Source organism: Colwellia sp. BRX8-7, assembly GCF_014077275.1.
Taxonomy (GTDB): domain Bacteria; phylum Pseudomonadota; class Gammaproteobacteria; order Enterobacterales; family Alteromonadaceae; genus Colwellia_A.
Genome location: NZ_JACGVP010000021.1, coordinates 1 through 51,818, shown reverse-complemented (window position 1 = coordinate 51,818; position 51,818 = coordinate 1). Strand labels below are relative to the sequence as shown.

The 51,818-nt window shown below is 37.4% G+C and carries 49 protein-coding genes; 34 read left to right on the top strand and 15 right to left on the bottom strand.

The window, feature by feature from the left end:
• The first annotated feature begins 347 nt into the window (after positions 1-347).
• From H4J57_RS17410 to H4J57_RS17375, 8 genes are all read left to right on the top strand, one after another.
• Positions 348-1,028: a TorF family putative porin gene (locus tag H4J57_RS17410; RefSeq protein ID WP_182214343.1), complete on the top strand. Its 681-nt coding sequence runs from the start codon at positions 348-350 to the stop codon at positions 1,026-1,028.
• Positions 1,029-1,037: 9 nt separating this feature from the next.
• Positions 1,038-1,772, top strand: coding sequence for an ABC transporter substrate-binding protein (locus H4J57_RS17405; protein ID WP_182243738.1), 735 nt, complete (start codon positions 1,038-1,040; stop codon positions 1,770-1,772).
• Between the two features lie 153 nt (positions 1,773-1,925).
• A complete protein-coding gene (locus H4J57_RS17400; protein WP_182243737.1) occupies positions 1,926-2,675 on the top strand; it encodes an ABC transporter substrate-binding protein in 750 nt (249 codons plus the stop codon).
• A 17-nt stretch (positions 2,676-2,692) separates the two neighbouring features.
• Entirely contained in the window at positions 2,693-4,186 is a 1,494-nt protein-coding gene (locus H4J57_RS17395) for a methyl-accepting chemotaxis protein (RefSeq protein WP_182214348.1), read from the top strand.
• 402 nt (positions 4,187-4,588) lie between these two features.
• The gene (locus H4J57_RS17390) at positions 4,589-6,367 is read left to right on the top strand and encodes an ABC transporter ATP-binding protein/permease (RefSeq protein ID WP_182243736.1); all 1,779 of its coding nucleotides are present in this window, start codon (positions 4,589-4,591) and stop codon (positions 6,365-6,367) included.
• Positions 6,360-6,923, top strand: a complete 564-nt coding sequence (locus H4J57_RS17385) for a DUF1415 domain-containing protein (protein ID WP_220470332.1) — start codon at positions 6,360-6,362, stop codon at positions 6,921-6,923. Before H4J57_RS17390 ends, H4J57_RS17385 begins: the two co-directional genes overlap by 8 nt.
• 83 nt (positions 6,924-7,006) lie before the next feature.
• On the top strand, positions 7,007-7,795 hold the full coding sequence (locus H4J57_RS17380) for a hypothetical protein (RefSeq protein ID WP_182214352.1): 789 nt from the start codon (positions 7,007-7,009) through the stop codon (positions 7,793-7,795).
• A 39-nt stretch (positions 7,796-7,834) separates the two neighbouring features.
• Positions 7,835-8,701, top strand: coding sequence for a glucosaminidase domain-containing protein (locus H4J57_RS17375; protein ID WP_182214353.1), 867 nt, complete (start codon positions 7,835-7,837; stop codon positions 8,699-8,701).
• 109 nt (positions 8,702-8,810) lie between these two features.
• Here H4J57_RS17375 and ttcA read toward each other — a convergent pair whose 3' ends face one another.
• From ttcA to ccoN, 11 genes are all read right to left on the bottom strand, one after another.
• Complete coding sequence (gene ttcA / locus H4J57_RS17370; RefSeq protein ID WP_182243735.1) at positions 8,811-9,773, bottom strand: tRNA 2-thiocytidine(32) synthetase TtcA; 963 nt, start codon at positions 9,771-9,773, stop codon at positions 8,811-8,813.
• A 110-nt stretch (positions 9,774-9,883) separates the two neighbouring features.
• Entirely contained in the window at positions 9,884-10,810 is a 927-nt protein-coding gene (uspE, locus tag H4J57_RS17365) for a universal stress protein UspE (protein ID WP_182214357.1), read from the bottom strand.
• 149 nt (positions 10,811-10,959) lie between these two features.
• Complete coding sequence (fnr, locus tag H4J57_RS17360) at positions 10,960-11,679, bottom strand: fumarate/nitrate reduction transcriptional regulator Fnr (protein ID WP_182243734.1); 720 nt, start codon at positions 11,677-11,679, stop codon at positions 10,960-10,962.
• Between the two features lie 38 nt (positions 11,680-11,717).
• Positions 11,718-12,395 (bottom strand): sulfite exporter TauE/SafE family protein, encoded by a 678-nt coding sequence (locus tag H4J57_RS17355; protein ID WP_182243733.1) that lies wholly within the window; start codon positions 12,393-12,395, stop codon positions 11,718-11,720.
• Positions 12,396-12,400: 5 nt separating this feature from the next.
• Positions 12,401-12,613, bottom strand: a complete 213-nt coding sequence (gene ccoS, locus H4J57_RS17350; protein ID WP_182243732.1) for a cbb3-type cytochrome oxidase assembly protein CcoS — start codon at positions 12,611-12,613, stop codon at positions 12,401-12,403.
• Positions 12,614-12,642: 29 nt separating this feature from the next.
• Positions 12,643-15,051 carry a heavy metal translocating P-type ATPase gene (locus H4J57_RS17345; RefSeq protein WP_182243731.1) on the bottom strand — a complete coding sequence of 803 codons (2,409 nt, stop codon included), beginning with the start codon at positions 15,049-15,051 and terminating at the stop codon, positions 12,643-12,645.
• 90 nt (positions 15,052-15,141) lie between these two features.
• Positions 15,142-15,636: a FixH family protein gene (locus H4J57_RS17340; RefSeq protein WP_182214365.1), complete on the bottom strand. Its 495-nt coding sequence runs from the start codon at positions 15,634-15,636 to the stop codon at positions 15,142-15,144.
• Between the two features lie 163 nt (positions 15,637-15,799).
• Entirely contained in the window at positions 15,800-16,762 is a 963-nt protein-coding gene (gene ccoP, locus H4J57_RS17335) for a cytochrome-c oxidase, cbb3-type subunit III (RefSeq protein WP_182214367.1), read from the bottom strand.
• The gene (locus tag H4J57_RS17330; RefSeq protein WP_070377255.1) at positions 16,755-16,949 is read right to left on the bottom strand and encodes a CcoQ/FixQ family Cbb3-type cytochrome c oxidase assembly chaperone; all 195 of its coding nucleotides are present in this window, start codon (positions 16,947-16,949) and stop codon (positions 16,755-16,757) included. The genes ccoP and H4J57_RS17330 overlap by 8 nt, the downstream gene beginning before the upstream one ends.
• 5 nt (positions 16,950-16,954) lie before the next feature.
• Positions 16,955-17,599 (bottom strand): cytochrome-c oxidase, cbb3-type subunit II, encoded by a 645-nt coding sequence (ccoO, locus tag H4J57_RS17325; RefSeq protein ID WP_070376712.1) that lies wholly within the window; start codon positions 17,597-17,599, stop codon positions 16,955-16,957.
• 10 nt (positions 17,600-17,609) lie between these two features.
• Positions 17,610-19,034, bottom strand: coding sequence for a cytochrome-c oxidase, cbb3-type subunit I (gene ccoN / locus H4J57_RS17320; RefSeq protein ID WP_182214369.1), 1,425 nt, complete (start codon positions 19,032-19,034; stop codon positions 17,610-17,612).
• 330 nt (positions 19,035-19,364) lie between these two features.
• On the opposite strand from ccoN, the gene H4J57_RS17315 reads away from it, so the two are divergent.
• Both H4J57_RS17315 and H4J57_RS17310 read left to right on the top strand, forming a co-directional pair.
• Positions 19,365-19,775, top strand: a complete 411-nt coding sequence (locus tag H4J57_RS17315; RefSeq protein WP_182243730.1) for a hypothetical protein — start codon at positions 19,365-19,367, stop codon at positions 19,773-19,775.
• 54 nt (positions 19,776-19,829) lie between these two features.
• Positions 19,830-20,450 carry a LysE family translocator gene (locus H4J57_RS17310; protein WP_182243729.1) on the top strand — a complete coding sequence of 207 codons (621 nt, stop codon included), beginning with the start codon at positions 19,830-19,832 and terminating at the stop codon, positions 20,448-20,450.
• Positions 20,451-20,564: 114 nt separating this feature from the next.
• On the opposite strand, the gene H4J57_RS17305 is transcribed toward H4J57_RS17310, so the two are convergent.
• On the bottom strand, positions 20,565-21,599 hold the full coding sequence (locus H4J57_RS17305) for a succinylglutamate desuccinylase/aspartoacylase family protein (protein ID WP_182243728.1): 1,035 nt from the start codon (positions 21,597-21,599) through the stop codon (positions 20,565-20,567).
• Positions 21,600-21,851: 252 nt separating this feature from the next.
• On the opposite strand from H4J57_RS17305, the gene H4J57_RS17300 reads away from it, so the two are divergent.
• The 11 genes from H4J57_RS17300 to H4J57_RS17250 all read left to right on the top strand — a co-directional run bounded on the left by H4J57_RS17300 (position 21,852) and on the right by H4J57_RS17250 (position 38,452).
• Positions 21,852-22,205, top strand: coding sequence for a hypothetical protein (locus tag H4J57_RS17300; protein ID WP_182214376.1), 354 nt, complete (start codon positions 21,852-21,854; stop codon positions 22,203-22,205).
• Positions 22,206-22,306: 101 nt separating this feature from the next.
• The gene (gene recC / locus H4J57_RS17295) at positions 22,307-25,774 is read left to right on the top strand and encodes an exodeoxyribonuclease V subunit gamma (RefSeq protein WP_259366889.1); all 3,468 of its coding nucleotides are present in this window, start codon (positions 22,307-22,309) and stop codon (positions 25,772-25,774) included.
• Positions 25,771-29,337 carry an exodeoxyribonuclease V subunit beta gene (recB, locus tag H4J57_RS17290; RefSeq protein ID WP_182243726.1) on the top strand — a complete coding sequence of 1,189 codons (3,567 nt, stop codon included), beginning with the start codon at positions 25,771-25,773 and terminating at the stop codon, positions 29,335-29,337. Before recC ends, recB begins: the two co-directional genes overlap by 4 nt.
• A gap of 4 nt (positions 29,338-29,341) precedes the next feature.
• Positions 29,342-31,303, top strand: a complete 1,962-nt coding sequence (recD, locus tag H4J57_RS17285) for an exodeoxyribonuclease V subunit alpha (protein WP_182243725.1) — start codon at positions 29,342-29,344, stop codon at positions 31,301-31,303.
• A gap of 79 nt (positions 31,304-31,382) precedes the next feature.
• Positions 31,383-31,949 carry a DUF3087 family protein gene (locus H4J57_RS17280; protein ID WP_182243724.1) on the top strand — a complete coding sequence of 189 codons (567 nt, stop codon included), beginning with the start codon at positions 31,383-31,385 and terminating at the stop codon, positions 31,947-31,949.
• Between the two features lie 70 nt (positions 31,950-32,019).
• Entirely contained in the window at positions 32,020-32,289 is a 270-nt protein-coding gene (locus tag H4J57_RS17275; protein WP_070376721.1) for a DUF5062 family protein, read from the top strand.
• Between the two features lie 72 nt (positions 32,290-32,361).
• On the top strand, positions 32,362-32,532 hold the full coding sequence (locus H4J57_RS17270; RefSeq protein WP_070376722.1) for a DUF2986 domain-containing protein: 171 nt from the start codon (positions 32,362-32,364) through the stop codon (positions 32,530-32,532).
• Between the two features lie 9 nt (positions 32,533-32,541).
• Positions 32,542-33,381, top strand: coding sequence for a hypothetical protein (locus H4J57_RS17265; protein WP_182243723.1), 840 nt, complete (start codon positions 32,542-32,544; stop codon positions 33,379-33,381).
• Positions 33,382-33,506: 125 nt separating this feature from the next.
• On the top strand, positions 33,507-33,920 hold the full coding sequence (locus H4J57_RS17260) for a CBS domain-containing protein (protein WP_070376723.1): 414 nt from the start codon (positions 33,507-33,509) through the stop codon (positions 33,918-33,920).
• 105 nt (positions 33,921-34,025) lie between these two features.
• On the top strand, positions 34,026-38,054 hold the full coding sequence (gene hrpA, locus H4J57_RS17255; protein ID WP_220470331.1) for an ATP-dependent RNA helicase HrpA: 4,029 nt from the start codon (positions 34,026-34,028) through the stop codon (positions 38,052-38,054).
• Positions 38,055-38,152: 98 nt separating this feature from the next.
• Entirely contained in the window at positions 38,153-38,452 is a 300-nt protein-coding gene (locus tag H4J57_RS17250) for a PilZ domain-containing protein (protein WP_070376724.1), read from the top strand.
• A 90-nt stretch (positions 38,453-38,542) separates the two neighbouring features.
• Here the strand turns inward: H4J57_RS17250 and H4J57_RS17245 are convergent, their stop codons facing one another.
• The gene (locus H4J57_RS17245) at positions 38,543-39,733 is read right to left on the bottom strand and encodes a class I SAM-dependent methyltransferase (protein ID WP_070376725.1); all 1,191 of its coding nucleotides are present in this window, start codon (positions 39,731-39,733) and stop codon (positions 38,543-38,545) included.
• Positions 39,734-39,845: 112 nt separating this feature from the next.
• Between H4J57_RS17245 and H4J57_RS17240 the strand changes: the two genes are divergently transcribed.
• Together H4J57_RS17240 and H4J57_RS17235 are read left to right on the top strand one after the other, a co-directional pair.
• On the top strand, positions 39,846-40,115 hold the full coding sequence (locus tag H4J57_RS17240) for an acylphosphatase (protein ID WP_070376726.1): 270 nt from the start codon (positions 39,846-39,848) through the stop codon (positions 40,113-40,115).
• A gap of 58 nt (positions 40,116-40,173) precedes the next feature.
• Positions 40,174-41,142 (top strand): NAD(P)H-quinone oxidoreductase, encoded by a 969-nt coding sequence (locus tag H4J57_RS17235; protein ID WP_182243722.1) that lies wholly within the window; start codon positions 40,174-40,176, stop codon positions 41,140-41,142.
• Between the two features lie 13 nt (positions 41,143-41,155).
• Here the strand turns inward: H4J57_RS17235 and H4J57_RS17230 are convergent, their stop codons facing one another.
• Complete coding sequence (locus H4J57_RS17230) at positions 41,156-41,956, bottom strand: PEP-CTERM sorting domain-containing protein (protein WP_220470330.1); 801 nt, start codon at positions 41,954-41,956, stop codon at positions 41,156-41,158.
• A gap of 321 nt (positions 41,957-42,277) precedes the next feature.
• Between H4J57_RS17230 and prsT the strand changes: the two genes are divergently transcribed.
• Entirely contained in the window at positions 42,278-45,109 is a 2,832-nt protein-coding gene (prsT, locus tag H4J57_RS17225) for an XrtA/PEP-CTERM system TPR-repeat protein PrsT (protein WP_182243721.1), read from the top strand.
• Positions 45,110-45,125: 16 nt separating this feature from the next.
• On the opposite strand, the gene H4J57_RS17220 is transcribed toward prsT, so the two are convergent.
• Positions 45,126-46,097: an integron integrase gene (locus tag H4J57_RS17220; protein WP_182243720.1), complete on the bottom strand. Its 972-nt coding sequence runs from the start codon at positions 46,095-46,097 to the stop codon at positions 45,126-45,128.
• Positions 46,098-46,338: 241 nt separating this feature from the next.
• On the opposite strand from H4J57_RS17220, the gene H4J57_RS17215 reads away from it, so the two are divergent.
• The 10 genes from H4J57_RS17215 to H4J57_RS17170 all read left to right on the top strand — a co-directional run bounded on the left by H4J57_RS17215 (position 46,339) and on the right by H4J57_RS17170 (position 51,525).
• Positions 46,339-46,710 carry a hypothetical protein gene (locus H4J57_RS17215; RefSeq protein ID WP_182243719.1) on the top strand — a complete coding sequence of 124 codons (372 nt, stop codon included), beginning with the start codon at positions 46,339-46,341 and terminating at the stop codon, positions 46,708-46,710.
• Between the two features lie 113 nt (positions 46,711-46,823).
• Positions 46,824-47,324 carry an AAA family ATPase gene (locus H4J57_RS17210; RefSeq protein WP_182243718.1) on the top strand — a complete coding sequence of 167 codons (501 nt, stop codon included), beginning with the start codon at positions 46,824-46,826 and terminating at the stop codon, positions 47,322-47,324.
• 109 nt (positions 47,325-47,433) lie between these two features.
• Complete coding sequence (locus H4J57_RS17205; RefSeq protein WP_182243717.1) at positions 47,434-47,754, top strand: hypothetical protein; 321 nt, start codon at positions 47,434-47,436, stop codon at positions 47,752-47,754.
• Between the two features lie 119 nt (positions 47,755-47,873).
• Positions 47,874-48,068: a hypothetical protein gene (locus H4J57_RS17200; RefSeq protein ID WP_182243716.1), complete on the top strand. Its 195-nt coding sequence runs from the start codon at positions 47,874-47,876 to the stop codon at positions 48,066-48,068.
• A 109-nt stretch (positions 48,069-48,177) separates the two neighbouring features.
• On the top strand, positions 48,178-48,624 hold the full coding sequence (locus H4J57_RS17195) for a hypothetical protein (protein WP_182243715.1): 447 nt from the start codon (positions 48,178-48,180) through the stop codon (positions 48,622-48,624).
• A 105-nt stretch (positions 48,625-48,729) separates the two neighbouring features.
• Entirely contained in the window at positions 48,730-48,984 is a 255-nt protein-coding gene (locus H4J57_RS17190) for a hypothetical protein (protein ID WP_182243714.1), read from the top strand.
• 105 nt (positions 48,985-49,089) lie between these two features.
• Entirely contained in the window at positions 49,090-49,788 is a 699-nt protein-coding gene (locus H4J57_RS17185; RefSeq protein ID WP_182224424.1) for an FRG domain-containing protein, read from the top strand.
• 108 nt (positions 49,789-49,896) lie between these two features.
• The gene (locus H4J57_RS17180; RefSeq protein ID WP_182243713.1) at positions 49,897-50,202 is read left to right on the top strand and encodes a DUF6966 domain-containing protein; all 306 of its coding nucleotides are present in this window, start codon (positions 49,897-49,899) and stop codon (positions 50,200-50,202) included.
• 497 nt (positions 50,203-50,699) lie between these two features.
• The gene (locus H4J57_RS17175) at positions 50,700-50,996 is read left to right on the top strand and encodes a hypothetical protein (RefSeq protein WP_182243712.1); all 297 of its coding nucleotides are present in this window, start codon (positions 50,700-50,702) and stop codon (positions 50,994-50,996) included.
• 115 nt (positions 50,997-51,111) lie between these two features.
• Entirely contained in the window at positions 51,112-51,525 is a 414-nt protein-coding gene (locus H4J57_RS17170) for a hypothetical protein (protein ID WP_259366888.1), read from the top strand.
• The last annotated feature ends 293 nt before the right edge of the window (positions 51,526-51,818 follow it).

Below are 51,818 nucleotides of genomic sequence, written 5' to 3'. Positions count from 1 at the left end.
TATCGAGATAGGTTAATATCTTGGCATTTTAGATAAATGGCCTCTAGGGAAAATCACACAAACTTATCACACCCTATTCATCGCGGAGTTGATGACTAGATAATAACATCGATATCGACTAACTATTATTAATGCAAACTAACATAAAGTAGCATTAATACAGCAATTACCTAATACCAATACGACTTAAATAACTCATCTGCTAACATTTATTGCCGTAATCACCATACAAGTTCTTCACCATCAATGAGTTGAGTTAGCTCATCTACTTATTAATATCAGTAAAATATTGTTATTAAGCGATCAGTGACTATAATTTTATAGATATCTTTTATAGGATTAACTTAATGAAAAAACATTTAATATTGGTAACAACTTTACTTACCATGTCTTCACCTGCGTTTGCTGACTGGTCATCAACCGTTACAGTAGCAAGCGATTATCTTTTTAATGGTGTTAGTCAAACTGATGAGGGCCCAGCACTTCAAGGTAGTCTTGATTGGTCTGGTGCGGGAGGTTGGTATGCGGGTGGTTGGGCGTCAAATGTTGATTTTGGTGATGATACGAATATAGAAGCAGATGTTTATCTCGGTTATTACACCGCAGTAAATGATAACGTTAATCTTGATGTTGGCGTTGCTCAATATACTTATAACGGCGCAAGCTATAGTTCTGACGGTAACTATACTGAGATATATACTAAATGGAATTTCGGCGCTACAGATTTAAACTTTTGGTATGCTTGGGATTACTTTGGAACAGGAGCAGGTCATTACATTGTTATGTTAAATCATACCTTTACCATTAATGATGAGTTAACTTTATTAGTGGGCATTGACAGGTCGAGTAGTTTAGATGATGACAAATGGCAATGGGAGCCCGGTAGTGACAGTTATAACCACTGGCAAGTCACCAGTAACTTTAGTACCAATGGTTTTGATTTTTCATTAGGGCTGCACGGCACTGATTTAGATACTTATGGCGATACCACACTATTGCTTACCGTTGCTCGTACATTTCAGTTTTAGGAGATAGCCATGTTTAATAAAGTCATAAAAATTATATTAATTTTGTCTTTTAGCACACCCGCATTTAGCGACACCGTCCATCTAACCTCGTTAACTTGGCCGCCATATTCAGGAAAGGCTTTAAATGAGCAAGGTGCTTCAGTTGCTGTAGCTAAAGCAGCGTTTAAGGCAATGGGACATGAGTTGAAGGTTGATTTTTTCCCTTGGAGCCGTGCTGTAAAGCTTGCATCGGAACCAGACTCAAAATATGCAGGTTATTTTCCTGAGTATTACTATGAGTCAAATGAGTTTTCATTTTCTAATCCGATGGGGAAGGGCCCTTTAGGGTTAATTGAAAACAAGAAAAAACCCATAGTATGGTCTGCGGTTAAAGATTTAACGCAATATAAAATTGGCGTAGTTCAAGATTATGTTAATACAGCTGAAGTTGATGCATTAATCGCTAGTGGCGAAATAAAAGCGCAAACCGCTACCTCTGATGAAACCAACATTCGTAAAGTTGCGGGTGGTCGAATCGATGCTGCTGTTATCGATACCAATGTTTTCAGCTACTTATTAGCAAATAGCAAAGACTTAGAAAAGGCGCAAGAACAAGTGCAAATGAATACTAAGTTGTTGACAGAAAAAGAATTGTTCGTAGCCTTTAAAAAGAGTGCAGAAGGTCAGCAATGGTTAGCTATCTATAATGAAGGTTTAAAGAAGATTGATATTACGGCGGTGATGAAAAAATATTTGAATGAATAGGACCTTATGTCAATTATACATAAAGAATAGTTTTTCAGGCTAACTCAATAGATTGCTGTATTTACGCACTTTGTTATTAATGAATATGATAACAGTTGATTAAAAGCAGATGTGCGTAATTCACTCAACTATACATTACACAAGGTTAATACGATGAAACTAGTTATTGGTTTACTTACTCTTGCCATTTCACTGCCAGCATCTGCAGCGACAGTTACTATTCGTGCGGACGACTGGTTTCCGATGAATGGCGATCCAAATGGTGACAAGCAAGGCTATATGATTGATATGGCTACAGCAATTTTTACAGCAGCAGGACATACTGTTGATTATAAGGTAATGCCATGGGAAAGGGCGATAAACTCGGTTCGTGAAGGTAAGTTTGACTGCGTTGTCGGAGCGTATCCTGAAGATGCACCCGATTTTATTTTTCCTTCTTTGAATTGGGGAATGGATGGTACGGGATATTATGTTAATAATGCATCAACTTGGACATTTACCGGTTTTGATTCGCTATTAACTCAGAAAGTAGGTGTTATTAGTGGTTATGCTTATGGCGAAGAGTTTGACGCGTTAATAAGAAGTCGACCCGATGTTTTTAAAGATGTTTCAGGAACTGATGCTTTGGAAAAAAACTTTAAAAAACTCGTTAATAACCGAATTGATGTTGTCGTTGAATCGGTTTCAGTCGCGAATGCAAAGTTAAAAGAACTTGGTTTTAATGAAGCACTAAAAAGCGCAGGGACTAACGCTGAGAAAGCACCGATTTACATTGCTTGTTCACCTGCAAAGCCGACCAGTAAAATGTACATTGAATTAATCGAGAAAGGTACAGAAACACTTAGAGCATCTGGACAGCTAAAAGATATTCTAAATAAATATGGTCTACAAGACTGGCAGTAAAAAGGTATAAAAATAATATGAACGTTACTAAATCTATATCATTTAAACTTATTTTTTCAGCATTGATTATTGTCACCACACTCGTCATTTCTTTTGGTGTGTATGATTATATGGCACAAAGTAATTTACTGAAAAATAAGCAAATAAATCAACTTTCTTTGGTCGAATCTCGATTGAAACTTAATTTGCCTTCTGCTGTTTGGAATTATGAAGAAGATCAAATGAAGGGTATTTTAAACTCGGAACAACAATCAGAAGATATTGCTTTAATAGAAATAACCAATGAAGATAAAAAAACAATATCTCAATCAAAAGGAAAGAAAACAAACGAAGCGATCACTTTTAAGTTACAACATATTGAGGACGGTCAAAGTACCAGTGTTGGTAATGTTACTTTGTTTATCGATAGTTCTTCAATAGATCTCGAATTGTCATCTTTAGCTTCTCGCATCATTGTTAAAGGAGTATTGCTTGACGTATTTTTAATTTCAGCGATCTACTTTTTATTCGCTAAACTAGTAACGCAGCCTTTAAGTGAAGTTGCCAATGCTTTAGAGAATATTGCGCGTGGAGAAGGCGACCTAACGCAGCGACTACGCGTTAAACGTGAAGACGAAATAGGCCTTGTTGCAGAGTCATTCAACGTCTTTGTAGATAAAATTCAATTACTTGTTCAATCTATTCAATTGTCGGTAAAGCAGACTTCAGAGGTGTCACAAAATGTATATCAAGCTTCTGAGGCCAGTCGTGGGCATTTAGAAAATCAACAGTCTGAAACGGATCAAGTGGCTACCGCCATCACTGAAATGTCTGCGTCAGCAAAAGAAATTGCTAATAATGTTCAGTTAACTGCAGGCTCAGCAGAGCAAGCAAATCAAGATGCACGAGCAGTATCCGCTATTATTAAAGAGTCTATTGAGTCAATAAATGGCTTATCTGATCACCTTAATGAAGCCACTAAGGTGGTTGGTGCACTTGAGGATGATGTTAAAGGCATTGTTTCAGTCTTAGATGTCATTCGCGGAATTGCCGAACAAACAAACTTATTGGCGTTAAACGCTGCCATTGAAGCGGCTCGTGCTGGAGAGCAAGGGCGTGGTTTTGCTGTGGTTGCAGATGAAGTTAGGGCTTTGGCCAGTCGAACTCAAGAAAGCACTGCACAAATTCAGCAGACCATTGAACGTTTACAATCAGGTGCTAAATCAGCGGTTCATGTTATGGAAGATAGTCAGGTTAAAAGTAAGGCGTCAGTTGAAAATGCACTCAGTTCAGGTGAGTCTATTAGTAGCATTTTAAGCTCTACAGAACAAATTACTGAAATGGCGACGCAAATAGCCTCTGCGGTTGAAGAACAAAGTACTGTTGCAGAAGAGTTAAGCAGCAACGTTAATAGAATTGTTAGCGCAGGTCATAGCAGTTTAGAACAATTAAATGCGATGACAAAAAATTCTCAACTTATGCAAAGTTCTTCAGATGAGCTCAATAAATTAACGCAACAATTTAAAGCTTAACGTAAGGCATTAAATTTTTAGGTACGTATATTTACCGGTATGTGATTCTTTTACTGATAGACTTTACTTATCTATTTAAAAGGGGGGAACTTTAAATAACTATGGAGTTCTCCTTCGCTCTTAGAGACGATTAAATGCTGATTATAATTTGCTAACAACAAATTATAATCAGTTTTTTTTAGCTGTTTATTTCAGATCAGCGTCATGATTAAAGTGGCGTTATGGATTAGATATGCAGAGACGTACTTAATATACTCAGTTTATAGCTACTACAGTGCGGCACCGCTTTTTCAATTAAGTGAAAAACAGATGTTGTGTTCACTATGGGTTGATTTTCTTGATTGCTTTAAGTGATTAAAGCCGTTAAAGTTTGCCTAATTCCTACCAGAGTAATATCCCTTAATGCGCAGATCTTCCTACTCGTCACCTGAAAATGCCACCATTAATTGGCGAGTGCTAAAGTCACTTATTCCCTACTTACTCGAATTTAAAGTGCGAATAGGTTTTGCGTTGTTTTGTTTGGTGTTAACTAAACTCGCCAGTGTTTATCTCCCTTTTATCTTAAAAGATATCGTGGACGGACTTGATGCTCAACAAGAAAACAATATTTTCATTGTGCCTTTTGCTTTAGTTGCCGCTTATGGTTTAGTGCGTTTAACTATTGTGCTACTGGCAGAAATACGCGACACCTTATTTGGCCGTGTTACCGAGCGAGCGATCCGCCGCATTGGTTTGAAAGTTTTCGAACACCTTCATCAACTTGACTTAGACTTTCATTTGGACCGCCAGACAGGTGGACTCTCGCGTGACATTGACCGTGGTACGTCTGGGGTTAACTTCTTAATGCGGTTTATGGTTTTTAATATTGTGCCAACCTTACTCGAAATAATTATGGTTATTACCATATTATGGGTGAATTATGGCATTTGGTTTGCGCTGATCACCGGCGTCTCTATTGCCAGCTATATCGCTTACTCGATTTACGCAACAGAATGGCGCACGCGCTACATTAGAGCCGCAAATAAAGCTGACTCATCGAGTAATACTCGCGCAATAGACAGTCTGTTAAATTATGAAACGGTTAAATATTTTACTAATGAATCATATGAATCAACAGCTTACGACAGTCAATTAGCTGATTGGGAAAAAGCCAAAATGCAAAACCGTTTGTCACTGTTTGCTTTAAATGGTGGTCAGGCCATTATCGTGTCGTTAGCGATGACGGCAATGTTAGCGTTAGCGGCTTATCAAGTGACTCATCAACAAATGACCTTAGGAGACTTTGTCCTGGTTAATGCTTTTATGATGCAATTGTTTATCCCTTTAAACTTTTTAGGATTTGTTTATCGAGAAATAAAAGGTTCTTTAGCAAATATTGAGCAAATGTTTACCTTGTTGCAAAAAGTACCTAAGGTTGTAGATGCACAAGATGCCAAAGAATTAGCGATAAGCCATGGTGCTATTAAATTTGATAACGTTAGCTTCTTTTATGATGAGCAAAGACCCATTTTAAAAAATGTTTCATTCGAGGTTAAAGCGGGTCAAAAAGTCGCTGTTGTTGGCGAGAGTGGCTCAGGAAAATCGACCTTAGTGAAACTACTTTTTCGTTTTTATGACTGCCAACAAGGCTGTATTAAAATTGACGGCGAAGCAGTTACTGATATTACGCAACATTCATTGAGAAAGAATATTGGCATCGTGCCACAAGATACGGTGTTATTTAATGAAAGTTTATTTGAAAATGTTAAATATGGCAATGTAAACGCGAGTAATGCACAAGTTGAAGAAGCCGCAAGATTATCGCATTTAAGTCACTTTATTACCTCGTTACCAAAAGGTTTCGATACCGTCGTTGGCGAGCGTGGCTTAAAGCTTTCTGGGGGCGAAAAGCAACGGGTTGCCATTGCCCGGACCATTTTGAAAAATCCTGCTATTTTGGTCTTTGATGAAGCAACGTCGTCACTTGATAGTCACTCAGAGCAAGCTATTTTAAAAGCAATCAAAGAGGTGGCTAAAGATCACACTAGCTTAGTGATAGCTCATCGATTATCAACTATTATTGATGCCGATAATATTATTGTCCTGCACAAAGGGGAAATAATCGAGCAGGGCGATCATCAAACGCTACTCACTAAAAATGGTCATTACGCAACGATGTGGCAACTGCAACAAAATGCCTGATAAACAAATGTATGCCGTTGAAATTTCACAAACTAAGCAGTGGCTAGAAGAAATAATTATTGGTTTGAATTTTTGCCCTTTTGCAAAAAAAGAGTTTGTTAATAACACTATACATTATCAACTTTGCCCAGCAAAAAAGGTCGAATCGGCTTTAACAGAATTAGCCATAGAATTTGAAAGACTCGTCGCTGACCCCAACATAGAAACGACTTTGTTGATTTTTAATGAAGGGTTTAAAGGTTTTGAAAGCTACCTTGATTTACTCGATGAGGCTAATGAATTGTTGTTCACCTTAGGTTATGAAGGTGTCTTTCAACTGGCCAGTTTTCATCCTGATTATTATTTTGAAGGTGATCCATTCAACGCAGCCTCTAATTATACCAACCGTTCGCCATTACCTACGCTTCATTTAATACGAGAAGCGAGTATGGAAAAGGTATTATCTGTGTATAAAAATCCACAGCAAATACCTGATAATAATATTGCCTTAGCCCAAGAGAAAGGTGCTCATTACTTTCAAAATATATTAAAACGTATTGCTAAATTACACCGATAATTCAGGTGAAAATTTATGCTATTTTCCAATATCAAATCAACTTGCTATAATGTTGAAAAATTTACACAAAGGTAGTCATTTTCGTGGATGAAAAAAAAGTAGTACAAATTGGTGGTAGCATAGAAAAGTCTTTGCAGGGTGAATATACTATTGACGTTTCTTCGGTATTAAAAGAGGCGTGGCAATTAACACTTCGCTCGCGAATCGCTATTAATTTAGGATTACTTTTTACGCTTATTTTGGGGATTGTTGTTTCATTTTTGATCAGTAATACCATGGGTGGTATTGAACAAGTGATTAAAGACCCACAATCAACAACATTATTAAATATTGTTGTCACTATGGTTATCTATCCTTTTTTAGTTGGTGTCGAGATGATGGGCGTTTTTCATGCCGTTGGCTTAAAAACCAATAGTAAATTAATTTTTGCTTTCTTAAAACGAGGCAGTTGGGTTGCTGTTTGTGCGCTGTTAACGTCAGTATTAATAACTTTAGGTATGAGTTTATTTGTTTTTCCAGGTATTTATTTAGCGGTCGCCTTGTCATTAGTACTGCCGCTTGTAGTAGATAAAAAATTATCACCGATAAAAGCTATCACCTTGAGTTTACAAGTTACACGTTTTCAGTGGTTTAAGTTACTCGCTATTTATAGCTTACTCTTTTTAACTTTATTTTTATCTTTAATCCCCTTAGCCATTCTTGCTAAAACACAATTTTCAGTGATTGGTGTTATGCTTTTCTTAGTCGCATTAACATTTATAGCGCCGCTATTTTATAATGTTAAAGGCATTTTATACCGAGAAATTTTTGGCATGCAGTTACAAGCCACGGATGTACCCGCTCAGCAAACGAGTGATACATTTTCAGCGTAAAGCTCTGTGCAAAACCTTATTGTTAACAAAAAGGCTACTATGATCATTCAATATTTGATGAGAACTGTGTTAATAAGTGTATTTTTTCTTGCGCTTATTGCGCCCTTCACTTTTTTAGCACCAACTTTTGAACTTCCCACGCCGGAAGTAACAAACGTTGTTATCGTTCCTGTGGTCAAGGCGAAAGTAAAAGTGGTTGAGCAACCGCTTCATAACGTTAAGATCCCAAACTTTGCTTCTATAAGCGATGTTAAAACGAAAAAACGTCAGTTTTTCCGTTATATTTATCCAGCAATAGCGCAAGAGAATAGCAATATTCTTATGTTAAGGGCAGAAGTCTCCTTGATGATAGAAACACTTTTCCTCGAGGAAAATCTTTTAGCAGATCAACAAGCTTTGCTTGAGCGATTAATTAAGAAATATAAAGTTAATCAAAAACACTCGCCGCTACAGCAACTTAATGAATTATTGTTGCGTATTGATATTGTGCCTGTTGAACTAGTATTAGTGCAGGCAGCCAATGAATCAGCTTGGGGCACTTCTCGTTTTGCTCGAGTTGGTTTAAACTTTTTTGGTATGTGGTGCTATAAAAAGGGTTGTGGCATGGTGCCAAGAGGAAGAGATGACGGTGCTAAACATGAAGTAGCGGCATTTAATAGTTTAGAGCATGCGGTACAGCGTTATTTACACAATATTAATACAAATCATGCTTATGGTGTTTTTCGTTCAATTAGAGGGCAGTTACGCGCTCAAGAACAACCACTATCGCCACAAATCTTAGCAACAGGATTACTGCGTTATTCTATTAGAGGCACTGATTATGTCTTAGAAATAACAGAAATGATCCGCCATAATAAAGTGTATTTTGATAAAATATTGTCGAAGCCAAAACCTAAGGTTATTTAGGCTTGGCTTATTTTATTACGCGTCAGATAATTATGGCGAGCGATAACATTTATTCTTTTAACAGGTGTTGTTATCGCGCTTAGATACTTGGTATTAATTAAGGTAGATGCTACTTTATTTCTATAATATTCAAACTGTTACTTAATGAAAGTTTGGCTTTTGAATTGTCTTCAATATTGACGTTGTTTGTTAATTGAGCGGCAATAATAGGTTCATCATCAAAAGCGATATCGCCACCATTGATAATGCCTGAATCAGCGTTAATCCCTTTAAAATCAAAAAGTTCACTGTCACACAAATGTGATGGAACCACATTGCGAATGGCAGTAAACATAGATTCAATTCGTCCTGGATGATTAACATTCCAGTCCTGTAACATTTTCTTAATGTTTTGACGTTGTAAATTAGGTTGAGAGCCACATAAATTACAAGGAATAATTGGGAACGCTTTTAGTTGTGCATATTGGATGAGTTCTGCTTCTTTACAAAAAGCTAACGGTCTAATGACGACATGCTCACCATTATCAGAGACCAATTTTGCTGGCATTGATTTTAATTTACCGCCATAAAACATATTTAGCATCAGTGTTTCAACCATGTCATCACGATGATGGCCTAGTGCAATTTTAGTTGCGCCTATTTCTGCCGCGACCTTATATAAAATAGCTCTGCGTAAACGAGAGCATAAACTGCAGGTGGTCTTCCCCTCAGGTATTTTATCTTTAACAATGGAGTAGGTATCTTCTTGCGCAATTTTATATTCAACACCTAATGCTTCTAAGTATTCGGGAAGGATATGCTCAGGAAAACCGGGTTGTTTTTGATCAAGATTAACGGCAACGATATCAAAATGAATGGGCGCTGATTCTTTTAACAACATTAAAATAGCCAGTAGGGCGTAACTGTCTTTGCCACCCGATAAGCACACCATTATTTTATCGCCATCTTCTATCATATTATATTGCGCGATAGCTTGGCCAACATGTCGTCTTAAGCGCTTCTCAAGTTTACTCAGCTGTATTTTTTGGCTGGGTGTTAAAGATGTTATTGGTGTCGATGATTGAGCGCTCATAGTGTTTCCTAGAGATATTTGAAATAAAAAGTATGAATTTTACCGCGCGTAGTATAGCAAAAAGCCAAGGAAATCCTCGGCTTTTTAATGGATATTTACATATTTCAATATTAAGCTAATGGCGAGAGGTAACCATCAGGTTTTATCGCTAAGACATCACAGTTAAGGCGGTCAATGACATGCTCTGCAGTATTACCAATAAGTGCCGCTGAAATCCCCGTTCGACCAATAGTACCTAACACAACTAATTCAGCATCAACGTGCTTAGAAATACTTTGAATAACATCTTCAGGTAAACCTTCTTTAACATGGGTATTTTTAAGCGGAATATTAAAGCTATTAGCATGGTCTTTCATCGCACTTTTGTGATGATTAAACATAGTGTCGTTATATTCAGAGGCGTTAAACTCTGGAATTTCAATGGCAATATTTACTGGCGTACCTGGATAAGAATTCACTAAATGGACATTAGCTTTAATCAGTGAAGAAAACACTATTGATTCTTGGGTTAACTTATTATTAAGCGCTTTGTGCTCATCATCATCGCTACCGATATTGAGTGCGGTAAGTAAATTACCATTGCTTGGCCAGCTATGGTCTTTAACCAGTAATACTGGGCAGGGACATTTCCTTAAGATATGCCAATCTGTTGGCGTAAAAATAACCGACTTTAGCTTGTCATGTTGATGGGTGCCTTTGATGACAATATCGAAGTTTTCAGCCAGTACTTTTTTTATGATCTTTTCAAATGGGCGATTATGCCAAATAATACAGGTATCTATGGTTATGTCTTGGTGATCAGTTTCTGAAATCTTTTCGTCTAACCATAGTTTACGATCATTAATAACCGATTGACGCATTGCTTCTCGCTCATCGCCAGAAAGCATGGTGGTCATTTCATAAGATAAATCATAAATGGTTAAAAATGCAGTGATCTGTCCGCCACTGTGTCGTGCTAATTCAATCGCACGTTTCAACGCTTTTTGATTTTCAGTGGTTGGATCAATAACGGCTAATATTTTTTTATACTTATCCATAATGTTTACTCCCTAGTTATTAAATAATATTAATAATAGACCATAATTAATAGATATTATTTGCTTTAAATCATAATATTTCAATAAAAAAAATGCTTAACATCTTTAATGTTAAGCATTTATCTATAATTATTTAAAAAAGCGATAAACTACAGTGAAGCACACTCGTTAAGTTTATCCATATTAAGTATTGTGATGAGTTTTCCATCAACTGTGATTAATTCATTTTTTTGAAAACGATTTAATAATCTACTGATGGTTTCAACCGTTAAACCAATATAATTACCAATGTCACTTCGCGTCATCGTTAGGCGAAAATCTGTTAGTGACATACCCCGTGCATGATAGCGACTGGCTAAGGTTGAAATAAAAGTTGCCAAGCGTTGTTCAGCATTTTTGCGGTTAAGTAGCGTTAACATTTCTTGATCTGCGCGGATTTCTGAACTCATCATGCGAAGAATTTGTTTTTTCAACTTAGGCATCGTATTCGATAATGAATCTAAAGTATTGTAAGGTATCTCACAGACCATAGATGTTTCTAAGGCTTTTGCAAAACTAGGATGCTCTGACTCAGCAATAGCATCAAAACCTAATAAATCACCCGCTAAATGAAAACCGGTAATTTGTTCTTCACCTTGTTCATTAACCGTAAATGTTTTGAATGTTCCAGAGCGAATAGCGTATAAAGCTTGCATTTTGTCGCCATCTTGGAAAATTTGTTCGCCTTTATGGATAGGGCGTTTACGGTCAATAATGCTGTCTAGTGTATCGAGTTCTTTATCATTTAAAGAGAAAGGTAAACACAGCTCGCTGATACTACAGTTTTGACAATGAATATGTTGAGATGTAGAACATGGCTTTTTATACATATTAACCTAAATGAGTTATCCCTAATTTATCGATCATATTAAAACAATTGCTGATATGCAAACATTAAACTGTATATTCCGTATGAAATTATCATTAGCGCCATTATTTTCTTGAATTTCGTGTTTGTTACCAACGACTTTATACCAAAAGAGCCAAGTGAAAGACTTAACAAGGCTGGTAAAGTACCTAAACCAAAACTGGTCATAATTAGGGCGCCACTGAGGGCACTTCCACTGGCTAAGGACCAAGTTAATGTTGAGTAGACTAAACCACAAGGTAACCATCCCCAGACTGCTCCTAATGCTAGCGCTTGTTTAGCATTATTAATGGGAATAAACCTTTTACTTAACGGGGATAGATAGCGCCAAAGGAACTTACCCATTTTTTCAACTTTTGATAGCCACATTAACCATTGGCCTAAATACAAGCCTAATAAAATTAAAAATACCGCTGCAAATAAGCGTAAAAAACCTAATGGAACGCCAATATTTTTTATTGCAATAGAACTACTAAATCCAACGATTGCCCCAATTAAGCTATAAGAAAAAATTCGGCCAACATTATATGCACCGACCAGCTTAAATTTATCCCTGCCTTTTTGTTGCGGTGATATAGCAGATGTTAACATCGTTGTTATACCACCACACATACCGATACAATGTCCCGAACCTAACAAGCCGATGATGAATGCAGATAAATAATCTATACTTAACATGGCTGTTATTTACTACCTGTATCATTTTTAGCTGTATTTTGGCTATGGGTTTCAGTGGACTTTTTGGTGGTAGTGTTTTCATCTTCATCAAACAAGATACTCATACCTTGTTTCTCTAAATCATCAAATTGTTCAGTTTTGACTGCCCAAAAAAATAAATAAATGGCGATAGAGGTTAGGATTATCGCTATGGGGATCAAAATATAAATAATGCTCATGGTCTTTATGCTCTATTATAAGTTTGCGCTTACTTTTTCAATAAACGTAATGAGTTAGTGATAACCAATATCGAACTTGCAGACATACCTATAACCGCCATATAGGGGGTAATGTAGCCTGAGACGGCAAGGGGCAATACGATAGCATTATAACCGAAAGCCCAAAAATAATTTTGCCAAATAATCCGACGAGTTTTATTGGCGACCTGTCTTAATGTTGTTATCGACTTTAAACGATTATTGAGTAAGATAATATCGGCACCGCTTTTAGCTATATCGGTGCCACTCCCCATAGCAATCGAGACATGGGCTGCGCCGAATACTGGCGTATCATTGACACCATCGCCAACCATAGCAACGGTTGAGTTTTTAGGCTGATTTTTTATTATCGCCATCTTATTAGCCGCAGTCAAAGTACTATGTATTTCGTCTAAATGTAACAATGCCTGAACTTTTTCACAGCCAGCAGGGTTATCACCCGATAGCATGATGGTATAAATATTACTTTTCTTTAAGTCATCTAACAGCGTTTGGGCATCATTTCGAATTTCATCGCTTAAATAAAAAGCAGCGACTAATTGGTTGTCTGCTACTAATAGGCAAGAAGCCGTCGCAAATTCGGCCAACATACTTGATTCGCTAAGCAACCAATTAGGTTTACCGATTTGAAAGTATTGACCGTTCACTTTCCCTTGAATACCAGCACCAGATTTAATTTCAACGGCTTGAGTAAGGTAGGAGTAATCACGAAATGCTTTAAACGGTTTGGCTAAAGGGTGCTCAGAATAAGACTCGAGCGCTGCTGCTATAGCTAAAACCTGCTGCTTGCTATAGTTAAGCTTTTCATTATTAAAGCGCTTTATTTCATTAATAGAAAAATCACCAGAAGTTAAGGTACCTGTTTTATCAAAAGCAATAGTGGTTAATTTCGGTAATGTTTCCATAACATGTGCAGATTTGATCATGATACCTTCGCGGTTTAAGCGTGTGGTCGCACAGGTTAACGCTGTGGGGGTTGCCAGTGACAATGCGCAAGGGCAGGTAGCAACGAGTACCGATAAGGTGATCCAAAAAGCTTCTTCAGGTAAATGCTGTTGCCAATAAAATGCAGTACCTATAGCGGTTAGTAAAATAACCGCAACAAAGTATTGAGCGATTTTATCTGATAATTTTGCTAATTTGGGTTTATGCGCCTGAGATGATTCACTTAATCTGATCAGTTGACTTAAAAAAGAATGTTCACTGGCTTGTTTAACTTCAACGTTGATATTACCGTCACCATTTATAGTGCCTGCAAAGACAGTATCGCCTATTGATTTATTTAAGGGTAACTGCTCACCCGACAACATCGCTTCGTTCAGTTGGCTGCTGCCTGTAATTATTGTGCCATCAGCGGGAACCACTTCGCCTGGTTTTATGAGTACAATATCGAGAGGACGAAGTTTTTTTGCTGGTAGTATGACTTCTTTTTCTGTTCCTTTATCATCAATGAGTTTTGTCGCTATCATCGGCATTAACTTAAGCAAGTTAGCCGAGACTTCCGCAGCGCGACTTCTTGCTCTAAATTCTAAAAATTTACCAATAAGTAGTAAAAAAGTGAACATCGATACTGATTCAAAATAGACTTCACCTTGCTGAGTGATTGTTGCCCAAGCACTGGCCGAAAATGCCAGTGAAATCGCTATAGCAACAGGAACATCCATAGATAAACGCTTCACTTTTAAAGCATTAATAGCTCCCTTGTAGAAGGGTAATGCGCCATAGGTGACAATAGGTAAGGTCAAGAATAAGCTCGCATAGCGTAAATAGATTAAGTTGTACTCATCCATGCCAGAAAAGGCGCCAAAGTATAAGCCAAAAGCGATCATCATGACTTGCATCATTAAAATACCAGAGATACCTAGGCGTTTAATATAATTATTACTTTGGGTTTTGTTAAGTTTTTCGGCGGTACTCGCTTTAAAAGGGAGGGCTTGGTAACCAATATTGCTGATATGATTAATCAGCTCACTAAGTTGTACTTCACTATTATTCCATCGAACAGTTGCACGTTGTGTCGTGGCATTTACATTAATTTTAATTAAGCCGTTTATCTTGATAAGTTGCATTTCGATAAGCCACGCACATGCCGCGCAGCTTATACCGTCAATCGTTAAAATTGCTTCGTTATACTCATCATTCTTATAAGTAAATTCACTTTGTAGGCTGTCATCATCAAGTAACTTATTACGTTGTAACTGCTCAGGAACCAGAGGCTCACCTTTTAGTGCGGGAGCTGTTCTAAAACGATAATATTCACCTAAACCGTTATCAATAATCGCTTGAGCAACACTTTGACATCCAATACAGCACATTGGCTGCATGGTTTTCTCAATTTTTATTGATAAATCTAACCCATTAGGAACAATTTCACTGCAGTGATAACAAAGTGTTTTCATATGTTGAGGCCAAGCAAAGTATTGGTTTTTTATAGAGGTGTTGCTTAGGTGAGGTTAATCAACACCTAAGCTAATAGAGACTATTGGCGCTTAGTTAGCTTCTCTAACATTAGGAATAATATCGATAAATTCACTTTGAGGTAAGAAAATAGTATTTTGAATTTTCCAGTGATTCTCAAAAGGCGTTATGGTTAAGCGCCATTTTCCCTTTACTGGTTCATCAAAGACATGCCTAAAATAGCCATTACCGTCAGGCGTGAGTGCTAAATAGAAATCTCTATCAGCAAGAGTCGGGTGATAAAAATTAAGATTTAACACCGGGAATACTTTATCAATACCGGTAGGTTTGATAATTAATTCGTTATCTTGCAGTTTTAATGCAAAGCGCATCCCTAATTTTTGGGCAAGCTTTACTTTAGAGACTTCTAGGTTAATTGCTTTACCTTTTTTATAGTAATCACCAACGACTAATGGATCGGGATTATGGTTAGCAATAAAGTAAGTCGAAATACCAGCAACAACCGCGGTAGCGGGGAGAATAAAAACGAACCAAGCCCAAGGCTCTTTATACCAAGATGTTTTCATATTAAAAATTCAGTCGGTGAAAGTGCGCATATTATACGACTTTTTTCTATTGGGAACTATTAAAAAACCAACAATTTACTCACTATTCTTGGCTTGGAAGATATAAAAAAACCTTGCGGTAATAATACCGCAAGGCTGATATATTGAGACTAATTAAACGCAGTTATTTTTGCGATAAACTATACACATATGCACTAACAAGATGTATTTTTTGTTCACCTAAAATATCTTTCCATGCGGGCATTACACCAGCTCGACCATTTTTAATAGATGACTCAACGGCACGTGGAGAGCCGCCATACAACCATATGTTGTCAGTTAAGTTAGGCGCTCCTAAAGGAATACCCATAGCTAGACTACCTTTACCGTCAGCACCATGGCAACTTGCGCACAGAGCGAACTTTTCTTTACCGGCAGCAGCACTGGCAACGTCAACTTCACGACCACTTAAACTCAGTACATAGGCGGCAACATCTTTAACGCCTTGATCACCTAATGCTGAGCCCCAAGCGATCATACCGTTAGCATTACGACCATATAGAAGTGTATGCTTAATCGATTGTGGGTCTCCGCCGTATAACCAGTCTTTATCGGTTAGGTTAGGGAAACCGGTAGTACCACTTGCATTTGAACCATGACACTGAGAACAATTTTGTAAATATAGGCGTTGACCTACTTTTAACGCTTCTTCATCAGTGGCTAAGTCTTCAATTGTGCGTGCAGCATAGGCATCAAAAATTGGACCATATTTTAAATCGGCGGCTTCAATTTCACGGTCATACTGTACTAAATAACCATTTTCTTTTGCGGCAATTATCTGCGCTTTAGATTCAGCAAGATTCAAAATTCCTTGGTTAGAACTTTTCCAACCAATAAATCCAGTCCAATTACCTAAGCCATATAGTGCTAAATAACCAAAAGCCCAAATGATAGTTAATAAGAAGAATGTACTCCACCATTGCGGCAGTGGATTATTCAATTCTTCGATGCCATCGAAAGTGTGTCCCATTGACTCACCTTCAGGAACACCTGCAAAGTTCTTTAAACAATAGCGAAGTAGTAAAAAACAACCGACTAAAGTTCCTAGGGTTAAAACCCAAACCCATATATTCCAGAAGCTAGACATTTTTATTAGTCTCCTGTTTGCCATTCACGTCATTAAGCTCAGTCTTTTCTTTATCTTCTTCGAAGATAGAGTTTGCAGCTTCATCAAAAGCGCTTTTACGCTTTTTAGAATAAGACCAAACCACAATAATAATAAATAGTGCCAATATTAATAAAGCTATTAACCCTCTGAGGGTGCCATAATCCATCATCATTATTTCAACGCATGACCGAGAGATTGCAAATAAGCAATAAGAGCTTCCATTTCCGTTTTATCTTTAACCGCGTCTTTAGCACCGGCTAAATCTGCAGCTGAATATAACGGGATACGATTACCTTGTTCATCTTTATGGCTGCGATTGCGCGTTAAAAAATTAAAAGTAGCTAATTTCTTTTCGGTTAATTCGCCATCTAACTTGTTTTCAGCTAACCAGCTAAACGAAGGCATATTCGACTCTGGAACCACTGAACGAGGGTCAAGTAAATGCGCACGATGCCAATCGTCACTATAACGACCACCAACACGAGCTAAGTCAGGACCTGTACGTTTAGAACCCCACAAAAATGGATGTTCCCACACGCCTTCACCAGCGACTGAATAGTGCCCGTATCGCTCAGTTTCAGCGCGAAAAGGACGTATCATTTGGCTATGACATACATTACAACCTTCACGGATATAAATATCACGACCTTCCATTTCTAAAGCGGTGTAAGGTCTGAGGTTGTCAACAGGTGTTGTCGTTGCTTTTTGAAAAAACAACGGTGTTATTTCAACTAAGCCGCCAATACTTATCGCGAGAATAGTGAAAATAGCAAACAAACCAACATTTGTTTCAAATTTTTCATGTTTATTTTTCATCGTCAGCCTCCTAATCTATGGCAACGGGCTTAAGACTTTCGTCTTCAGCATAGATAGTTTTGAACATGTTGTAAGCCATCAATAAGAAACCAGCAACAACTAATACACCACCAACGAAACGGATAAAGTAGAATGGGTATGATGCAGTTAAACTTTCAACAAAGCTGTAAGTTAGCGTACCATCGGTGTTAACCGCTCTCCACATTAACCCTTGCATGACACCTGAAATCCACATAGCAACTATATATAAAACAATACCTGTTGTGTGTAACCAGAAATGCACATTGATCAACTTAATGCTGTACATGCGACCTTGATTAAATAGCACTGGAATTAAATGGTACATAGCACCAATTGACACCATAGCAACCCAGCCTAAAGCACCAGAATGCACATGACCAATGGTCCAGTCAGTGTAATGAGAAAGTGCATTTACAGATTTAATTGCCATCATAGGACCTTCAAAGGTAGACATACCGTAGAAAGACAATGAAACAATTAAGAAGCGAAGAATCGGGTCATGGCGAAGTTTATGCCATGCGCCAGAAAGCGTCATAATACCGTTAATCATACCACCCCAAGAAGGCAGGAATAACACGATAGACATTACCATACCAACAGACTGAGCCCAATCTGGCAGTGCAGTGTAATGCAAGTGATGTGGGCCAGCCCAAATGTATAAAGAAACTAATGCCCAAAAATGCACAATAGATAAACGATAAGAATAAACTGGACGTTCAGCTTGTTTGGGTACGAAGTAATACATCATACCTAGGAAACCAGCGGTTAATAGGAAGCCAACGGCGTTATGTCCATACCACCACTGCATCATCGCATCGATAGCACCTGAGTAGATAGAGTAAGACTTCATCATAGAAACAGGAATTACCATTGAATTACCAATGTGTAATACCGCAACAGTTAGTATAAAGCCACCAAAGAACCAGTTAGCAACATAAATATGCGAGGTTTTACGTTTAACGAGTGTCCCAAAGAAAACGATGGCGTAACTTATCCATACAATGGCAATTAAAATGTCAACGGGCCATTCTAATTCAGCATATTCTTTACTTGATGTGTAGCCCATAGGAAGCGTGATAACAGCGAGCACAATAACGGCTTGCCAGCCCCAAAAGGTAAATGAAGCAAGTTTGCCGCCAAATAATGTTGTTTTACAGGTTCTTTGAACCACATAATAAGAGGTAGCAAATAAGGCACTTGTACCAAATGCAAAAATAACTGCATTAGTGTGAAGTGGACGAAGACGGGAGTAGGTCAACCAAGGTGTTTCGAAATTCAACGCAGGCCAAATTAATTGAGCTGCAATTAGAACACCAACGAGGGTACCGACAATTCCCCATATTACTGTCATAACAGTAAATTGACGTACAACATCAAAATTGTAGTCTACTGATGACGCATTACTTTGAGACATGTTATGGTTTCCGCAGTTATAATTGTTAACGTAAAACGATTTTTTATGATTAAAAAAACTAAGCGCCAATGATAAGTTACAATTGAAAATATAAATTTCATTTAGCGATAAAAAATCTCCCGTATATAGTAATAATTTTGCATCGAAAAGTCATTAGAATATGCAGTAATTTTGTTGTAGATCAATAATATTTAAAAGCTTAGTACGATTAATGTACATAAAGCACCAAAGAGAGACTGTCCTATTAATAATTTTAATTACAAAAGGCTATTTATTGCTTTTTTTTTAGTCAGCATTGTCAGCTGTGACGCCCAAGAAAAATCTCAACAAGTGAGTTTGCCATTTCAGTGTTTAACTTCACAAAGCATCTGTGAAGTTAAAACCATTTTTGGCAGAATGTTAGTTAAGTTTAATGTTGGAAAAGTGCTAACAGAACACCCTTTTGATATACGGGTTGAACTTAAAAAAGATCATTTGCTTAAGGATAACTTTTCCGCTGAAGATTCGTATAGTGTCGTTGGCTACATGGAAGGAAAAACAATGTTTATGGGTAAAATTCCCTTGTTTTTTAATGAGGACATCACCACAGAGAAAAATTATTTTGTTGCAGAAACAATGTTAGGTAGCTGCTCTGAAGATAATATGGTTTGGCGGTTATGGTTAACAGTAGAAAAAAAATCAGCGAATAATGATAAAGAACAAACAAGTTTTTTTATCGATTTTCAGTCGAGTCGCTTTTAGTTCAATTATATCTTCTGATAAGCTACGCCAAATTTTACTTAGATAGTTACCCTGATGATTGATTACACCACTTTAGTTATATTCATACCAACATTCTTCTTTGTTAGTATTACCCCTGGAATGTGTATGACATTAGCCCTAACACTCGGCATGAGTATTGGTGTAAAAAGAACCTTGTGGATGATGCTAGGAGAACTCATTGGCGTTGCTGCAGTGGCTATTGCAGCGGTTGTTGGTGTTGCTTCAGTAATGCTTAAATATCCCGATGTCTTTGCTGTAGTAAAATATATCGGCGGAGCCTATTTGGTTTATGTTGGTGTACAAATGTGGTTATCAAAGGGGCGAATGTCGCTAAGCAGTACCCAAGAGCCTGCGAATATAGGGCGACTTACCTTATTTAATCAAGGCTTGTTTACCGCTATTTCAAATCCTAAAGGGTGGGCATTTATGGTTTCACTCCTACCACCGTTTATTAATACTCAATTGGCAATAACTCCTCAGTTAATGGTTTTAGTTGCTGTGATTATGGTTTCAGAGTTTACTTGTATGATGTTATATGCAAGTGGTGGTAAAACGCTGAGAATTTTCCTCTCGAAGGGAGATAACGTCAAACTTATGAATCGAATAGCAGGAACACTTATGGCCGGGGTAGGGGTTTGGTTAGCACTAAGTTAATCCTTGTTAAAAAGAGCATTATCATTTTTGGAGCTATTTAGCCCTATTTACTAGGGCACTGTTATTATTATCCAGCTCATAATAAACGTTATCTTTTACTCTTTGGGCCGTTGACTAAACTTTTATCACGTAAAATAAGCAATCATTTAAAGCGATGTTTTTATTTTCAGTTGCCATAAAAATACGTAAATCAACGGCACAGGTTAAAATGTTTTTACGACAGCTAAAATGATCATCAATCACATTATTTCCATGCTCGTCAATGAGAACAAAATTATCAAGTCCTTTGTCATCAACCCAGCCTAACATTTGATCTTTTCGAGAAATACCATAGTTAAGTTGTTCAATATTTGATTTTATACAAACACCACTAAAGCCTTCATCGTGATCACCATAAGTTAAAGGGGTGTGTGGTTTTAACTCTAAGCGTAATGGTCGATAAATAATATCAACCGCTCTATTTTGTTGGAAGGTTTTAGCTTGTTTATTTAAGGTCAGCTGCTTTAAACCTTGGTAAGCAACATGATGAGACTGTTCATCCTTGCTACCGCCACATTTTACCGTGATCATTGGGCAATCAAACTTTCGTTCCATTAATGTTCCCAATTGTAAGCCTGATAATATAAGGGTCTGGCAAAAATAAGACGTTATTGATAACACCTCAGGCGTTATCATCGGTGCTATAGCAAACGCAGGTCCAGACCCTGCACAATTATGCAAGTCAACAAGAAGTTCTGGATTAACCTCTTTTATGGCTTTCTCTATCAGTAAAGCTCGTTGACAAAAGCCACAATCTGGAATTTTATCACCAGAAAAACAGCGATTAATATCTTTACCGCCATCAAGATAACGCCGACTAAATAACGGCGAAATATTAGCGGCCTCAACCGAGCAAATAATAAAGCGGACATTGGTTGTTGGCACAGGTAGTTGCTCATTAGCCGTTAACCAACGATGCATGGCAATTAACCCAGAAGGTTCATTGCCATGTAATAGTGTGGTAAATACCCGACATTCATCTTGATCACTGCCGGTAATATCAATCACTGTAGGCCCGGTCAATGTCATTAAAAACTGTATATAATCGGCTTTTAGTAAAAGAGAACCTGGATTTTTTAAATAGGTGATTTCGTCAAAATCTATGTCCATTAGCGATTTCCAATATCCTGTTTGTGTAAGTGGTAGTCATTAAAGATACTTAACTTTGTCAGCAAAGTGTCTCTCTAAGGCGGTACAATGAATTAGCATGTCACAACTTGGGGTAAGTCTTTGTTGATTAGGGTCAATAATGATGAGAAAAGCATGAATTATTTTTATGAGAAGTGTTTATTTAAGACAAACTAATAAAAGTTACTCGTTTATATGTTTGTCGAAAGAAAATTTTTCAACTAACCTTAATTTATGACTTCATTTGAGTATTTGGCTATGGGACATTTTCATATACCGAGTAAATCGAATTTTGACATGGCAAAGTTTGCCGCGGTGATCAGTTACTTTACCGTTATTGGTTGGTGTATTGCGATACTGCTATATAGTGGTAATCGGTCAAGTTTTTCTACTTTTCATTTAAAACAATCTTTAGGCCTAGTATTAACTTTTACGCTTTTGTCCTTTATTCCTCTTATTGGCTGGGCAGCCAGTGTTTTTGTATTTATTATCTGGTTGATGGCTATCTATTATGCAATATTAGGTGAAAAATATTCGGTGCCTTTTTTAGGTGAATATTTTCAAAGACATCTAGACTTTATTCAATAAAACTAGCTGTTTCATCACAATAACTTAGCTGATTTTTATAGCTTTATTGGTATTGTTATGCTTAAATTTAGGCAGAAAATATTGCACCTAAGGCCTTCATATTGTTCTATCTTTATCCTGCTAATAAAATGGAAAATTTATTAGCACTTCTCGATAAAATCCAACAGGTTTCACCACTTCCTATTTTCAGCCAAGAAATGATTGTTGTACAAAATGCCGGTATGCAGCATTGGCTTAATATGTCGTTAGCCCAACAACGCGGCATCAGCATGAATATCAGTTATGCCTTGCCGTCACAGTTTTTATGGAAACTGGTCAGAAGCATGGCAAGTGATGAAGATGTTCCCGATCAATCGCCGTTCTCTCGTGAAGTACTTTCATGGCGAATAGATCAGTTACTCGCTAGTGCTGTTGTTGTACAAGACCCTGATTTTTCCAGTGCAAGCCAATACTGGTTAGGGGGCGCTACTGATGAAGATGACTTAGCCAATAGATCTGTTGGCGAATCTGAAAAAATAAAGCAAGACAACCCAAGAGTATTTACCGAACAGCAAACCTTGAAACGCTATCAACTTGCTTGTCAATTAGCTGATTTATATGAGCAATATTTGATCTTTAGGCCGCAGTGGATTAATGATTGGCATCAAGGTAAGAGCAGCCAAAGTTTTGTTAATAAAGAACAAGCGTTAGCCGTTGAAAAATGGCAAGCAAAATTATGGCAATTGTTAACGCAAGAGCAAAGTTATAACCCGCTTGAGTTAGTCAATAAAGCCATTGAAAATATTGTTAGCAAAAAGCACTTATTGCCACCGCGCTTATCTTTTTTTGGTATCAATGCGATGGCGCCAATGTGGTTATCGTTTATTGAAGCGATAAGTGAACATCTTGATGTACATTTTTTCCATCTTAATCCCTGTTTTGATTATTGGGGCGATATACAATCAGAAAAACAAGCGATTAATCTACTCTCAAAATGGGTCGTCGGGCACGATGATATTACCGTAAATGTTGGTAACCCTTTGTTAGCTAATTTAGGTCAGCAGGGCCGCGAGTTTATGGCCTTGCTTAACGATTATTCAACGGTAAATATTGAAGTTTTTGATGCGGTTGAACATAGTGATGGAGCAGAAAATATTTCGGTTTTGCAGCAAGTTCAACAAGACATTTTAACGTTAACTGATCAAAGAAGCACCGCCAAAAACCAACAAGACAACTCGATTGTTTTTTCTAGCGCACACAGCGCATTACGTGAAGTACAAGGCTTGCACGACTGGTTACTGCATCAGTTTAATGATGATAAAACCTTAACCCCTAAAGATGTATTAGTGATGTGCCCACAAGTTGAACAATATGCCCCTTATGTTAGTGCTGTATTTGCACGAGGCTGGCAAGACTTAGCGGATAAAATCCCGCCATTACCTTGTTCTATTGCCGACCGGGTAAGCAAAGATGCAGAGCCCGTTGTCGCCGCTTTTACCCAATTACTGAGTTTACCCGATAGTCGTTTTCAAGTTTCCCAAATCATTGGCATGTTACGTTTACCTGCCATGCAAAATAAATTTTCAATCAGTCTTGAAGAGCTAGACAAAATGTCTGCTTGGCTTGAACAAGCTTGTGTGCATTGGGGCGTTGACCAGCAACATAAGCAAGAGGTCTTACATAGCCTCGAAGTTAATAATGCTTTTACCTGGCAACAAGGTTTGTCACGATTAATGCGTGGCTTTGCTTTTTCTGACAGTTCAATATATGTAGATGAACAACTGTATTTACCGAATGTCGAGGGCAACGATGCCATTTTACTGGGTAAGTTAATGTTGATTATCGAGCAATTACAGCATTTTTCCCAACAACTTGGCCAAGATAAATCAGCCAATCAGTGGCAACAATTTTTATTAACGATGTTAAATAGTCTTTTTGAAGTAACCGACGAAATGGCCTTTAACGTTATTGACCAAGCGATCGGCTCTTTGGCCGAATACTGTCAACATGCCAATTATCAGCCCAATATCAGTTTGAGTGTGGTACGTGACTTTCTGACAAATCATTTTAGTCAGCCCGATCCTGGTCGACAATTTATGGTTGGGCAGATAACCTTTTGCTCGATGTTACCGATGCGCAGTATTCCCTTTAAAGTGATTGCTATTTTAGGCTTGAACGATGGCGAATTTCCTCGACAACGCCAACCGCTAGGTTTTGATCTTATGGCGAGTAGTAAAAGCGAATTGGGTGACAGATCGCGCCGTGGTGACGACAGATACTTGTTTTTAGAAGCCATTATATCGGCGCGACAGTCATTATATTTAAGCTATCAAGGCCGTAATATTCGCAATAATAATGAAAAGCAGCCATCGGTTGTCCTGAAAGAATTGATGGAATATTTAGAAGCAGGCTATGGCTGGCAGTTACATAATGCTGAGGCTGGCAATGACGAAAATGGTAATGGTGATCGATCTTCAGATATTAAACAATTACCCATGCAAGCATTCAGTGAGCATAACTATTTAGGCAAATTTAAAAGCTTTGACCCTAATTGGTTGAAACTTAAATCAGCTAAAAAAATCCAACAAAGCGATGCTTTATTGTTACCACTTTCGATCATTGTTGATGATGATCCTCAAGTTGTCGATATTAATGAACTGATCCGCTTTTTTCAGCATCCGGCAAAAGCCTTTGCTCAACGACACTTGCAGTTGTTCTTTGAAAGCCACGAAACACAACTTGATGATACTGAACCATTCAGTGAAAACTTCTTGCAGAGTTATTTGTTACGTCAACAGCTGTTAGCGCTTTATCTCGTGGGTAGCACCGAAGATGAGATTTCTTCTGCGGTAAGTGCGGCAGGGGTGAGCGGCGTTTTTCCTGATTTACCCAGTACCCATGATAGTCTAGAGCGCTGGCGTGATGACAGTGAAACCTTTAGTGAATTCATTCAAAGTCAAAGCCAATTAACCAACGACAGCTTACCGATAACGTTTATCAATACCGAGCTTGATGTGGTACTTACCGATAACAGTCATTTTACCCTCAGTGCTAATTTCCCGGTGCAAGCGGACAGCTTAATGTTTTATCGCAGCTCTTCGGCAAAAGGCAAAGACTTGTTTGGCCTTTATCTACATCAAATTATTATGCAGTGCTGGCAAGCAAATACCTCGAACTTAAATGCGGCTCATTTAACCGAAGAGCAAAATATGCTTGCGCAGGTGAATGTCACTAAAGGTTTTTATTTTGATACTAAAAATCAAAAACCAACACAGTACCGTTTTAGTAAAATAGACAATGCCCAGGCACAACTCGCTTTTATTGTTGAGACCTATCTTAAAGGGCAACAGCAAGCTTTATTACTTAATACTGAATTGATTGAAAAATTCTTTAAAGCTAAAGCCTTTGCGCAAAGTAGTTTTGAAAAACTATGGTCTGACAGTGGCAGTATGCTTAGCGTGGTAAAACCCCTAGGACAAGACCCTTATATGCATTATTTCTGGCAGCAATGTCCTGAATTTTCCGAGTACCAATCAACATTCACCGCACTTTATCAACCGATGTGGCAAGCTCAGGAGCAAATAAAATGAAGATGAATAATCTTATTGCTCACCAGATCCCGTTGCAGGGTAAGCACTTAATTGAAGCCAGTGCCGGTACCGGTAAAACCTTTAATATCACCCGCTTGTATTTACGGCTATTACTCGAAAAGCAATTGCCTGTTGAACAAATACTGGTTATGACCTTTACCAAAGATGCGACCGAAGAGCTACGTGGCCGTATCGATAGTTTTATTCGCCAAGCGCTTAACCATTGGGACGAGTTAATTGTCAGCGATGAGTTCTTTAGCGCGATAAGTCAGCACATTGATGAAAAGTCGGCAAAGATACGTTTGCGCCAAGCATTGTTATATTTAGATGAAGCGGCAATATTAACCATACATGGCTTTTGTAAACGGGTATTAAGCCAACATGCCTTTGCTAGTGGTGTGGCCTTTAACGCGCAAATGGAAACTAATTGCCAAGATTTAGTGCTACAAGCTTGCCAAGATTGGTATCGAGTATTGGCAAAAGATAGTCCTGAACACTTTAAGCAAGTGATGCAGTTTTGGCCAAATCCGTTAAACTTTCTCAGTCAATTCTCTAAAGCTATTAGTAAACATAATGCGCTTGATGTCGTCAATGTTACTGCAATAGAGCAGTTATTTACCGAATTAGTACAGCAAGCGGTCTATAACCTCGAGAACAACCTACCACTGCTGACTCAGTACCTTATTGATGTTAAAAAAGGCAGTGAACGTGAAAAACGGCAACAAGAGCTTGACTCATTAATACAATGGTTACATCGACTTGCTGAAGATCTGCGTGTTGCTGATGAAAAAATGCCAGATGGTTTTATTGATGGCAAGCGTTACGCGCGCTCGGTGGGTAAAATTGAACTGTTAGCGGTATTTGAACCCGTAAAAATGGTTAAAGCTGAATTGAAATCCCTGGCTAAAAAAATTGAAAAAGCCAAGGCACTGGTCATTGTCCGCGAAGGTATTTATCAAATACGCGCCAATATCACAGAACAAAAAAGCACCACCAATATTTTAAGTTTTGACGATCTTATTTCAACCTTGGCCAATTGCTTACAAGCGAAAAGCAGTAACGCACAAGTCCTAGCACAAACCCTATTTGAACAATATCCGGTGGCGTTAGTTGATGAATTCCAAGATACCGATCCCTTACAATTCTCGATACTAGAAGCCATATATTATCACCAAAGTACGGCTGCTTTATACATGATAGGCGACCCCAAGCAAGCGATTTATGGTTTTCGAGGGGGCGATGTTTTTGCATATTTATCTGCCCGAAAAGATTGTGACCAACAGTGGTTAATGGATACGAATTGGCGGTCAACACCAGCAATGATCGCTGGCTATAACCGCTTATTTTATGGCGAAGCGATCACCGATAAAGTTGATGTTACTCAAGGGAATAGTCGGGTGTTTGGTTACGATATTCCCTATATTCCAGTAAAAGCTTCACCGCCAGCACTTATTAAATATAAAGCAATTACCGATAACGCCTTACAATTTGTGCATTTTGTTGATGAAGAAGCAAAAAAATCGGTTGCTCAAAGTTTTCGCCCAGTGATGGCCACTTGGTGTGCCAATGAAATTATCAATTTACTTGCCGCGCCTACTAACGAAAATAACCATAAATTAAGCTCAAAAGATATTGCTATTTTAGTGCGTGATGGCGCTGAAGCACGTGATATAAAACAAGCGTTAGAACAAGCTAATTTAGCGTCAGTCTTTATGAGTAATCGCGCTAACTTAATGAAAAGTGAGCAAACAGAGCAATTGATACAGCTGCTAAAAGGGATCTTGTTTGTTGAAAATGAACGCTACTTTAGTGCTGCCATTGCCTGTGATTTACTCGACTATCACCCTGAAAAATATCGTGAATTACAAGAAAATGAACTTGCTTGGCAAGCATTGAAATTTGATTTTGAGCAACTACGTAATGAATGGTTGTATAAAGGCTTTATTTCGATGGCATTAAAATTAATGCATGACCATTTTTGTATCGCCGATGAAAACCAAGATCGCATTTTAACCAATTTATTGCATTTATTTGAAATACTGCAAACGGCCAGTCAACGCCACCGTCAACCACAAGAATTACTTTATTGGCTTGAACAACAAAGTCGGGTTGACGACCCTGAAATTGAAGCCGAGTTACGTCTAGAAAGTGATGATAATTTAATACGCATTATTACCCAGCATGGCTCAAAAGGTTTAGAATATCCGGTGGTGTTTGTTCCTTTTGCCACCCGTCATAAAGACCCACTTAAGTTCGGTGCAAGCTCGGTGACCTTTATTGAGTATCATGATGAAAACCACCAGCTCAAATTAAGTTTAGATGGCTCTGACCATGCTAAGGAGTCAATGGCCAATGAGGCTTACGCTGAAGCGATTCGGCTATTATACGTTGCGGTAACCCGAGCAGAAAAACGTTGTTATATCTTAACAACCGCTTTTGATAAAGCCGAGCATTCGCCACTGGGTAGAGCGTTAAAGTGGCAAAGTCAGCAAGATATTGAAGAAAACTTACGCCAACTGGTTAATGATGAACCTAACAACATCAGTTTAGTGACCCTATCATCATTAGAAAACGCCAGTGAGCTTATTGCTCAACAAGCGCCATTAGCGGAAGTTAGTGATAAAACCGGCCAAGTTGCTCAATTTAACGGTAAAATAGAACGCGATTGGTGGCTAAGTTCATTTTCAGCCTTAAGTCGAAATTTACGTCACGGCGGTGTATCTTCGCCTGATCGAGATAACCCACTCGAAAAAAATAGCATGACTGACCTTCAATCTAGTGCAATGCAAGCGAGTAGTTTATTACGCTTTAATTTAGCAAAAGGAGCTCATACGGGTAATTTATTGCACGATATTTTAGAACATACCGATTTTAATGCCCCCGACTGGCAAGAAGCTATGCATTGGCCCTTGCAAAAGTACGGAGAATTAACTTCGGGTTATCAAGCTGAAGATCTGCAGAGTTGGTTAGCGCAAATGATTAATTCGCCGTTGGGTGATAGCGCATTAGAGATTGATAATAGCGAGCCCTTTAGCTTAGCTGACTTAAAGCAAACAAAAACACTGCGAGAAAGTGAATTTTATTATCCAATGTGCTCAGCGAGTACTGATAAATTAACCCAGATATTGTCGAAACATCGAAATACGCACAGTCAATCAACACAGCAATCAATTGTTCGCTTACCGGCATACCAGCAGTTAAAAGGTATGATGCACGGTTTTATCGATTTGATTTTTGAGCATAATAATAAATATTATATCTGTGATTATAAGTCCAGCCACTTAGGCAATGATTTTAGTGACTATAACCAGCAAGCAATGAAAGAGAATATTGAAAAAAATCACTATGACTTACAATACTTGATTTATGCGTTAGCCTTGCACCGTTATTTAAGTCACAGCTTAGATAATTACGACGTAGAACAGCATTTTGGCGGCACTTACTATTTATATTTACGGGGTATGACTGACCAAGTTGAACACATTAATTGTGGTGTTTACTATCGAAAAATCGAGGCGCACGAACTTGCCGCACTTGATCAATTGTTTTTAGGAGTTGAATAAGCATATGGCAGTGTTATATAAGCAGTTCAGTCATGCTCAACAGCAGCTTAATAATATTGAAGCGGTTGACTACTTTTTTGCAAAAGAAATTCAACAAAGCCTAGTTAGTCGCGACAAGCATAACAATAATGACAACCAACAACTTTTTCACTTACTGGTTGCCCTCAGTGAAAGCCTTAGGGCAGGCCATAGTTGTTTACCTTTAGCCACCATCGCGAGTACACGTTTTGGTTATAGCTGCGATAAACAAGGTATTGTTACTCATAACGGTTTTACCTTTGCTGAGCAACCACAGCTAGTCAGCTTATGTGAACAGTTGTCTATTATGGCTGATGATAACCATGCTATTGTTTTTTATGAAAATAACCTGTATTTACGTCGTTATTACCATTTTGAGCAAGAGTTACTGACTTTTATTTCAGCAAAAAGTGCTCAAGCCAAGGATTCAAATGTACAAACATTTGACGCCGTTGATATTAAAAACTGTTTAGCAACACTCTTTCCACAGCAAAAGTCAGCAGATGATAACGATGAAATAGATTGGCAAATGGTTGCGGTTGCCAATGCCATTAATAAAAAACTCAGTATTATCGCTGGCGGGCCAGGCACAGGTAAAACCTATACGGTGACTAAGTTTTTAGCAGCTTTGGTGATGTTAAACTCAAGCTCAAGCTCAAATGAAAAGCCCAATGCAGACTTAAAGATAGCCTTGGTAGCACCAACGGGTAAGGCGGCTCAGCGTTTATCTGAATCAGTCACTAATGCTTTGCAAGGATTTACAGGACAAATAAGCGCAGCGGTTTTATCAAAAATACCGCAAGAGGCACAAACGCTGCATCGACTCTTAGGTGTTATCCCTAACAGTGTTAACTTTCGCCATCACCAAGACAATTTACTGAATATTGATGTGCTGTTAATTGACGAAGTGTCAATGGTCGATTTGGCGTTAATGGTAAGAGTTTTTAGAGCTTTACCTAGCCATTGCCAAATCATACTTTTAGGCGACGCTGATCAACTGCCGTCCGTTGCTGCTGGTAGCGTACTTAACGATTTAGCACCTAAGCCTCATCGTGGCTACAGCCCCGAGAATCATCAATATTTAAGCCAAGTCAGCCAATGTGCAAACTTACCTCAGTGGAAAAAGTCGCCAAAATCATCAGGGTTGACCCTAGCCGCAGATCACGTGGTGTTTCTTGACAAAAGTAGACGTTTTGATGGTGAAGGTGGGATCGGAAAAATAGCGAGCCATGTTATTAATGGTCGCTTTAGCGAAAGTTGGCAATTATTAACAGAAAAACCAGTCATAGATAATAATCACCAAGACGTGCCTCAGTCTGGGAATACCTTATGCTTACTCGAAGGTAAAACTAGTTCTTGGTTAACGGCATTCGTCAGTGAGTATTACGCGCCCATTTTTGCGCAAAAAACAGTGTCTGCTGCCTTTAAACAATTACAAAAATTTCGTATCTTATGCGCAACACGTGTTGGTGAGCAGGGGGTTGAGTCGTTAAACGAACAAGTACAAAATATACTGATTAAACGTGGTGATATTAATGCTTTTGATACTCGCTATTGCGGGCAACCTATTATGATCAATGTTAATAATTATTCACTAGGTTTATACAACGGCGATATTGGTTTATTGTGGAAAAATGAGTCGGGCCATTTAATGGCTGTTTTTGAGCAAGCAGACAATGAATATAAGTGGGTGAATCCGGCGCGTTTACCTCAGCATGAAACCGTTTATGCGATGACCATTCATAAAACTCAAGGCAGTGAGTTCGAGCATGTTGTGATGGTATTACCGGAACAAACTGATAATAAATTACTTTCTAGGGAATTAATGTATACCGCTATTACTCGGGCTAAGAGAAAACTGAGTATAGCTACCTTAGCGAATGTTTGGCGACAAGGAGTCACGACAAAAACAACACGCTATTCAGGTGTCGACCTCTATAAAAAATAAAGCTAGAGAATAGGGTTTACTGAAAGAAATTACGTTAGAATAACGTTTTAATTTTAGTAACCCATTAATAAGTTGTACCATGACGTTAAAAGACATAGATAAAAAAGCTTATCGCAGTAAGCTTAATCAAGTGATTGTTGGTTTTATTGTTACCTTCGCAATATTAGCCATTGCTTTTGGTGGTATATTGATTGCGTTATTTGCAGAGCCCTTAGCGCTTGATACCATGGTTCAAGCGAGTATGAATACCGCGATAGAGTCGGGCCAGCAAACCAGTAACTTTCGTTATAACTTTTTAGGCGTTATTCTGGCATTGTTAACGTGTGCAGGGATACTAAGACAATTAAAAAACACCCCCTTTTTTAATGAAATTTATTATGTTTGGCAACTTAAACAAACGCAAAATATTATTTATCGTCGTTTGAAAAAAATTAAACAAGCGAGTGTTAATGGTGATGAAAATGCCTTAATTATTTTGAAATTTTATTATGCTAGCCTAAAGCAACTTTATTTATTAGATGACAATACACTGACTATGTCGTCGTTAGAGGCTGATATTACTCATCTTGAGGGATTAATCACTCAACATGGAAAAGAAATTACTACCGAGCAGTTTACCAAAGTGTTACTTTCAAGCTATAAATAACGAATCGACCTTGATGGCAGTAAATTAAATGCCTTTTACTTTGATGTGAAGCCACAATAAAAGAAGCCCAATGAAAAAACCTAAAAAGTTAAAGAATGAAACCGCTTTATTAAAAAAAGCGATTGAAGTTGGCGAAAAATATGCGATGAACCGAGGTTATAATGGTTTTTCTGCCACCAATGCTTCAAAAGACAAGGTTGAAAGCTTGTACCGTCTATTGGTTAACGACAAGCTTATTCAAGCTTCGCCTGCTGATGGTGAAGACTTGCTTAGTATGAAACACCGATTAGCAATGTGGATAGCAAAGCAATTACCCGAAGACCATCCATTACTTAAGTAATAAATGCCTATTTTAATGATAGGGTCTGTGCGTTTAAATAACGCTGTATAAATTTAAATATAGAAAAATAAAATGAATCGTAAGAAAAAAATAAATGCCGCATTAAAAAGTAAGCAGAAAAAAGCCAATGCTAAATTACATACCAGCAACAAGCCCCGTTATGTTTCAAAAGCTGAACGAGCACTTTTAGAAGGAAAAGAAGCGGCTGTTCAAACAACTGATGAACCGCAACTTACTGAGTAATTATTGGTTATGCTAGCTAAACTATTAAATATTATAAAACCGGCGAGTAAAATTGATGTAAGTGATGCCATTGATCAAGATAGTCATCAATGGATCCTCGATACTTTTTCTTGGGCGCTTACACATTTTGATGTTGCAGAGTTTAAAAACAATAGTCAGCTTGTATTACCTAATAATCAATTTTATCAAGGTAGTGTAACTAGTGTTCATGAAATGGCACTGAGTATTTTTAAACAAACAACCACCTATGCTGGTATGCAGCAGTGGCCCATTATATTGATCACACCAGAGCAGTTTTTTGCGGGTACTCAGCAAATAACCATTCCACCGTTTAATATGGTTGACCATTGTCGTGGTGAAAATACGCCCTTTGCTAAATTAAGTGAAGAAGATACAGCGAAGCTCCAACAACAGCCGATCATGCTTTCTTATGGCGAAAATCAAGTTAATCAGCCACAAGATCTTATTTCATCGATTGTACAAAACCTTGCGAATATCCTGATTGTTCAACAAGCTAGTTTACCACCAGGTGGCAAAGAGTTTATTCCTCAAGCCGTTGATGTTATCGCTTGTTTTATGGGCTTTGGTATTATATTTAGTAACACAGCTTATCAATTTAGAGGCGGCTGCGGCTCGTGTAATAATCCTAATGCAAACCGTCAGTCGGCATTGCCAGAAAATGAAACAGTGCATGCTTTAGCGCTATTTTGTTTGCTTAAAGCGATAAGACCTAACGCGGTAAAACCTCATTTAAAATCACATTTACGAAAACAATTTTCGCTTTCCTATCATGCTTTAACAAACACCATAAAAAATTCTCCGGATCCCGTTTTACTGTCTTTACTTTAATCAAGCTATGTTTATTAAAAATAAAAAAATTATTTTCACTAAATTCATGATTTATTAAATAAAAGCGTCTACAGTTATTTTTATTGGTTGGGCATTTTATTTTTGATTTTAGTGAGGTAATAACTATGTTGAGTATCCAAGTAAAAGACTATATGAACCACTATCCAGTTACTTTTACTTCAGAAATGGTGGTTGAAGAGGCGGCGTTGCGCTTTTTAAAAACAAAGCAAATTGGTGGTCCAGTGATCGATGGTAATAATCGTGTTATTGGTTTTCTCTCTGAAAGTGATGTTTTAGCAACAATGCTACAGACTATTTATCATAATGAACATGTGAGTGATGTTGCCGCATTGATGCGCAAAGAAGTATTATCAGTTAAACCCTCTGACAGTGTCATAGAACTTGCGCAAAGCATGTTACAGAATAAACCTAAAGTTTATCCAGTGGTAGACGAAGATGGTATTTTACTGGGTACTATATGTCGTAATGATGTTCTATACGGTATTGATCAATATACTCGAAGTACCTTTAAACCTTAGCCAGCTGAGTTAATTTCACACTGTCTATTTGTACCACTTGATTGAAGTGGTACAGACTTAATAAAGCTGGTAAAATTATTTTTTGCTATTTTGTTTGGGTCAACCTTGTCTTCTGAAAAATCTATTACTACCTCTTCTGAATCTCAGCGCAGCCAAGTTATTAACATTGATAAGCTTTTTAGCCGCCTTGGATTGTGTTTTAAATCTGATCAGTTTCGTTTGAAAAAGCGCTTAATGTCGAGTAGGAAAATCACTGATAGTGACAAAAAGCAAAAATCACTCAGTCAAATTTCTGCTCATATTGATGAGTCAATCGAAAAAAAGCAGCGTAAAATTCAGAATGTTCCAAAAATCAGCTATCCAGAAGATTTGCCGGTATCACAAAATTCTGACGTTATCGCTAAAGCGATAACTGAAAACCAAGTGATTATTATTGCGGGTGAAACAGGCTCGGGCAAAACGACTCAAATTCCAAAAATATGTCTTGCTTTAGGTCGTGGTATTGACGGCATGATTGGTCATACTCAGCCACGTCGTATTGCGGCGCGAACAGTTGCTACACGTATTGCTGATGAATTATCGACAACATTAGGCGACGCGGTTGGTTATAAAGTCCGTTTTAATGACTTAGTGAGTGAAAATAGCTATATAAAATTAATGACCGACGGTATTTTATTGGCAGAAATGCAACATGACCGTTTACTGCGAAAATACGATACGATTATTATTGATGAAGCACATGAGCGTAGTTTAAATATAGACTTTTTATTGGGGTATTTACGCGAAATATTACCTAAACGTCCTGATTTAAAAATCATTATTACTTCGGCAACCATCGACCCAGAAAGATTTTCACAGCATTTTGCTTCAGCAGACGGCAAACCCGCGCCTATTATTGAAGTCTCGGGGCGAACATTCCCTGTTGAAATCCTCTATCGTCCGCTTAATGGCGACAATAATGATGAAACAGAAGAAGTAAGTAGTAACGATATCATTAGTGGTATTTTGCAAGCCGTTGACGAACTTGGTCATATCAGCCAAGGCGATATTCTTATTTTTCTTAATGGCGAGCGCGAAATACGAGACGCCGCATTAGCCTTAGAAAGAGCAAATTTACGACACACCCAAGTGTTGCCTTTATATTCACGGTTAACGGTACAAGAACAAAATAGAATTTTTAAACCACACAGTGGCCGTAATATTGTGCTCGCCACTAACGTTGCAGAAACCAGCTTAACCGTACCAGGTATCAAATATGTTATTGACCCGGGTACCGCGCGTATTTCTCGTTACAGTTACCGCACTAAAGTACAGCGTTTGCCTATAGAAGCTATTTCTCAAGCCAGTGCTAATCAAAGAGCAGGGCGTTGTGGTCGTGTTTCAGCGGGTGTATGTTTACGTTTATACAGTGAAGAGGACTTTCTTGGTCGCCCTGAATTTACTGATCCTGAAATATTGCGTACTAATTTAGCGACAGTTATTTTACAAATGCTGGCGCTTGATCTCGGCGAAATCAGTGACTTTCCTTTTGTTCAGCCACCGGACAGTCGTAATATTAATGACGGTGTTTCATTACTTGAAGAATTAGCGGCGATAGAAAAACAGCAAAACAAAGTGGTATTAACCAAAGCGGGACGGATGTTAGCAAAATTCCCCACCGATCCACGTTTATCAAAAATGATTCTGTCTGCTATTGATTTAGGCTGTATTGAGCAAATTTTTATTATTGTTAGTGCGGTAAGTATTCAAGATCCGCGTGAACGTCCCCATGAAAAACAGCAAGCGGCAGATGAAAAACATAATCGCTTTAAAGACAAAGAGTCTGACTTTATTAGCTTGCTTAATTTGTGGCACTACATTCAACAGCAACAAAAAGCGCTGACTAATAACCAATTTCGAAATATGTGTAAAAAAGAGTTTTTAGCTTATATGCGTATTCGTGAATGGCAAGACATCTTTAGTCAGCTTAAACATACACTGCGCGATTTAAACATTCCAATGAGCGGAGTTGAATATACTCCACCATCGTTAGATGCTAATAATACCGATGTAAGTAAAAAAACTGAGCCAGTAGAAAGTAATAATAACAATATTATTCACCAAGCTATTCTGTCAGGTTTACTCAGTCATTTAGGGCAACTTGACGAAAACAGAGAATATAAAGGTGCACGCAATAGCCGATTCTTCATATTTCCGGGGTCGGGTGTCGCAAAGAAATCACCTAAGTGGATAATGGCAACTGAATTGGTTGAAACCAGCCGTTTGTTTGCCCGTATGGTCGCAAAGATAGACCCACAATGGATAGAGCCTTTAGCTGAACATCTTATTAAGCGCAATTATAGCGAACCGCACTGGGAGAAAAAGCAAGGTGCGGTAATGGCTTTTGAACAAGTGATGCTATATGGCCTGACCATAGTTGCGAAAAGAAAGATCAGCTTCAATCATATTGAACCTCATACCTGCCGTGAGATATTTATTCGTGAAGCATTAGTCAATGGTGATAGCACCCTTAATGAAAAATTTTATCAGCAAAATCACCAACTAGTTGCGAGCATTGAGAAGTTAGAGCAAAAAGCTCGCCGTAAAGACTTTTTAGTAGATGAAGAACGTTTAGTTGAGTTCTATGATGAAAAGTTACCAGAAACCATTATTTGCCAACGTAGTTTTTTGTCATGGTGGAAAAAGTCTAAACAAAAAAATGCACAGTTACTTAATTTTACCGAAGCCTTTTTATTAAACGAAACGGCTAAAGTATTATCGGCCAACGATTATCCTGATGTTTGGCATCAAGGTAATTTGACCTTGCCGTTAAGTTATCATTTTACCCCTGGCGATATAGATGATGGGATAAGCTTACATATTCCTGTAGGTATTTTGAATCAAATTGAAAATCGTGATTTTGATTGGTTAATTCCAGCGTTGCGACTAGAACTTATTATTGCCTTGATCAAAGGCTTACCTAAATCTTCACGAAGAAATTTTGTGCCGGCTCCTAACTACGCAGAAGCTTGTTTGTCAGCGATTAGTGAGGAGGACGGTAAGTTAGTTGCCGCTGTTGAAAAACATTTATTAAGAATGACGGGGGTGCGTTTACCCGAAGATATTTGGCAAGATGTTGAATTGCCCATTCACCTAACGATGAATTTTAAGGTGATTGACGAAAAAGGAGTGCTTATTAATCAAAGCCGGAAACTTGAACAGTTAAAAGCCTCTTTGCAAGGAAAAGTAAAAGCATCAATTAAGAAAGTGGCTGATAAAGGAATAGAACGTGAACAAATTACTAGCTGGGATTTCAACAACATCCCCAAAGGCTATGAAAAAAATATTGCTAATATCACCATAAAAGCTTTTCCAGCCTTAGTTGATAAAAATAAAACGGTTGCTATAGAATTATTTGAACAAGAAAGTCTTGCTGAGCAAGCGATGGTTAATGGTGTGAGTCGTTTAATTTTATTAAACATACCTTCTCCAGTTAAATATCTACAACAAAAATTGCCTAATAAAGCTAAGTTAAGCCTATATTTTAACCCTTTTGGTTCAATACCTGATTTATTAGACGATTGTATACTTGCTGCTTGCCAGCACTTGGTGAAAGAGCATGGCGACATACCACGTAACCAAAATGATTTTGAAAAAGCTAAAGACCATGTTCGTGCTGAACTTGCCGACTGTGTGCTCGTGTCAGCATTAAAAGTAGAAAAAGTATTAACCTTAACCCATGAAATAGGGAAAAAACTAAAGGGTCGAATGTCTTTAGAGGTTATTCAAGCACAAGCCGACATTAAAGAACAACTTGGCTTACTGGTGTTCAAAGGTTTTGTGACCGCTTCTGGTCATCAACGATTAGAAGATATTGCGCGTTACTTACAAGCGATGTTAAGACGTATGGAAAAGCTGCCGGTTGATCCCAACCAAGACCGATTGAAAATGTTAGAGGTTGCGAAAGTAAATGATGTTTATTTAGCGTTGCTTGCCAAACAGAGCAAAGGCAAGCCTATTGTTGATGACATTTTAGCGGTTCGCTGGATGATAGAAGAATTTCGTGTTTCGATATTTGCGCAAAATTTAAAGACAGCTTATCCGGTCTCTGCAAAGCGAATTTTAAATCATTTGAAAGAAATTTCAGCAGATTAAGTCGATTTAATCAACAATTCAAGTTTGAGATTTGACACTAAACACTACAATGGGTATAAAAGAGACAATAAAAATTTAAATAATAATATGGAGTAGTAATGGTTAACTTTGATGATAAACGAGATTTCTATCGGATGATGTTAAATAGTGATGTAACCGTGACCATTATCGACGATGAAGCGAACAGTCAAATATTAGCGACTTGTCGAGACTTAAGTGCGACTGGTATGGCGATTGAAATGACGCATCCTTTAGAGCTTAATACCCATGTTAAAGTTAGTGTGCGGTCTGCGAGCAGCAATGTTCAACCGTTGGAAGTTTCAGGGAAAATAGTACGCGTCACCGAAGAGGGTGAAGAGTGCTTTTTAATTGGAATTAATATTGCCGAGATAGATTAAAGACTGAGCATTAACTAGGCAATAAACAAACTAATAAAAAACGAGCACTAAGTGCTCGTTTTTTATTTTAAGACAGTCACAAAAAGTGAGCTAACTTACTTGGCAGACTAAGCCTTTCAAATAATAACCTTCTGGGTAATTACTCGATATTGGATGATCACCAGCTTGTTGCAAGCGCTCAACAAAGTGAACCTCGCGACGAGCATCAAGAGCGGCATCAGCAACTACTTTTTGAAATAGGCTTGCTTCCATTAAACCAGAGCAAGAAAAGGTCAGTAATATACCGTTTGGCTTGAGTAATTGCATAGCAAGCATATTAATGTCTTTGTAACCACGACATGCACCGGTTAGTTGTGCTTTTGATTCAACAAATTTAGGTGGGTCTAAAATTATCATATCAAACTGACGTTTTTCTTCGCGATATTGTCTGAGTAACTTAAATACATCGGCTTTAACAAAAGAAACATTCTTGTCTTGCAGGTTATTAAGGGCAATATTTTCTTCGGCTAAGTCGAGTGCCGATTGAGAAACATCAACATTGATGACTTCTTTAGCGTCATTTGCTGCACAATGTAAGGCGAATGTTCCGGTATAAGAAAAACAATTAAGGACTGATTTATTTTTAGCATATCGACCTGCAGTCACACGAGAATCACGTTGATCTAAATAAAAACCTGTTTTATGGCCTTTTGCGATATCAACATTAATCGATAAACCATGCTCTTTAATCACACATGCGGTTGACTCAAGTGGCTCTGTTAACCAACCTGTGATTGGCTCTAATCCTTCTTTTTTACGTACGTCAACATCAGAGCGTTCGTAGATGCTACATTGAGGATAGAGCTCTTTAATCACTTCAACTAAGGTATAACGTTGAAAGTCGGCACCGGCACTTAATAGTTGGCAAACAATTAAGTTATCGTATTTATCAATAGTTATACCGGGTAAACCGTCAGATTCACCAGCAATTAAACGATAACCGGTTAAACCGCCTTGTTCGATAAACCATTCACGTCGAGATTGAGCACTTATTAATTTTTTACGAAAAAATTCACTGTCAATTTCTTCATTTTCATTAAAGCTCCAAACTCTAACTCGAATCTGTGATTCTGGCGAGTAAGCACCGCGAGCAAGCCATTTTTCCTTGTGATCAAAGACATCAACGGTATCGCCTAACATCGGATTTCCCTTGATTTTATTAATCGCTTGAGAAAATATCCAAGGATGTTTTCGTAATAAAGACTTCTCTCGGCTTACTTTTAAATAAATTCTTGCTGACATGTGACTATACTTAATGAATTGGTAAATGAAATTGCGCAGAGTGTAGTCAATGCCAAGCTCGGGTGCAATCTTCACGTTAAGTTATTTCAGTCTACGTTAAGGAACAATAAGTATGAATGTTAGTTATATCGCCCATGTTAGCGGAAAAGTACAAGGGGTTTATTTTCGTGCGTCTAGCCAACAAGTCGCTATTGATTATGGTTTAAGTGGTTATGCAAAAAATTTGGATGATGGGGATGTAGAAATTTTAATATGCGGTGAAGAAAAAGACGTAGATAAAATGTTAGCATGGCTGGCGTACGGACCACCAGAAGCTGAAGTGGTAAGTATGGAGAAAAAACAAGTTAAATGGCAACAACATAACTTTTTCGCGATTAGCTAATCTACTGTTTAGATAATTACCCGTAAAACGAACAAGCGTTTACAATTTAGAGGTTTTCTTGAAATATATTAACGTTACAACCGATGAGCAGTTAACTTTTGCTGAAACACCCGTACCTGAGTTTTCGGCAGATGAATGCTTAATTCGTGTAAAAGCTATTGGCGTGAACCGAGCCGATATTTTGCAGCGACAAGGAAATTACCCCGCCCCTAAAGGCGAGTCTACTATTTTAGGACTGGAGGTTTGTGGTGAAATTGTTGCTTGTGGTAGTGCGGTAAATAACTGGAAAATTAATGACAAAGTTTTTGGTTTGGTTGCTGGCGGTGGTTACGCAGAATATGTTGTTATAAAGTCTAGCCAGTTATTTTATCTGCCTGCTACCTTTACTTTTGAACAAGGTGCAGCTTGTGCAGAAACGTTTCTAACGGCCTACCAAAGTCTATTCTCAATTGCCCAGTTACAACCTAAGCAATCAGTGTTGATACATGCTGGTGCGAGTGGTGTTGGCTGTGCTGCTATTACACTTGCCAAAGCGAAAGACTGTTTTGTTGTTGTAACCGCTGGCAGTGAAGAAAAATGCCAAGCGTGTTTAAAATTAGGTGCAGATGTTGCGATTAACTACCATCAAAATTCTTTTGAACAATGGAAAAAAGCAAACGTTCCCGATGGCTTTAATGTCATTATTGATGTGGTGGGTGGAGATTACTTACAGAGAAATATCAATGTCGCCGCAGTGGATGGTCACATTGTTATTCTGTCTATTTTACAAGGCCGCTACTGCGAAAAAATTGACATAGGCAAGATGCTTTCAAAGCGAGTCACTATTACAGCTTCAACATTACGAAACAGGAGCAATGATTATAAAGCTGAATTAGTGGCTAACTTCAAAGAAGACTTTGGCAAGTTACTTTGCGCAGGGCAGTTATTACCAGTTATTGATACTTGTTACCAATGGGAAAATGCCGATAAAGCCCATCAACGTATGTTGGATAATGGTAATATCGGCAAGTTAGTAATAACAGTTTAATAACTAACGTTAATTAGTTACTAGTAGAGATTTTTGTTTTAATTCGTTGCTTACGACGAGCACCTAATCCTAATAAACCTAGAGCTAAGATTGCTAAACTAGCAGGCTCTGGTACAGAAGTAGTTGAGTCGCCTGCACAGCCAGTCACTTTGTCACATAAGCCACCAAAAAAGGTAATGTGTGACAAGCCAAAATTCTTTCCATTATTAGAATTAAGGGGAGTAACCCAATCGCCACTGGTTACTGATGCAGCTAAGTTCATACAAGCATAATTTAAGTTTGTGCCATCTGCAGCTTCATTATTTTTAGCATCATTAACAGCATTACAAGTAGAGTTATTTAAATTATTATCTTCAATTAGCCAATGCAAGCGGAAGTCATTACTTGCTTTTGCTACCCAAAAACGTATATCCGGATACTTATATACGCCTTCGTTGAAAGTCCAAGTACCTTTTGTGTATTCTTTTGTCTCTTCAGGAATAGAAAACGCCCAATCTTCTTTTGCCACGTCGTCCTTATATGGGGCATATTCAGAATATGTGGAATTATTTAATATTGATTCACTAGAATCTTCATCATTAATATCAAACTTGGCAATAATATTAGATAGATACTGTGTACCATTAGTACCATCTTCCACAGATATTACGCATTCAGATTCAGCATTTGGGAGATAGTAATTACATTCATTATACCCAGTTATTAATGCAGATACTTGGGTATAGCCAGCAAAGCTATTAAATGAAACTAAAGCTAGTGATGATATTATCATTAGCTTTGTTGTGTGTTTTTTAATACAACGGAAAATTGTCATTCTTAACTTCCAAATTATATGATAAATCTTGTAGATGATGCTTACAATCAATGCAATAACTAAGCCGTAAAAAAAATATAGATTTAAAACAAGGTGATGTAGGCGTTAGGGCCCAGTTTTATCCTATTTCTCTAGAGTATTGTAAAATATCCTGACAGTGTATTATGCTTGAGCAATATAGTTAAGCTGATAAATTGCTTCTTCATGAAAAGATTATAGCGCAATATTCATCTTATTAACGAGTAGATAATGGTTTTATATTGAAATGTTTACTGATAAAAAGCACAATCAGCCTTGTCTTTTAAATTGTTCGAGAAGTTAATGGTGCGTCACGTTTTTATACCCAAAATATTTTTATTTTTATTTTTAATAACTTTTCAGCAAGTTGCTCTGGGGAATGATAAAAATGTGCTTGAACAAGCTAATATCGCTTTTAAAGATAACCGCCATAATGAAGCGCTCATTCATCTTAAAAACTTAACCCAAAATGAACCCAATAACTTGGCGGCAAGGCTTTTAATGGCTGAGGTACTTATTGCTTTTGGCAAAGGGGCTACTGCTGAAGTTGAACTCAATTTGGCTGAAAATTTAGGGGCAGACAAAAACCGAACATTCTTGCTGTTTGCGGAAGCTTATTTACTACAAGGTAAATACCATGACACCATCAATCACCTAGACAAACAGGTGCAAGATGAAATACTCGCCGCCAAAATTTTTGTTTTGCGAGGCCATGCACAACTAGGCTTGCGACAGTTAACATTGTCAGCAGAAAATTACCAACAAGCGTTATTACTTAATGCGGCTAATACCGATGCAAAATTAGGTTTAGCGCAGGTGGCTTTAAATTATTATCGCTATGATGAAGCACAAACATATGTTGATGATGTACTCAGCGGTTTTTTTCCTCCAGTGAATGCTTGGATATTAAAAGCGAGTATCCACCAAAATATAGCTGAATTAGATATTGCTTTTAAAGCTATAAATAACGCTTTATTAGAAAACCCTAATCATATTCAGGCACTTATTTTACGCGCTAGTTTATATATAGAGTTTATTGAATACGAGAGCGCAAAAAAAGATATTTTGACGGTGCTTCAACTTGTGCCCAATGAACCTAAGGCCATGTTTTTATCAGCAATGATTGAAACCAGAGAAGACGAAAATTCAAATGCTAGGGAAAAACTTTCAAAATTAAGTGAATCATTGTCAACGCTTGACAATGATACCTTGGATAATAACCCTAGTTATTATTATTTGGCCAGTGTTGTGGCTTTTCAGCAAAATAATTATGAAGCAGCTGATCAATATATTAAAAATTATTTAAATATTGATCGCTTTAATATTAAAGCAATGACCTTCTCAGCGACAATTCACATCGCCATGAAAAACTTTACTGCGGCATTGTCAGTATTGAATAAAGCCAATTTACAAAAAGAAAACAACCCCAAAGTTATCTCTCTTTTAGGGTTAGTTAGTACTGAGCTTAAGCAATATGAGAAAGCAAACTTTTACTTTCAAAAAGTTATTGAATTACTACCTGACTCATCGATTGCCTCGCAACAGTTAGCAAAAAATAGTATTGATATGGGGGCGTATCAACAGGCCATAGATACCTTGCTTTCAATCAACTCTTCATCGGAGTATCAGTCAACCATTAGTTTTTTATTGGTGCAAGCCTATGTAAAGTCAGGGCAAATGACTAAAGCGGTAGCGCTTGCTGAAAAATTAGTTAAAGCACAACCAGATAATAAAGAGTTCCTTCATCATCTCGGTTTTATTTATCAAATAGTGGGTGATTATAATAAAGCAAAACAAGCATTCGAACATGCTCTTAGTATTGACGCTTTACACATTAAATCACTGATTAGTTTGGCAGAAACACTACTTACGACGGGCAAAATAAAAGCATCGTTTGAATTATTAGAGCAAGCACTTTTAAAACAAGAAAATAATAAAGAACTCATTAGCGCTTTAGGGAAGAATTATACTCAAACTAGGCAATTTAAAGAGTCAATCGTTTGGTTTAAGAGGGCTAATAATATAGATCCCAATAATAAAGACTTACTTAAACAATTGTCTTTTAGCTACATGGCGGCAGGCGAACCCGTCGAAGCAATAGAAATAATAGAAAGTTATTTATCGAATCATGAAAAAACGGCTGATTTATTTGTATTACTAGGCAATTACTATCAGCAACAAAACAATTTTGACAAAGCACTGCAAAGCTTCAACAATGCTATAAAATTTGATGGTGATAAAGGGAAGGTCTATTTTTATATAGCCCAATTTTACCAAGCAAATAATAAACCAGATGATGCCCTTGAAGCCTATAAAAAGTCTATCGCCTGGTCTGAAAATAAGCAGATACCGTTAGTGGCGGCAAGTCAGTTTTTGAATCAACAGAAAAAACCTCTTGAAGCGATTAAACTTGCTAATGATTTTTTAGAAAGTTATTCAACTAAATTACAGATGATTTTGGCGCATTCTTATTATTTGTCTGGCCAATATGATAATGCCGAAAAGAGTTATAAAAAGACATTAGCATTAACACCACCTCAAGATGAATATCATGACAATATTGTCGTTGGTTTAAGTCTGGTCTATCAAGCACAAAAACGAAATAGCAAAGCAACTCAGCTATTGACAAAGTATTTGAACAAAGAGCCGATGAATTTTTTAATGAATTCTTCGCTAGCAGAAATTTATATGATTAATGAGCAGTGGAAAAAAGCTTACGATATTTATATTTTGTTGTTAACTAAATATGCACAACAAGCCGTATTACATAATAATGCGGCGTTTGCTGCTTTGAATTTAGCCTTGTATGATGAGGCAGAAAAGCATAGTTTAGCGTCTTTAGCTATTACTAAAAACCACCCTGATTCGCTCGATACACTTGGCTGGATTTATTATCATACTCAAGAGTTTGATAAAGCACTGCCACTATTTCGCCAAGCGCTTGCACTAGATTACTCTAAAATTGAAATTAAATATCATTTAGCGTTAACCCTCAAAGCGCTTAATCGAGAAAAAGAGGCTTTTAATACCTTATTAGAAGTGGTTAATAGTAAACGTGATTTTCCAGAGAAAAATGAGGCTCACCAATGGTTAAAATTATGGGCTGAGGCTCTACGTACTAATAATGATATTTAAATATCATTATTATGTTCTAAAGCAAGTCAGATAAAGGGCTTCGAACACCGTTCGCGCCATGCTCAAGTACATGGGTATAAATTTGAGTTGTACGTAAATCGCTGTGCCCTAGTTGTTCTTGAACTGTTCTTATATCAGCCCCTCTTTGCAATAAATGCGTAGCAAATGAATGCCTTAAAGTATGACAAGTTATTATCTTATTTAACTTCAATTGATTTGCTGCTTTTTTAACTGACTTTTGAATACTACTTTCATTGAGGTGATGCCGACTAAGATATTTGAATTCTGGTTCAATACTTAATCGAGCAGAAGGAAATAAATATTGCCACTTGAACTCTTTTGCGGCATTGGGGTATTTGCGATTAAGAGCATTTGGTATCCAGACACCTTTATAGTCAATATTTTCAATATCACTAGTATGATATTTATTGGTCCTTTGAATTTGGCGGTACAGTTCAGGTATAAGCTCAGTGGCGAGGGTAACTCGACGATGTTTGTTCCCTTTACCGTTCCAAACTGCAATACAGTGATAATTAAAGTCTATATCTTGTACCCTTAAGCGAATAGCTTCCATTAGCCTTAAACCACTACCATATAGGAGGCTTACTAATAAATGATGTTGTGAGGGTATTTTTGATAGAAGTTTCATTACTTCTGTGGGTGTAAGCACATCAGGTAATTTTCTAGGCCGGCGGCTTAAGTTAAAGTTTAGCTTTAAACTTAATTCGTTTTTTAAAATTTCTTTGTATAAAAAAGCTAATGCATTGAGTGCAAGTGACTGGGTAGCTGTTGAAACGTTTTGTTGATTAACTAAATAACTGAGAAATCTCTCAACTTCGATATCCCCCATGAGTGCAGGGTGAGTTTTATTTGAGTAATTTATAAAATACTTTATCCAATGAATATAGGTTTCTATGGTTCTTTTCGCGTATCTTAAGTTACGCATATGCTCTTCGATACTCATTAAAAAAGGCGATTTAGCGTCCATAATATAAAATCCATTTACTGTTGTTATATACAGTTTAGCTGGTAATCGGTTCTTTTGCCAATATACCGAAAGATTCGGCGTTGCACCTTTTGAAATATTTAATAATAATAAAATGTTAGTGTTGTTATTATGTTGTAAAGTATGGTAATTGTAACTGTAAATAAACAAGGAATGCTAAGTGTTATATATTGCTTAGTTTTTCGGTCTAATAAGCTGTTATGTGCTTTCGGAGTGTCATGGTTTGGATATTCAAAAATTAATAACAAAATTTCCATGGACGTTTATTGGTACGTTATTAATGAATGTTATTACATTAACGACTTTAACCTACGTCACTCTATCTAATGGGCATAGTTTCAATAGGGCGTTAGAAGTGTTACCAAAGGCTTTATTAATAGTGAATATGGCCTCTTTTATGGTTTTTCCATGCATTGATATGTATGAAAGCATTAAAGATAGAAAGATGTGTAAAGAATTAGGCGCTGATTATAAAAAAGAATTTTTACTATTATTTACCGAAGACGAAAAAGATAATATTAGAGAGAATTTTGAAAAATTAAATAATAGTAGCCGTGTTAAGTTACAGGATTTGGCACTTAAAATTGAGAACTAGCACATAACAAGCCATTCAAGCAGGACAAATAACAGTTGGCTATTTGCTCCTTCGTCGCTTATTTTAGCCAACCATTATTTGCCTCTTAATGGGGCGTTAGGTGCAAATCTAGTATGGCAACACTTTATATTTTTTCAGGATTGCCGGGGACTGGAAAAAGTACTTTAGCGGCACTTTTAAGTAAACACCTTGGAACGTCGTATTTACGAGTTGATACTATTGAGCAATCCCTAAAGGATATCTGTGGTTTAGAGGTTTATGCTGAAGGTTATCAAATAGCTTATAGGTTAGCTTCAGATAACTTAATACAAGGGCTAAATGTGGTTGGCGACTCATGTAACTCTGTTCCTGAATCTAGAGTTGAATGGGAGCAAACTGCTATTAATTCTGGTGCACAATACGTTAATATCGAAATTAGTTGTTCTAATAAAATTGAGCATAAAATTAGAGTGGAGAACCGTGATTCTCCTGTGAAGGGTTTGGCTTTACCATCGTGGGAAAGTGTAAAGGCAAGAGAGTATCACCCTTGGGATTCGGAAATAATCTCAATTGATACTGCTGGTGAATCACCTGAGCGATCAATTCAAAAGCTTATTGAAAGGCTTGGTGTATAATGCACCTAACAAGTAAATCAACAAGGACACGTAACAGTTGGCTACGTTTCGCTTCGCTACACAATTTTAGCCAACCATTACTTAGCCTGTTATTTGGGCGTTAGGTGGCATGATGGCTGAGCATGATGAGATAATAAGTAGAGTTGAAGTTCTCAAAAGTGGAGAGTTGATTCTCGCATTAGAAAGTGGTGGTCGCTCTGGATATCAGCATATATATCGTGAAGGTGTTGGGATCTCATGGGATAATAAGTTGGGTGCTTTCAAGTCAACAAGCCGTGTCAAATGGTCATATCCTGAATGGTTTTTCCATATATTAAATACTTGTAACTCTGATAATGTATATTACTCAATAAGCTTGGGTTCAGAAGTTGATTGGGTAAATATTTCAGAGCAAGACAAAGAAGAAATTGAAAAGGGTACTGCCACCTAACAAGGCACTCAAAAGGACAAATAACAGTTGGCTATTTACTCCTTCGTCGTCTATTTTAGCCAACCATTATTTGCCTCTTAGTGAGGCGTTATGTTTTACTCACTAAATAAGGATCGTATATGTTCGCAGGAGTAGCTTTTTTAGCCATCATTTTTCAACTTGCAATTGTAGTTGGGTTTATCGTCTTTGCTGTTAAATTACTTAACCGTATTACAGATATTGCAGGGTCTCAAAAATCCATAGCTGACTCTCAAGTTAAACTCATTAGTTTATTAAGTAAAAAGCAAACAAATCAAGAGTCAGTTGATAGTTAAACATAACAAGAAATTCAACAAGGACAAAAAACAGTTGGCTTTTTGTTCACTACGTTCACCTATTTTAGCCAACCATTTTTTGCCTGTTAATTAGGCGTTAGGTATTCAAATGAGCAGGAAGCACATTTTAAAGCATAGTATTTTAATCTTTATGCTTTTAGGGAGTTTTACTTCTCTAATATCAATACCTATTCTTGGCGGAAAAAATCTATTTAATCCTGAGTATTATTCTAACTCTAGCCTTTTAGCTGCAACATTAATGTATGCACTTGCCATTATTTTTGGTTCTGTTTTATCCTTACCTGCGGCTTTTATCAATTACTTTTTATCAAAATACTCTTTCGAAAATAAATACTATGAGTACTTCTTTAAATCTAAGCTTTTAACTTTTCTCTATGGTGTGGTTAACGGTATTGTTATTACTATATTCCTTGCTCTATTTGTCATGGTAAGAGAGTGGAAATTAGAATTTGAGTTAGATGTTTTTCTTTTTATTTCATTACCATGTATAGTCTCGTCAGTATTTTTTTGCTTCTACAGGCGTAAGAATACCTAACAAGAAAATCAACAAGGACACGTAACAGTTGGCTACGTTTCGCTTCGCTACACAATTTTAGCCAACCATTACTTAGCCTGTTATTTAGGCGTTAGGTGACTTTGCGTGATTGAGAGTATTGTTGTTATTGCTGTTGGCATTTTTCTCCTTTGGCTTTCAATGGCATCACGAAAAGCGAACAAACAAGTGGATAGTATTTCTACAAAAGAAAAAGCTGATCTATTAGATGATATCGATAGAAATCCTAAACAGCATTACTTAGTTGGTGGTTCAGTTACAAAAGTTCCAAGATGGGTAGTGTTTGCTGTACTAATGGTTTTTGTGTTCGCTATATATTTTGGTGTAATATCAGTCACCTAACAAGACGTTCAAACGGACAAAAAACAGTTGGCTGTTTCACTCCGTTCACAATTTTAGCCAACAATTTTTTGCCGCTTAACGTGGCGTTAAGTTTCTAGGAAAGCTATGAGAGAGCATCGGGTAAATTCTTTTGGTGAATTGCATACTGTCCTGCAGAGATTTAAGAAATCGAACAAGTGGGTTTTTCGAGGTCATGTAGATCCAAGTTGGGAGTTATCACCAAAAGCTGGGAGACTTCCATATTCGGACTCAGATGATTTAAATATCTTAGACTCTTGGAAAAGGCGTGCAGTCGAATTTTTAAATTCAGTTCCAGATAATGATTGGGATTGGATTGCTATCGCACAGCACCACGGGTTAGCAACTCGATTACTGGATTGGAGTTATAATCCACTCATTGCCGCATATTTTGCTTCAACACATGAGCATGATACTGATGCTCATATTTATTGTTATAAACCCAATTGGTATTTAATAGCCGAAAAAACTAAACCGAAAACTTATAAAGGTGTGTCTTTATTTAAACCTAAAGGAGTCGTGCCAAGAATAACAAGGCAAGGTGGTGTATTTACGGTGCATAGTGATCCAACTATTCCACTTAACAAAAGTCTTGATAAAAAAGATGAACTAGAATTAATCATCATTTCCAAAAGCTATGTACGTGATTTACTTTTTGATTTAAATCATTACGGTATTAATAGTGCAAATGTGTTTCCTGATCTAGACGGTTTATCTAAACACGTAAATTGGTACTCTGAAAATAGAGATTTCTGGGACGGTGGGCTCGGAGAAGACGAAACTTAACAAGTCACTCAAAAGGACAAATAACAGTTGGTTTTTGCTCCTTCGTCGCTAATTTTAACCAACTATTATTTGCCTCTTAGTGAGGCGTTATGTGCCATTAGAGTTTCGATGAAAACTGATTATTCCGAGTATCAAAATATATTAGAGGAGATTCTAGAATTACTCCGAACTTACAATGAAGATCATTGGGCTAACTATTTTCGAAAATCGTTAGAATTACTTTATAAAGGTAAGCCTCAAAAAAGTATCGCGCACACTTTAGGCGCATACGGTGGTATGGGGAGTTTCAATGATTCATTGTGTTTTACGGGAGCTTCAGAAGTCGTCGCTAACCGCGGATTTTCTCTGAGCAATATTTTGTATTTAGAGTGTAAATCAAAGCGTAGTATATTTAAGCGTGCTCTTGAGTTTTAGCACATAACAAGTTGCTCAAACGGACGCATAACAGTTGGCTGCGCTTCGTTCCTCGCACATTTTAGCCAACTATTCTGCGCCGCTTAGCAAGGCGTTAGGTAACCCAAAGCATGGATAGCTCTCGAATCAACGGGTACATGAAAAAATGCAGTATCTACTTTGCTGTAATTTATTTGATCACGTTTTTAACTTCTAGTTTATTCATACAAGCTTTTGACTACATTCATGGTTTAATTATCGGCGCTAAAATCGTCGATGGTTGGTCACTTGGAATTATGGTTTGGTTTGGGTTAATCTTTGTTATTCCAATTATTTATTGTTTAACAATTGGATTTTTATTATTTAAAAAGCATGCACAAAGATAGCTTACGGGTACAGGTTTACCTAACAAGCACTTCAAACGGAACAAAAACAGTTGGTTAGGTTCCGCTTCGCTTCACATTTTAACCAACTATTTTTGTCCGCTTAAGTGGGCGTTATGTTTTCACGGAGTTTTGGTGATAGATTTAATCAAGGAAGAATTAGTTAGAGTTAGGGAAGAGTTAAAGTCTAAAACTGAGACTGAATTGGAAGCACTTAAAACTGATATGCTTACGGAAGAGTATGTTGTCTTTGGTAAAAAGTTTCCATTAATTGCTTGGTGCGAAGAAGATCCTGATAGTTCTCTCGTTGTAATCATCGAAATCCGAAAGAAGCACCTTTTAGGCAGTTTTACATCGTACCAACAAGGTTTCCGTTACAAAAATGGTGAGTGTGTTAACTTATCAGAGGAACAACTTTGGGAGTACGATTGAAAACATAACAAGCCATTCAAGCAGGACAAATAACAGCTGGCTATTTGCTCCTTCGTCGCTTATTTTAGCCAACTATTATTTGCCTCTTAATGGGGCGTTAGAAAGCACAGGTAGTATGAATATGAATCTTGAAGACTTTCCTTTAGCTTGGAGATGGACACAATCTTCACATGATAAGTTACCTGATAATATTCTTTGTGAGCTTCATCCTTATGATATTGAATCAGCCCAACTATTAGCAGCGTCTCGACTTACACACTTTCCTGCTGGTGCAACTAGACATAATTCATCTGTTGCTGATGAGCCCGTGAAGGATTGGTTAAAGCAACTTGCAATCAGTTCGCAACGAGTTACTATTTTGTGGGATCAAAATACAGCACTTAATCTACCTTGGTCTGTATTCTGTGATTATTGGGATGATTTTTGTTATCCCTCTAGTGATGATGCTGACCTATTTTTAGAAAGTGGTCAGTTATTTTTACGCTGGAATCACTATGAAGTTTTTGAGCACGATCCAAGTGCTATCTAACAAGGCGCTCAAGAGGGAAAATTTACAGTTTGCTGTTTTCACTCCGTTCAACATTTTAGCAAACTATAAATCTCCCCTTAGCGGGGCGTTATGTGTCTCAATATTAAGGATGACAAATGACTATAATAGAACCAGCGTTTGATGGTGAATTTACTAAAGAAACAAAATAAAGCATTATTCCTAAAAAGCTTCCCGCTTTATATCAAAGGTACTTTGCAACACTCATTGATTATGTTTTTGTTTTTTCATGCGCGTATTTTATTTCAATTTATACACCGTTATTTAATAGCGAT

Bases quoted from the DNA above. Each gene is read 5' to 3' on its own strand.
- H4J57_RS17185 (WP_182224424.1), top strand. From the start codon at position 49,090: ATGAGAGAGCATCGGGTAAATTCTTTTGGTGAATTGCATACTGTCCTG.
- ccoS (WP_182243732.1), bottom strand. From the start codon at position 12,613: ATGAGCATTATTTATATTTTGATCCCCATAGCGATAATCCTAACCTCT.
- H4J57_RS17170 (WP_259366888.1), top strand. From the start codon at position 51,112: ATGAATATGAATCTTGAAGACTTTCCTTTAGCTTGGAGATGGACACAA.
- H4J57_RS17400 (WP_182243737.1), top strand. From the start codon at position 1,926: ATGAAACTAGTTATTGGTTTACTTACTCTTGCCATTTCACTGCCAGCA.
- H4J57_RS17230 (WP_220470330.1), bottom strand. From the start codon at position 41,956: ATGACAATTTTCCGTTGTATTAAAAAACACACAACAAAGCTAATGATA.
- H4J57_RS17405 (WP_182243738.1), top strand. From the start codon at position 1,038: ATGTTTAATAAAGTCATAAAAATTATATTAATTTTGTCTTTTAGCACA.
- H4J57_RS17205 (WP_182243717.1), top strand. From the start codon at position 47,434: ATGATGGCTGAGCATGATGAGATAATAAGTAGAGTTGAAGTTCTCAAA.
- ccoO (WP_070376712.1), bottom strand. From the start codon at position 17,599: ATGAAAAATAAACATGAAAAATTTGAAACAAATGTTGGTTTGTTTGCT.
- H4J57_RS17245 (WP_070376725.1), bottom strand. From the start codon at position 39,733: ATGTCAGCAAGAATTTATTTAAAAGTAAGCCGAGAGAAGTCTTTATTA.
- ttcA (WP_182243735.1), bottom strand. From the start codon at position 9,773: ATGAGCGCTCAATCATCGACACCAATAACATCTTTAACACCCAGCCAA.
- H4J57_RS17375 (WP_182214353.1), top strand. From the start codon at position 7,835: ATGATCATTCAATATTTGATGAGAACTGTGTTAATAAGTGTATTTTTT.
- H4J57_RS17305 (WP_182243728.1), bottom strand. From the start codon at position 21,599: ATGGACATAGATTTTGACGAAATCACCTATTTAAAAAATCCAGGTTCT.
- H4J57_RS17250 (WP_070376724.1), top strand. From the start codon at position 38,153: ATGGTTAACTTTGATGATAAACGAGATTTCTATCGGATGATGTTAAAT.
- H4J57_RS17240 (WP_070376726.1), top strand. From the start codon at position 39,846: ATGAATGTTAGTTATATCGCCCATGTTAGCGGAAAAGTACAAGGGGTT.
- H4J57_RS17410 (WP_182214343.1), top strand. From the start codon at position 348: ATGAAAAAACATTTAATATTGGTAACAACTTTACTTACCATGTCTTCA.
- H4J57_RS17265 (WP_182243723.1), top strand. From the start codon at position 32,542: ATGCTAGCTAAACTATTAAATATTATAAAACCGGCGAGTAAAATTGAT.
- H4J57_RS17310 (WP_182243729.1), top strand. From the start codon at position 19,830: ATGATTGATTACACCACTTTAGTTATATTCATACCAACATTCTTCTTT.
- H4J57_RS17280 (WP_182243724.1), top strand. From the start codon at position 31,383: ATGACGTTAAAAGACATAGATAAAAAAGCTTATCGCAGTAAGCTTAAT.
- prsT (WP_182243721.1), top strand. From the start codon at position 42,278: ATGGTGCGTCACGTTTTTATACCCAAAATATTTTTATTTTTATTTTTA.
- H4J57_RS17220 (WP_182243720.1), bottom strand. From the start codon at position 46,097: ATGGACGCTAAATCGCCTTTTTTAATGAGTATCGAAGAGCATATGCGT.
- recB (WP_182243726.1), top strand. From the start codon at position 25,771: ATGAAGATGAATAATCTTATTGCTCACCAGATCCCGTTGCAGGGTAAG.
- H4J57_RS17345 (WP_182243731.1), bottom strand. From the start codon at position 15,051: ATGAAAACACTTTGTTATCACTGCAGTGAAATTGTTCCTAATGGGTTA.
- ccoP (WP_182214367.1), bottom strand. From the start codon at position 16,762: ATGTCTAGCTTCTGGAATATATGGGTTTGGGTTTTAACCCTAGGAACT.
- H4J57_RS17395 (WP_182214348.1), top strand. From the start codon at position 2,693: ATGAACGTTACTAAATCTATATCATTTAAACTTATTTTTTCAGCATTG.
- ccoN (WP_182214369.1), bottom strand. From the start codon at position 19,034: ATGTCTCAAAGTAATGCGTCATCAGTAGACTACAATTTTGATGTTGTA.
- H4J57_RS17195 (WP_182243715.1), top strand. From the start codon at position 48,178: ATGAGCAGGAAGCACATTTTAAAGCATAGTATTTTAATCTTTATGCTT.
- H4J57_RS17390 (WP_182243736.1), top strand. From the start codon at position 4,589: ATGCGCAGATCTTCCTACTCGTCACCTGAAAATGCCACCATTAATTGG.
- H4J57_RS17340 (WP_182214365.1), bottom strand. From the start codon at position 15,636: ATGAAAACATCTTGGTATAAAGAGCCTTGGGCTTGGTTCGTTTTTATT.
- H4J57_RS17355 (WP_182243733.1), bottom strand. From the start codon at position 12,395: ATGTTAAGTATAGATTATTTATCTGCATTCATCATCGGCTTGTTAGGT.
- H4J57_RS17200 (WP_182243716.1), top strand. From the start codon at position 47,874: ATGTTCGCAGGAGTAGCTTTTTTAGCCATCATTTTTCAACTTGCAATT.
- H4J57_RS17260 (WP_070376723.1), top strand. From the start codon at position 33,507: ATGTTGAGTATCCAAGTAAAAGACTATATGAACCACTATCCAGTTACT.
- H4J57_RS17330 (WP_070377255.1), bottom strand. From the start codon at position 16,949: ATGGATTATGGCACCCTCAGAGGGTTAATAGCTTTATTAATATTGGCA.
- H4J57_RS17275 (WP_070376721.1), top strand. From the start codon at position 32,020: ATGAAAAAACCTAAAAAGTTAAAGAATGAAACCGCTTTATTAAAAAAA.
- H4J57_RS17300 (WP_182214376.1), top strand. From the start codon at position 21,852: ATGACTTCATTTGAGTATTTGGCTATGGGACATTTTCATATACCGAGT.
- recD (WP_182243725.1), top strand. From the start codon at position 29,342: ATGGCAGTGTTATATAAGCAGTTCAGTCATGCTCAACAGCAGCTTAAT.
- H4J57_RS17385 (WP_220470332.1), top strand. From the start codon at position 6,360: ATGCCTGATAAACAAATGTATGCCGTTGAAATTTCACAAACTAAGCAG.
- H4J57_RS17180 (WP_182243713.1), top strand. From the start codon at position 49,897: ATGAAAACTGATTATTCCGAGTATCAAAATATATTAGAGGAGATTCTA.
- fnr (WP_182243734.1), bottom strand. From the start codon at position 11,679: ATGTATAAAAAGCCATGTTCTACATCTCAACATATTCATTGTCAAAAC.
- H4J57_RS17210 (WP_182243718.1), top strand. From the start codon at position 46,824: ATGGCAACACTTTATATTTTTTCAGGATTGCCGGGGACTGGAAAAAGT.
- uspE (WP_182214357.1), bottom strand. From the start codon at position 10,810: ATGGATAAGTATAAAAAAATATTAGCCGTTATTGATCCAACCACTGAA.
- H4J57_RS17270 (WP_070376722.1), top strand. From the start codon at position 32,362: ATGAATCGTAAGAAAAAAATAAATGCCGCATTAAAAAGTAAGCAGAAA.